Source organism: Ensifer sp. Root423, from assembly GCF_001426275.1.
Lineage (GTDB): Bacteria > Pseudomonadota > Alphaproteobacteria > Rhizobiales > Rhizobiaceae > Ensifer > Ensifer adhaerens.
In genome coordinates, this window is record NZ_LMEG01000045.1 from 492,209 (window position 1) to 549,115 (window position 56,907).

Sequence of the window (56,907 nt, forward strand, 5' to 3'; positions counted from 1 at the left end):
GCGCTGATCGTCCTTGCCATCGCTGACGTCCGCCAGACCACCCTTGGCGAGATAGGCGCCGGTCAGCGCCAGGCCGAAGAGCCGCTGGTAGGCGGTGGCGCCGGCGAGTGCTTCTGCGAGCTTGCCGCCGGCAACAGCCGCAATCAGCCACTCGGTCGCGGCCGAAAGATCGTCCAGCGCCGCATCGAGGCGTGCAGCCGTCTCGCCAAAACCGTCGCGGTTCGAGGCGCGAACTGCCGCGGCGATCTCGCGCAACTCGGCAATGAAGCCACGCACGTGGCCGCCATCGGAAAGCGGCAGCTTGCGGGTGACGAGGTCGATCGCCTGGATGCCGTTGGTACCCTCGTAGATCGGCGCGATGCGGGCGTCGCGCAGATAGCGGGCAGCACCCGTTTCCTCGATGAAGCCCATGCCACCATGCACCTGGATACCCATCGAGGCGACATCGACGCCGGCGTCGGTCGAGAAGGACTTGGCGATCGGCGTCAGCAGGCTGGAGCGTTCCTGCCAGAACTTCGCCTTTTCGCCTTCGGCTGCATGCCCCATGTCGACGGCGTGGGCGCAGGCGTAGGAAATCGCGCGCGAGCCCTGCGTCAGCGCCTTCATCGTCAGGAGCATGCGGGCAACATCCGGGTGCTCGATGATCGGGCTCATGCCCTGCCCCGTCCAGCCAGGCGCCTTACCCTGGGTGCGCTCCTTGGCAAAGGCGATCGCCTTCTGCGTCGCGGCGTCGGCAATGGCCACGCCCTGCATGCCGACGGCCAGACGGGCGTTGTTCATCATCGTGAACATGCAGGCGAGGCCGCGGTTCTCCTCGCCGATCAGATAGCCGATCGCGCCCTTTTCAGCGCCGAACTTGCCGTCGCCATAGATCATCGTGCAGGTCGGCGATCCATGGATACCGAGCTTGTGTTCGAGCGAATGGCAGAAGAGATCGTTGCGCTCGCCGAGCGAACCGTCCGCGTTGACCAGGAATTTCGGCACGAGGAACAGCGAGATGCCGCGGGTGCCGGCCGGCGCGTCCGGAAGGCGCGCCAGCACCAGATGGACGATGTTGTCGGTGAAGTCGTGTTCGCCCCAGGTGATGAAGATCTTCTGGCCGAAGATGCGGTAGGTGCCGTCGTCGCGGCGCTCAGCGCGGGCCTTCAGCACACCGAGGTCGGAGCCGGCATGCGGCTCGGTCAAGTTCATGGTGCCGGTCCATTCGCCGGAGACCATCTTCGGCAGATAGGTGGCCTTGAGCTCATCGGAACCGTGCTTTTCCAGCGCCTCGACGGCGCCCATGGTGAGCGTCGGGCCAAGCGCGAAGGCCATGGAGCCGGCGTTCCACATTTCCATGGCGGCGACGTGCAGCATATGCGGCAGGTTCTGGCCGCCGAAATCTTCCGGGGCCGTCAGCCCGTTCCAGCCGCCGGCGATCCAGTTGTGGTAGAGATCGCGCCAACCGTTTGGGGTCTCGACCTTGCCTTCGACGAGGCGCGACCCCTGCTTGTCGCCGATGTCGCCAAGCGGCGCCACCTCTTCCGTCGCGAACCGACCGGCCTCCGAAAGGATGGCATCGACCAGGTCTTCACCGAGATCACCCAGCGCGCCCGATTGCAGTGCATCGCCCATGCCTGCCACGTGCTTCAGCGTGAATGCGATCTCGTCGACGGGTGCCTTGTACATGATGATCCTCCCAGATAGCCAGGTCGCGCCGGGCGCGGCCTCGTGCGCCGAACACTATTGATTTTTACGTAAACGTCAACGTCAATTGCCGTCGGCTTCCCGAACATCGGGCTGCGGCCGCCCGTAACAAAACTGTCATCAACGGCGCATAGAAGCCAAGACAGATGGTGCCGCGCGTCGTCGCTGGACGCGCGACTGTCACTTTAGCACTTTGAATGGCTGCGTGTTCCTCCCTCCCGTTGCCAACGATGGATCGGAACAGGCGGCGGACCCTGGACAAGGCGTTCAGATGAACCTGATTTCCCCTGAAATACCCGGCATCGTCTGGGCCTATCGTTTCCTGCCGGGCGAAAGCCGCTGCCAGCGGATCGCCACCGACGCCTCGATCGACAGCCTGCTATCCGGGGAAGGATGGGTGTGGGTTCACCTCGCGCTCTCGGACGCGCGAACGCCTGCGCTCATCGAGCGGATCGGCAACCTGCCGCCGCTCGCAGTCGCCACGCTGACGAGCCACGATACCCAGGCGGCCATCACCGTTTCGGACGATATCGTGCACGGCACGCTCGTCGATTTCGAGCGCACCTTCGACGCGGTGACGAAGACGATCGGCTGGCTGCATTTCGCCGTCAGCGACCGCATCATCATCACCACCCGCCTGCATCCTTTGCGCAGCATCGACCGCGTCAAGGCAGCGGTGGAAAAGAGCACGAAATGCGCACGGCCGATCGACCTCTTCGAGATGATCGTCGTCGAATTCCAGCGCACGCTGATCTCGCTGGTTCTGGAACTGACCGAGGATCTGAACGTCATCGAGGACCATGTTTATGGCGAGGCTGGGCATCGGCAGCAGCCGGGGCTTGCGCCGCTGCGGCGCACGGTGGTGCGGCTGCATCGGCACCTTCGCACGATCCTCGCCTTGCTCAGGCGGGCGGGCGCATCGGATGAGGACGAGGTACCGCCCGGGTTCATCGACGCCGCCGAGCGGCTTTCCGACCGGCTCGAAGCGGTCGACCGCGACGTCTTCGCCCTGCAGGAACGCGCGCGTCTGCTGCATGAAGAGATCGACAGCAAGATCTCTTCGGAGACCAATCGGCATCTTTACATCCTGTCGCTGATGACCGCCTTCCTCCTGCCGCCGACGCTCGTCACCGGCTTCTTCGGCATGAATACCGGGGCGCTGCCCTTCGCCGACGGCACCGGCACGCTCTATGCGGCGTTGTTCATCGCACTCTCCATGGGCTTTGCCTGGTGGATTCTCCGGCGGATCGGCATTCTCTGAGACACCGGTCGGAACTCTCCCCAGGCGTTCGGTGTTGTTTGGAGCGACGTCCCCGTAGACCGGAACGACACCGTGGAGATTGGAAACATGGCGCTCAAGCGAATGGACAACATAGGCATCGTCGTCGAAGACCTCGAAGAGACGATCGATTTCTTTCGCGAACTTGGCCTTGAGCTCGAAGGGCGGGCGACGATCGACGGGGAATGGGCCGGGCGTGTCACCGGGCTCGGCGATCAGCATGTCGAAATTGCCATGATGCGTACGCCGGATGGCCACAGCAGGCTCGAGCTTTCCCGCTTCCTCGCAGCACCGGTCGTCGCCGATCACCGGACTGCCCCGGTCAATGCGCTTGGCTACCTCCGCGTCATGCTCGCGGTCGACGACGTCGACGATACGGTTGAGCGGCTCCGCAAACGCGGCGCGCAGTTGGTCGGCGAAGTGGTCCAGTATAAGGACGCCTATCGGCTTTGCTATATCCGCGGTCCCGAGGGGCTGCTCATCGGGCTCGCCCAAGAACTTTAGCCACTGCAGGACAAGTTCTCACCAGGCACGGCGCGATCATCGGCCAGGCCCATCGCTCGCAGCTATGGCGGCCTCATGTGATCCCAGGCGAAAAAGGGCCAGGAGCGGAAGCGCCCGGCCCTGCCTACCCTTTAACCATAGGGCGAATAGCACTGGCGGCGCGGGCCGCCATAGGGCTGATAGGTATTGTCGTAGGCCCGGTATGAGCGGTAGCGGTCATAGCACCACTGCACATGGCGGCTGCCATAGACGGGGGCAGGACGCGTGTAGCGCGGCGGCTGGGCGATCGCTCCACCGATAATCACTCCGGTGCCGAAGGCTGCCATCGGATACCACCAGCCATTGTAGTAGCGATAGCCAGGGCGGCGGTAGTTATAACCGCGGTAGCCGTTGTAGTAGTAATAGCCGCCACGACGCTCCATGCCCGGTCGGCGATACTGGACGTTCTGTGCATCGCTCTGCCGCTCAAGGCGCGGCGGTGTCGGCGTGAAGGCCTGCGACGGGGCGGCCGACGTCGCCAGCACAGCCACCGCAACGGCCACGGAAAACCACCGGCTCATCCCGGACTTCAGCACGTTCTTCATAAAATCCCTCCATCACCGAACGCATTTTGCGCGGCCCGGTTTCGGGTTGCCGCGGCATTTCAACCTTTCCATGATTTCACCCGGACCGAGGCCGATACGGGGATGTCCCTCAGCCGGGAAATCCGAAATCGACCGATAACGCATAAGTCACCGGTTTTGTTCCATCTTCCGCCTCCTGCGGGATCAGGTGGCGCGGCCAGCACCCGTTGCTGCAGCAAGGCATTGCCGCATCGTCGACCAACGCCTTCCCGGCTGATCGTCAGATCGCGAACATGAAAGCAATTTCTTATATACAGCCACAGGTCGGTATACATTCGCGCGTCGCTCCCGCACAGTCCGCTCGGGGGCTGGGATTTACGATGCGTTAACGATACTGTCGGCAATCTCAGAGAATGGCAAAGCGGTGTATCTCCACGACAGGGATGATTCTGCGCCTCGCGACCTTCATCGGTCTGGCTTTCGCGGCGGCGATCGCACGCGCCGGTGAAATGGAGCCCTGGAAGACCAAGTCGAATGCCATCATCGTCGACGCCTATGAGATGAACAGCATCGACTGGGAAACGATGCTTGGCGACAAGCGCGTTTCCGGTTTCATCGCCAAGGCCTCCGACGGCCTGCCCGAAAGCTTCTCCTGCACCGGCGACCACAACGGCGACACCTTCAACCACTGCAAGACCATGTGGCGCAAATACGCCGTCAGCCGCGAGCTCTACCAGACCCGCCGGATGATTGCCCGTTCGCACGGGCTGCTGTGGGGTGCCTACCATCTTGCCCGCCCGGGCAATCCCGTCGACCAGGCGAACCATTTCCTCGATTACGCCGATCCGCGCGACGACGAGCTGATGGTGCTCGATCTCGAGGGCATCGATCCGGACAAGTACATGTCGCTGGAGGACGCCGCCATCTTCGCCGGGCACATCAAGACCCGGACCGGGCGCTACCCGATCCTCTATACCAACCACATCACCGCCAAATACATCGCCGCGCACCGGGCCAAACACCGGCTGCTGTCGCGCCTGCCGCTCTGGTACGCCCGTTACAAACCGGATATCCGCCAGGTTTTCCCGATGGGCAACTGGGACAGTTACGCGCTGTGGCAGTTCTCCTCGGGCATCAACTGCGGCAAGCGCCGCTGCCCCTACCGCGTGCCGGGAACGCTTGACGACATCGACGTGAATGTGGCGGCAATGTCGCCGCCGGCGCTGAAAGCGATCTGGGCACAGGGCGCCTTGCTGCCGGAAAAGCCACTGCCGCTGATGCTCGTCGCCCAAGCCGAGCGGGGAACGGGCATGCAGGCGATCGCAAGGGCGACTGCGATGTTTAGCGAGCCGCTGCTCGTGAGCCGCGCTGACGCTACGAGCGGCGCCGGCAGCGGTGTCGACATGCTGGTGACCGGCTCGATCGATTTCGCCCGCCAGGAACGTGCCCTGCAGGTGGCGATCGCCGGCAATGATGCCGCCCAGGGCGCCTGCTCCAAGACGGGGGCCGGCACCGACGCCCCGGCAAGCATTTCCGCCAATCCGATCCCCTGCAACGCGCCCTAAAGCCTGTCGCGTGAAAAGCATTCACGCGACAGGCTTTAAGCGCTTGTTGTTATGCATGTCTTTGTCGCAAAACCGCTGCACACTTTTGCGCGACATCATTAAAGCCTTCAAGCTTCGATCTGGACGTCTCCGAGCGGTCGCGAGCAGCAGGCGAGGATGTAGCCCTCATCGATCTCGTCGTCGAGAATGCCGCCATTGTGGCTCATATCCACCTCGCCTGAGACCTTCATCACCCGGCAGGTGCCGCAGATGCCGCCTTCGCAGGCAGCGCCGATGCGCACGCCGTTGGCGCGCGCCGCCTGCAGGATCGTCTGGCCGGGCTTGGCCTCGATCTCCTTGCCGCTCATGGTGAAGGCGATCTTGGCGGCCTGGACCTCGCCCTCGTCACCGGCGCCGGCGCGCACGGCAATCTCTTCCGCCGCAGGTGCGGCGGCCGGCTGGAAGCTCTCCTCGTGGTAGCGGCCCATGTCGAAACCGGCCGATTTCAGCATCTCGCGCACGCCGCGCATGAACGGTTCGGGGCCGCAGCAGAAAACGGTGCGGTCCATGAAATCGGGCGCAAGCAGCGGCAGCTTGGCGCCATCAATGCGGCCGCGAAGCCCGTGCCAGCCGTGGCGTGCCTCATGTCCCTCGACGATGAAGCCGAGGTTCAGCCCGGACATCTGCGTCGCCAGAACCTCCAGCTCCGAACGGAACAGCAGGTCCTCCGGCCGACGCGCGCAGGAGATGAAGGTCACATCCGTCTCCGGCACGCAGTCCGCCATCCAGCGCGTCATCGACATCATCGGCGTGATGCCGGAGCCGGCCGAGATAAACAGGTACTTGTCGCCGGGATGGCGGACGAAGCTGAAATCGCCGAGCGGGCCAAAGGCGCGGAGTTTCATTCCGGGCTTCAGGTGCTCGAACATCCAGCGGGTGCCGATGCTGTCTGACTGCGCCTTGACGGTCACGGCGATCGACAGCGGCCGCGAGGGCGTCGACGACAGGGTGTAGGTGCGCATCACTGGCTCGTCGGCGACGGGCAGTTCGAGGGTCACGAATTGCCCGGGCAGATAGCGAAACCAGGCGGGCTTTTCGGCCCGGAAGGTGAAGGTCATGACATCGGCGGTCTCGACAACCGCCGATGTGCATTCGAGCATCTGCTGCCGGTCGATCCAGACGTGGAGCGCGTCGAAATGGTGAAACGAAGAGGCCATCTGCATGTCAGGCGACCCTTGAAAGCGGAGCCGCGTCGCCGGCAAGGCGCTGCTCCATGAACTTGCAGTACCACTCGACGAACTGCATCACGCCACCCTCGTGCTCGGGCGAATAGGGACCGGGCTCATAGGCCGGTGAGCGGATGCCGAAGGCATTTTCCTCGACGATCTGACGGTCCTGGTCGTTGGTCTCGGTCCAGACATGCGTCAGTTCATCTAGATTGTAGTCGACGCCTTCGACCGCATCCTTGTTGACGAGCCACTTCGTCGTCACCTGCGTCAGTTCGGGCCCGAGCGGCAGCACCCGGAAGGTGATGGCGTGGTCGGCGAGCACATGGTTCCAGGTGGTGGGATAGTGGAACATCAAGAGCGTGCCGATCTGGCTCTGGGAGACGTCGGCGGACAGGGCCCGCCTGACGGCGCGGGCGCCCGACATGGTGTAGCTTTCGGCATTGTCGACAAGCGGCATGCGGGCGGCGCGGAACTGACCGGTCGGCGACATCTTAAATTCGCTCGGCAGGCCCTCGGCCTCGCACTTCGCCCAATGTTCGGCGATCACAGGATCATCCTTGGCGCCCTGCACCCCGGTCGCCGTCGGCGCCTCAGGATAGGTGCGGCAGAGTTCCGGATGATTGGCGGCGCAATGGTAGCATTCGCGGTTGTTTTCCCAGACGAGCTTCCAGTTGCCCTTCTCGATGATGGTGCTTTCGAACGCGACCTTGGTTTCGCCGAGCCGATGCGGCGCGAGATACGGCAAGGCCATGTCGCGGAACGCCGTGAAATCCATCGGCTTTTCCGACAGGTTGATGAAGATGTAGCCGCCGACCGTTTCGCAATGGATCGGCTTCAGACTGTGGGCGGCCTTGTCGAAATCCTCTCCCATCTGCCGGGCAAAGAGCAGCGAGCCGTCGAGTTCGTAGGTCCACTGGTGATAGGGACAGACAAGCTTTGCCGACGAGCCTTTCGCCTGCGTGCAGACGCGCGAGCCGCGGTGGCGGCAGGAATTGTGCAGAGCCCGGATGGCGCCCTGGCGGTCGCGGGTGATGACAACGGGGTAGTCGCCGACCTGGACGGTGAAGTAATTGCCGGCCCGCGGGATCTCGCAGTCATGGCCGATAAACAGCCAATCCTTGTACCAGATGTTTTCCAGATCCTGCCTGTAGTAGTCGGGATCGATGTAAAAGGCCCGGTCGAGGCTGTAGCCGTCCTGCCTGCCCTTCAGCTTTCGAAGCATATCGTTTCTGGTGTCCATGTCCTGTCCTCATGCGCCATGTTTCGGAGAGGCAGGACAGGAACCCGCACGGGCGCACGCCCATGCGTTTGAGGCTCCGATCCGGCTGCCCGCCGCAACCCGTTACGGTTATGTCCGTCAAGGCTGGTTTCCGGGCTCAGGAGCCGTCCTTTCGGACCTGCCCGGCGCCTTCCCGGACGAACCGTCCAGTGGCCTTTGCCGAGGCTTTCGCTCCACCACCGTTGCGGGGGCAGCGCCGGGATTTGACCGGCTTCCCAATTCTCCATCTTCCCTTCGAAGACGGCACCTTGAGTAAGGATATGTAATCGCGGAAGTCACCTTGGCAGCTGCCCGATAGCGACATCCAATTCCAGAATGACGACACGGAAAAAACCGCCACAAAAGGCCACCGTCTTAGAATTTTTACATTGCAAACATATAGATAGATCACATCTTGGGCAATTGCCGACTTTTGCGGCGCGGTCGGCGCAGATGCGGGAGGGCTTCGCCCGTTTGCGACATCGCGTCAGATAGAGAACGCTAATGATGCAGCCAGGACGAAATCATTCATTAACCATGAGCCGCTAGCCTAGCCGGCGGACGAGAGAGGTCCTGCAGGCAGGCAGATGGCGCGCTGACGATCATGGCAAAGTTGAGATACTACGACGCGACAGCCGAGAAGCTGCCGACAATCCCGCCGAAGGTGGCGGTTCATACCGAATTCCTGCGTACGGGCCGGATCAACCGCAGGCAATGGTTGCCGAGCGAACGCCGGTATTTGAGCTATGAGGAAGTCGCAGACAGGACGGGCAAGAAGCTCAGCACCGCCGGCGACACGACCCATAAGCGGATCAACGGGTTCCACAACTCGATCCAGTTCCCGAAGATGATCTTCCACCGCACGCTCGTCGGCCGGCCGCATCTCGGCTACTGTCACGTGACGGCGGCGCGTACGCCGGTTACTCCCTCCAAGGACATCACCTGGTCCTTCTACTTCGCCAACTTCTTCTGCAACCTGGGCGACGAGACGCATTTTTTCGAGAGTATCCAGCCCGGCTATTCACGCATGTACTTCGCCGTCGCCATCGAACCGGGCGCCCAAGCCGGGCAAATGGTCATCAACCGCAACTTTCGTGACAACGGGCTGCTGTTTCGCACGGATGATCCCAAGGTCGCGCTGAAAAACGTACTGATGCTTGGCGCCAAGGATGACGCGTTGCGTCGCATCATTCGCAGCCTCTGAGCCGAACCGGTTCCTTCAAAGAAAATCGTTCTGTTTTTCCGGTGCGTCCGTTAAGGAAGCGTCGGAAAGGAAACGGCATGGCTGAGATCATCGACACGGATAGAGAACCGGACCGCGCGATCGCGCGCGCCTGCGCCGTTCTTGGCGAAGGCGAGCCGGTCGCCATTCCGACCGAGACCGTCTACGGCCTTGCCGCCGACGCTACCAATCCCGATGCGATCAGTCGCATCTACGAGATGAAGGGGCGCCCGCGCTTCAATCCGCTGATCTCGCATGTTTCCGACATGGCGATGGCCGAAGCCCATGTGCATTTCGATCCGATTTCGAGGCAGCTGGCCGAAGCCTTCTGGCCCGGCCCGCTGACGCTGATCCTTCGGCAGCGCGCCGACAGCACGGTTCATGCGCTGGCGTCCGCCGGCCTCGACACGCTCGGCATCCGCATGCCCGACGGTTTCTCGCGCCGGGTAATCGCTCACTTCGGGCGACCACTGGCCGCGCCCAGTGCCAATACGTCGGGCAAAATCAGCCCGACCAGTGCGGTCCATGTGGAAGCCGATCTCGGCGACAAACTGAAGTTGATCCTCGACGCCGGCCAGGCCCAAATCGGCCTTGAGTCGACGATCATCAAGGTCGACGGCGACGAGATCCGGTTGCTTCGGCCGGGTGGCCTCGATGCCGCCGAGATCGAACGCCTGCTTGGTCGTCCGGTGACCCGGCCGGAGACGGCGGGAGCGACGATCGAGGCGCCGGGCATGCTCGCCTCGCACTACGCGCCCGGCGCTGCCGTCCGGCTCGATGCCGCCGAGGTGCATGCCGGCGAAGCCTTGATCCGTTTCGGCGGCAATCGGATCGCCGGCGAAGAGCAGGCGGCCGTCGTTCTCGATCTCAGCCCGACTGGCAATCTGCGCGAAGCCGCCGCCAATCTCTTCGACTATATGAAGCGGGCGGATGCCAGCGGCGCAGAGACCATCGCCTTCGGGCCGATCCCTTCGGACGGGTTGGGGGAAGCCATCATCGACCGGTTACAACGGGCGGCGGCACCACGAGGGTAAGATAGTGTGCGGCATCTTCTCCGCACCCACCCTCATCGAACGGCACCAATTGCGGTTATGATCGCCGCCGACCAGGAACCGAGGACCAGATCCTCAGATCGACCGATCCGATAGCGCGCGCAGGCGCAATGCGAAGTGAGGCCCATGACCACCCTTCCCTCTCCCGAACTCATCGCTTCCTTCGCCGAGATCGTCGGCAACACCAACGTGCTGACGGACGAAGCCGACAAGGCGCGCTATCTCGTCGAATCGCGCGGACTTTACCGCGGCACGACGCCGATGGTCCTGCGTCCGGCCAACGTCGACGAGGTCTCGCGCATCATGAAGCTCGCGAGCGCCACCCGCACGGCGATCGTGCCGCAGGGCGGCAACACCGGCCATGTCGCCGGGCAGATCCCGCGGGAGGGCAAGGCAGACATCGTTCTTTCGCTGGAACGGCTGAACCGCATTCGCGACATCGATCCGGTCGGCAATGTCATCGTCGCCGATGCCGGCTGTATCCTCGCCGATATCCAGAAGGCGGCGGACGAGCACAATCGCCTGTTCCCACTGTCGCTCGGCTCGGAAGGTTCAGCCCGCATCGGCGGCAATCTCTCCACCAATGCAGGCGGCACCGCCGTGCTTGCCTATGGCAGTATGCGCCAGCTTTGCCTCGGCCTCGAAGTGGTGCTGCCGACCGGCGAAATCTGGGACGGGCTGCGCCGGTTGAAGAAGGACAATACCGGTTACGACCTGCGCGATCTCTTCATCGGTGCCGAGGGCACGCTCGGCGTGATCACCGGCGCCGTGCTCAAGCTTTTCCCGAAGCCGCTCGGGCATCAGGTCGCCTTTGCCGGAGTCGGCAGCGTCGAGCATGCGCTCGCTCTGTTTGAAAAGGCGTCCAGCCTTTGCGGGCCGGCGTTGACCGGCTTCGAGCTGATGCCGCGGCTCGGCGTCGAATTCACCACCAAGCACATCCCCGGCGTTCGTGATCCGATGGAAACGGTCCATCCCTGGTACGCGCTGATCGATATCTCGACGTCCGATAGCGCCGAAAGCGCGGAACGGATGGTACAGGATCTGCTGGAGCAGGGATATGCGGCCGGCCTCGTCGAGAATGCAGTGATTGCCGCCAACGAGACACAGGCGAAGGCGCTGTGGCACATGCGCGAGAGCATGTCGCCGGCACAAAAGCCCGAGGGCGGCTCGATCAAGCACGATGTCTCCGTGCCCGTCTCCAGCATTCCGGCCTTCATGAAGGAGGCGGATGCCGCCGTCGTGAAAGCGATCCCCGGCGCCCGCATCTGCTCCTTCGGCCACATGGGCGACGGCAACATCCACTACAACATTTCGCAGCCAGTCGGCGCCGACAAGCAGGCCTTCCTCGACCGCTGGCGCGAAATCAACGCCATCGTCCACGGCATCGTGCTTGGGTATAACGGCTCGATCTCCGCCGAGCACGGCATCGGCCAGTTGAAGCGCGACGAGCTCGCCGAGGTCCGGGCGCCGATCGAAATCGAGCTGATGCAACGCATCAAGCACGCGTTCGATCCCGCAGGCATCATGAACCCCGATAAAGTGCTGCGCGCCGACGGTTGACGACGCGCCGTTTCGCGCGGCGCGCGGCGATGCAGCAACAGGCTTGGGCTGACCGTCAGACGGCGTGCGTCAGCGGCCGCCTGCGCGCAATTGCGAGAGCGACAGCAAGGTCTCGGCACTGACGCCAGCGCTGCCGCCGCCAGTCAGAATCGCGAGACCGGGCGATACATCCTGGTTGTTCTCGACGTCGTAGAGCGCCGTGAAGCGTTGCAGAAGCTTCTCAAGCTGACCCGGCTGCTGCAGTTCCTTGATGTTGACGGTGCGCTCGATAAAGGCCGCCTGGGCCTCGATCTTGGCGTTCTGCAAGCCCTCCGGCATGCTGTAGGCGGTCTTGATGACCTCGAACAGGGCGCGATCGGCCAGGATGTCGTAGGCCGTGTTGATGTCCGAGGCCTTGCGCTTGAAATAGAGCGCCAGGCGAATGCCGCCGTTATCGGCGCCCTCCTTCTCTTCGAGCGACTGATTGAGGAAGAGATCAACGGTGGTGACGAGACCGCGGCGGGTCTGGATCTGCCCTGCCTCGCCCCTGACGATCTTGCCGTCCTTGTCGAAGTTGAAGGACGAGACGATCTCGCGATACTTCAGCCCATTCGGGTCGGTGTTGATGAAGCTCTTCGGATCTTCGAGATCCGACGTGAACATACTCCTGAGATAGTCGGACTTGACCGTCTCCGGATCGATGCCTGCGCCGACGAGAACCATGTCGACCAGCCGGCGGTTCTTGAGGAAGGCATCCAGCGTTTCGATCTTCGCGATCTCGGAGGTGTAATATTTGGCTTCTTCCTGGGCCTTTTCCTTCGCGATCTTCTTCTCGTCGTCCGTGCCGAAGCGGGACTTGGCGACGATATAGGCCCGCGCCGTATTCATGATGTCGCCGTCGCTCTGGGCGAGTTTTGGTGCGCCGAGAGTCCCGTCCGGATTGAAGTTGAACGCTTTCACGAGCTTGACGTAGCGTTCGTCGCGCAGCGTGTTGACGTAGCTTCTGGGATCGTTGAGATCGCTCGTCAGAATGCGCTTCAGATCACGCTTGCTCAGGCCCTCGTCTTCGAGACCGAAGGCGCTGAGCGTGAACTTCAGTACGCCATTGTCGGCCAGCAGCTTGTCGACCGACTCCATCGAATTGACCAGCAGCTTGAAGCGCTTGACCAAGGCTTCGTCTTCGGCATCGCCCTTGTCATTGTAGCGGACCATGTAGCCGTCGGACGTCTTCTTCAACTGATCGGCGTCCTGCGCCGTCTTGCCGGGCTGCAGCGTGCCGTCGGGCCGGAAGTTGAAGGCTTTGTGCATTTCCTTAAAGGCGGCATTGTACTCGCCGCCCTGCGTGTTGACGTAGCTGTTCGGGTCGTTGATGTCGCTGGTGAGGATGTTTTCGATCGTCGACGGCACGGTCGTCGACGCTTTGAGGCCGAAGGCCGTGACGAGGTAGTTGAACAGCCGGCTGTCGCTGGTCAGCTCGGAGATGCTGGTGACGCCGGCGATCTTGCCTTCGTAATATTCCTTGTTGAGCAGTGCCCCGGCGCCGGTCAGGCGCGCGCCGCCGAGCGGCGTTTCGCCCGGTTTCTTGAAGACGTAGATGTTGTTGAGTTCCGTCTTCTTTGCGTCGCTTATCGCCTTTTCGCCGGCCGGCACGCTGCCATCAGCGTTGAAGTTAAAGGTTTCCGCCAACTTGATGTAGGTTTCGAGATTGCGGATGCGCCCGTTCAGCGTGTTCAATTCCTCGCCGAGCGATGCGAGCAGCGCGGGCGCCTGATCGCGTGGCGGAAGCTTGGCATCGAGATCGGCGACGATCGCGTTGTGCTCGTCGATCTTGGCCTGAATCGCCGGCTTGTCGGCAGCGGGCGCCTCCGCAAGTTCGGACGTCAGCCTGTTAATCTCCCCGAGGGACTTGAGCCGCGTCTGAAGGTCAGTCTGCAGCTTGAGCGCTTCTTCCCGCCTCGTCACAGCGGCCGTGCGGCTTGCGGTCAGAGCGGCAGGGTCGCTGGTCAGCGCGTCGCGGACCTCGGTGTAGTTGAACGTCTTCGGGTCAATATCGAAGACGGTGAAGGCAAACGAACGCAGTCGTTCGTTGCCGAGGAACTTGTCGACATCGGTGACGAGATCCATGGCCGCGCCAAAATAGGCCATCTCTCCGCGCATGGCCGTGTCGAGGCTGGCGATCCGCTCGTTGTAGAGACCGATCAGCGCATCCTGCTGTGCGTTGGTTTGAGCCACCGGCTTCGACGAGCTGAAGCTGAAGGCCTGCGCGAAGTTGCGGTAGCGTTCATCGGTGAGACGGTTGGCAAAGCTGCTTTCGTCCGAAAGATCGCTTTCCAGCACCTTGCGCATGAAGGCCTTGGCATAGGTCATGTCCTCCAGGCCATGCGCTTTCATCGCGTATGAGTAGAGTCGATAGTCGTTCAGAAACTCCTCGACAGTTTTCACGCTGCCGATGTTCTCTTTATAATACTCCGCTTCGCGCGCGATCTGCGGCTGCTGGGCAATGCGGTTGAGGCTGCTCCTCATGTCCCGCGTGATGCGACTGTAGTCGAGATAGGTCGATACCATGCCCTGGCGCCTTGTCGGTTACCCATGGGGACAGGCTGGACCCGAGCCCCGAAACAGAATTCTGACGCGTCATGATTGCAGGACTGGCTTGCGTGTGGCTTTTCCCGGCAGTTCGAACGACGGCAAAGGTGCGCCTGATCGGAACGAATGCGGCCGCGCTGTTGACGAAACGGAAACCCTGACCGGTCGGCTTTTGCTAACCATCGAGAAACGCAAAGTTTTCTTAACCGCGAATTTTAAGTCGTTCGGAAAGGGCGCCGCCTATTCTCCCGCTCATAGAGGACGAAAAGTCCCGACGAGAAGACCGGAAACCGGCTCTCAAGGAAAAACAAGGGCGATTGAAATGCGCAACACACTCTCTCAACCCGCATGGGTCGAAAACACGCTCCGTCTTGATCCGCAGCGCTTTCCACAGCAGGCGAGCTACGCCTTGCGCGGTCACACCGGTAATGTCACGATCAGCCTGGACGAGCGTGGCGCAGTTCTGCGCAAGGTGCTACCATCGAGCGGCCTGCCGCTTTCGATCGCACTGCCGGCGCGCGCATTCAAGGGGGTCGCGGCTCGCGCGATCGATCACGGCGACGGAGACGTTACAGTGACGCTGGAACTTCATCACGACGACCCGGACCTCTGTGTCCCGCTGCTCGTCGCACACGACCTGTCCGACATCGCAGCCGACTGGCGCGCCTGGGCAGAAGCTTATCGCATTCCGATGCTCATGGTCGAAGCGGATGGCGTGGCAAGGCCGCTCGAAGAGCACCTTGGCGACGTGCGCACCGCGCCCGTCAAGCCGCGCCGCCGCCACTCCTTCTTCGCAGAGCGCCGCCCGCGCTTCCTCGTGCGCCGCTCCACCGGCACGCTTGGCGTACACATGAAGATCGACGGGCGCGAGATCATCGCCCGCAGCTGATTGAAGAGCCTACCTCCAGCGCGACAGCCGGCCGTTCCCTGCGGCCGGCTGTCGCGTTTGGCGAGGTCAGATCTGTCGGGACATTTTCTTCGTGCACGCATGCACTGGGTCGTCGCCGCCTCCCCCGACGATTTACCGAATGTTCCCCCGGAAACAGTTGCGTCGCCTTCTTCGTGCCATATGGGCTGCATAGCCAAGACCACGAAAGAAGGAGAAACCCGATGCGCAAGCACATCGCCTCAGTCGTTGCCGCCGTCCTGTCCAGCTTCCGTGCGCGTCACGAGGCGAGGAAGCGCAAGGCCGCCCGCGACATCAGCTGGGCCTGAGATTTTTGCGGCCCGCAACAGGCAGGCCGACCATGGGGCAATGAAGACGATCCTCCGCCGCAACGGAGGATTTTTCATATCAGGCGCAGGAGAAGCGCCAGCACCAGCCCGGCGAAGATGATCAGACCGACGATGCTGTTGAACTTGAACAGCGCCAGGCACTGTGCAGGATCATGGATGTTCAGGACGAGGATCTGATAGGTCAGCATCGCTGCTGCGATCAGGAGGCCGACATAGGCGACGGCACCGGCGCCGGCTGCAACGAACGACAGAAGGACGAGCAGCGTCGCGATGCCATAAAGGCCGATCAGCCAGGGGCGCGGGTTTTCACCGAAACGCCGCGCCGTCGAGCGCACGCCGATCAGTTCATCGTCCTCCTTGTCCTGGTAAGCGTAGATCGTGTCGTAACCGATCGTCCAGGCGATGGCAGCGCCGTAAAGCAGAACGGCGGCAACCGACAACGTGCCGAATTCGGTCGCCCAGCCCATCAGCGCGCCCCAGGAAAACGCCAATCCCAGAAAGAACTGCGGCCAGTCGGTAAACCGCTTGGCGAAGGGATAGATCGCGACGATCGCCAGGGACAGGATGCCGAGCACGATCGAGAAGGTGTTGAACTGCAGCAGCACGACAAGGCCGACAAGTGCCTGCAGCACCGTGAACACCTTGGCCTGAAGGCGCGAGACGCGCCCCGACGGCAGCGGCCGCGAGCGGGTACGGGCAACCTCCATGTCGATGTCGTGATCGACGATATCGTTGTAGGTGCAGCCAGCACCACGCATGGCGATGGCGCCGACAGTGAACAGGAAGCAATGGAACAGGAAGCGGCCGAAGGAGAATTGACCGGCACTCGCCGACACACCCGACGCCAGGGCCACGGACCAGAGGCAAGGCAGCAGCAGCAATTGCCAGCCGATCGGACGGTCCCAGCGGGCAAGCTGCGCATAGGGCCAGAGCGCACGCGGCAGCACTCGATAGACCCAGTTGTTGGACGGCGCGTCCTGAACGCGGCCGGAATCGGCAGAGATTGTGTTCATATCCCTGTTTGACGCCGCAGGCCCGGCCGGTCAAGCGGCGAGATCGCCGCCGACCACGGGAGGAAAACGCCTGATCAGGGAAGCGTGAAGTCGAAGCGGTAGGTTGCCGACAGACCGACGAGAACCTGGTTGCGGCTGCCGCGTTCGCGAACGAGGCTGGAATCGGCCGCCGGGCCAAGCAGGCGCTTGTATTCGGCATAGGCGCTCGTCTCGAGCTTTTCGGTTGCCTGCCAAGTGATCGCAGCACCGACACCGGCCGAGCCGACGCCGCCATGCGGGGTATAGTTGCTGAGACCGGAGGCCGTCGCCTCGCGATCATTCACGCCGTAATAGGCCGTGTAGTAGCCGCTGCTGGCTGCCGACAGGCGCGGGCCGCCGGAAATGCGGACATTGCTGCTAACATCGGCAAAGGCGTCCGCCGCGACATCGGCAACGACGCCGTGGTGACTGCGGATACCCTGGCGGACTTCGGCGCGCACACGCAGCCAGTCGGTCGGGTAGACCTCGGCAAAGCCGCCGGCTTCACCGCCGAACTTGACCGGATCAAGTCCCTTGAGGTCGCTGGACGTGCCGGCATCGCGTTCGAAAATCAGCTTTCCGACGAGACCGGCGCGGAAGCTGCCCTGGTCGACCAGCGCATAGGACATGTTGTCGTTGCGCGAGGAGAAGCGGACCGTGCTGCCGGCCTTGCCGAGCGAGATCAGCGGGGCCGCCTGGAACATGCGCTTGGAAGCGCCTTCGTATTTCGGGCCGTAAAAGCCGGTGGCGCCGACCTTCAGGTACCAGTCACCGGACCAGAAATGTTGGCCGTCACCGGCGGAGGCGGCATTTGCCGACAGCAAAAGGGTTCCAGAAAGGAAAACAAGAGAACGGATACGCAAGAAACAACTCCGGAAGATTCATTCGCCGGGGCGAAATTGGCCGTGCCGTCGGGCCGAAGGAGGGAGTGGGCAGGAACGGCACAGGGCGAGTTATTGGCCCTTGTTCCTACGATTCCGTTAACCAGGTCAATTCAGCTTTCGTTTCCCATGAGCGCCGTAGCTGCCCGCGGTCACTGGCCGAGATAGGTCTTCAGATAGACGCTCGGCGGGCTGCCGAGCATGCGGCGGAACATCGTCGTAAAGGCCGCGACGTTCTCATAACCGGCATCGAGCGCCACATTGATGATCGGCTCGCCGTCGGCCAGAAGCGGCAGCGAGGCGAAGATGCAGGCCTGCTGGCGCCAGGTGACGAAGCTGACGCCCGTCTCGTTGCGAAACAGCCGCGTGAACGAGCGGCGGCTGAGACCCAGCCTGTCGGCCCACTGGTCGATGCTTGCGGCCGCCGACGGCGCCTGCAGGAATTGCCGGCAGAGCGCCGCAAGCTTTTCGTCGCGCGGGAACGGCAGGCCGAGTGGGCGCTCCTGCAGCCGGCCGATTTCCTCCAAAAGCAGATCAGTCACCAGTTGTTCGCGCCGCTCCGACATCGCCTCGTTCTCTACGCTGACGAGCGCATCGACGAGGCTGCCGGCCAGCGGGTTGATTTCCATGACCATCGGCCGCTCGGCTCGCAAAAGGTCCGGCGCGAAATAGATCGAGTGCATGCGCACGTCGCTGATCATCTCGGCCGAATGCTCCACGCCCGCCGGGATCAACAAAGCGTGGCCGGGCGGCACCATCCACCGCCCGCGCTCGGTGCGCATCAGCACGACGCCGCCGCGCGCCCACCACAGCTGGGTCCGGGTGTGTTTGTGAAAAGGCACGAGGAGGCCGGCATTGTAATCCCGTCCGAGCGCGAGCACCGGGGCGTTTCCCGTCTCGACCCAGTCGAGGTTCCGGAAGTGATCGTCATCGGGAAGCTGCGGCAGCGGATATCGGCGGATCGGCATTTGGCCCACTCACGAAAGAAATCGACCAGATCACAAAAGCAGGCCAACGGCAACCTCAGTAGAGATAGGCCACGCCGCACACAACCTTCGAGACGGCAAGGAATCACCCATGTCTACCGTGACTTCAACTTCCGGGATCTCCCCGGAGAAGACGGCTTTCTCCGTCATCCTGGCAGTCAGCTTCTGCCATATGCTGAACGACATCATGCAGTCGCTGCTGACGGCACTCTATCCCCTGCTGAAGGCGAACTACTCGCTCGACTTCGTGCAGATCGGCCTCCTGACCTTTACCTTCCAGCTGACGGCATCGATGCTGCAGCCGGCCGTCGGCATCATCACCGACCGCTGGGCCCTGCCCTATTCCCTGCCGCTCGCCATGCTGTCGACCTGCAGCGGCCTGATCCTGCTCGCCAACGCCCATGACTTCTGGGTTCTTCTGGTTGCTGCCAGCCTGATCGGCGTCGGCTCGGCGATCTTCCATCCGGAGTCCTCCCGCATCGCGCGCCTCGCCTCCGGCGGCCGCCATGGCCTGGCGCAGTCGCTGTTCCAGGTGGGCGGCAATGCCGGCAGCGCCATGGGTCCGCTGCTCGCCGCCTTCATCGTCATCCCCTTCGGCCAGGGCAGCCTCAGCTGGTTCTCGATCGTCGCGATCATCGGCTTCTTCGTGCTCTCCTGGGTCAGCACCTGGTATGTCCGCCATCGCCGCACGACCATGAGCCGCGCTGCGCCGAGCCGGGCGCTGCCTCTGCCGAAGGGCCGGGTGATGTGGGCTGTTGCCGTGCTCGTGCTTTTGACGGCCACCAAGAACGTCTACATGGCGAGCATCTCCAGCTACTTCACCTTCTTCGTCATCGAGAAATTCGGTATCGACGTACAGCAGGCGCAGTTGATGCTGTTCCTGTTCCTGGGCGCTGCCGCAGCCGGGACCTTCCTCGGCGGCCCGATCGGCGACCGCTACGGCGCCCGCTTCGTCATCTGGTTCTCGATCCTCGGCGTCATCCCCTTCGCGCTGATGCTGCCCTATGCGAACCTCTTCTGGACCGGCGTGCTCTCCGTCATCATCGGCCTGATCTTCTCCTCGGCCTTCTCGGCGATCGTCGTCTTCGCCCAGGAGCTGGTTCCCGGTCGCGTCGGACTGATTGCCGGCGTCTTCTTCGGGTTCGCCTTCGGTTTCGGCGGTATGGGCGCTGCCGTACTCGGCATCTTCGCCGACCGGCAGGGCATCGAGTTCGTCTACACGATCTGCTCCTATCTGCCGCTGCTCGGCATCCTGACGATCCTCCTGCCGAAGCTCCCGACGCGGTAGCCGCTCCGGCAGAAAAAACAGAAAATCGGACCGGGCGCCGCCATGCGGCGCCCGGTTTTCGTCTGCGCGGCAAACGGCACGCGGCACCCCGGCCACTCGTCGCAGCCCTACGTAATCATTCATCAATTTTTGCGCGCTACGGTCGTCTGACGGGCTTGGGCAGGGGTACACAATGCAGGGGCGAACGGCGATTCCGGCCTTACTGGCGACGTTGCTCTTTGCAACGGCGGCACCGGCCGAGACCCTGAACCTGCTCATCTGGGAATCCTATATCGACCAGAAGATCCTCGACCGCTGGTCGTCGATTACAGGCGTGTCAGTGCACCAGGTCTATTACGACAGCGGCGATACCCGCGACGAGGTGCTGGCCGATCCGAACAGCCGCGTCGATCTGGTGGTAACCGGCGAAAACAGCGCCGCTCTCTTCGGTCGCAAGGGCGTTCTCGAAAAAATCGACGAGACCAACGTCGCCTCGCTCAGGGACTATGACGAGAGCTGGCGCAAGCGCTGCTCCGGCCGGGGCCTGCCCTATCTCTGGGGCACGATGGGCATTCTCTACCGTTCCGACGTCTTAGCCGAAGCGCCGACCTCCTGGCAGGACCTGATGCGCCCTGCCGCTGCGCTTGCCAAGCATGTGGCCATGTACGACGACCACAACGAGGCCTTCGTCGCCCCGTTGATGCTGCTCGGCCAATCGATCAATACCAACGACAGCAGCACGCTGAAGGCCGCCTTTACGCTGATGAAGGAACAGGCCCCTTCGGTGCTCACCTACGAATACATCATCAGCGCGATCCAGAACCCTGCAGTCAGCAAGGACATCTACATGGCGCTCGGCTACAGCGGCGACCAGCACGTGCTGAACGCCAAGGCCGGCACCCCTGGCGTGTGGCGTTATGCGGTTCCGAAGGAAGGCACACTCTCCTGGCTCGACTGCATGTCCGTCGTTGCCAATTCGCAAAACAAGGATCGGGCGCTGGCGCTGCTCGACTATCTCGGTTCGCCGGGAAGTGCCGCCGCCAACGCGCTGGCGCTCAACATGCCGACGGCAAGCCGGGCGGCCCACGCACTCCTGCCGGAAGAGGTTCGCTCCGACCCGGCGATCTACCCCTCGCCCGACATTCTGGCCAAGAGCCAGTATCAACAGGAACTGTCCACAGAGTCGGTGCAACTGCGCCGGCGTATCATCAGCACATTGGCGAATTTCCAGTGAACCTCGGCAAACGCGCGCTCATCCTGATCTTTCCCGTGGTGCTTGCCGGCTATCTGCTGGCGGCGGTCTCGGTCCACGTCACGCAGAGCCGCTCCATTCGCGCGCTCGAGCATGCCAAGCTGTCGCAGCGCCTTGAACATGCGGCCGCCGTCTTCCAGAACGAGATCGGCCGCAGCAAGGGCTTTCTCAATGCGCTGCTGAACGGCAATTCGCTGCGCCAGTACGTTTCCGAAACCGATGCGAGCTACAGGGCCAATGCGCTCGGCGTCCGGCTGCAGGAGAGCGTCAAATCGCTGCTCGACGATCCGACGGGCTATGTTTCGCTCGCGCTTCTGAGTTCGGAACTCAAGTCCGAATACTATTTTGAAAACAGCTGGGATCCGTTCGCCGAGATCGACGAGGCACAGCTCAACCTCGCCCGCCGGCTGATCCGCGAAGACAAGCTCGCTGACTGGACCTATCTCTACGAAGCGGGCCAGAGACCGCGCATCGTCTATTCCTTCTTCCTCGACCCCATTGCCTTTACCCGGCCGTTGCCGAGCAAGAAATCGAACGCCCTGCTCGTCCAGGTCGCGATCCAGCCCGACCGCTTCCTCGACATGCAGCAGGCGCTGAAAAAGGAATACGGATCCGACATCGTTCTGCAGCCCTGGCCGCAGGCCATCACCGACGACCTTTCGGCAAGCGTGCATCTCGGACCTTCGCTCTATGCGACGCTCACCGTTTCGAGCGAGCATTTCGACGCGCTGATGGCGCGGCAGAAAATCCTGCTGGCGCTCGGCGCCGTCGCCATGAGCCTGTTCTCGATCTGGCTGATCATCATGTTGATCCGCCGCTTCATCACCGATCCGATCGCCACTCTCGACGCCAATGTGATGGCCGTGATGGTGGGTGCGCGCGACGAAATCCGCGATATGGAAGAAAAGGGCGAGATCGGGCGTCTCACCGAAAACATCCGCGAACTGCACCGCCAGTCGGTGCAATCGCTGAAGCTCGTGCAACGCAGCTCCTGGACCGATACGCTGACCGGGATCAGCAACCGTGGCCACTTCAACGCACTCGCCGCAGGCGTCGTTCGCGAGGCGATCGCGGCCGGCGAGAAGTGCAGCCTGCTTTTCATCGACATCGACAACTTCAAGTTCGTCAACGACAAGCATGGTCACGAGATCGGCGACGAACTCCTGAAAACCTTGGCGGCCCGCATCGCCGAGCGGGTCGACGTGATCACCGAGCGCCGCGGCCAAAAGCCGGCGATCCTCGCGCGCCTTTCGGGCGACGAATTCGCCGTGCTGGTGCGCTCGCGCCCGGGCGACGGAACGGTCCGGGAAATTTCGGGCGCCATCCTCTCGCTGTTCGAGGACGGCTTCGAAGTCTCCGACAAGCGTTATCCGGTGACCGCAAGCATCGGCGCTGCGATCTGCCCGGATGACGCCACCAACCTCACCGAACTGATCGCGAATGCCGATGCGGCAATGTATCAGGCCAAGACCAGCGGCAAGAACCGCTCCGCCCGCTACTCGCGCGCGCTTCACGACAAGCGCACGCGGCTGCGCCAGATCCAGGACGAGCTGCGCTCGCTCGATCCGGACGAACAGTTCCACCTCGTCTACATGCCAATGGTCGATACCGAGGGCCGGGTCACCGGCTGCGAGGCGCTGCTGCGCTGGTACTCGCCGGTGCTCGGCAACGTCACGCCGGATGAATTCGTGCCGATCGCCGAAAGCTCGGGGCTCTTCACCAAGATCGACTGGTGGGTGATCAACAAGGCGATGTCCGACTGCGGCCAGTTGAAGGCCCTGTTCGGCCCCGAAACAGTGCTCGCCATCAACATTTCCTCGGCCGAACTACATTCCAAGGCGATCGCCGACCACTTCGCCGACTGCCTGGAACGGCATGGGCTGGAGGCACGCTCGATCGAGATCGAGCTTACCGAAACCTTCGCCGTCAAGTTCAGCGACCAGCTTCGCCGCAACATCGATGCGCTCCGCCAGAACGGCTTCCGGCTTTCGATCGACGATTTCGGCGCCGGCTACACGTCCGTGCAGCAGATCATCGAATACACCGCCGATACCATCAAGCTCGACCGGGCGCTGGTGTCGAACCTCACCGCGTCGCATTCCCTGCCGGTATTGAAGGCGCTGATCGCGCTCTGCCACGCCAAGGACGTCGCGGTCGTCGGCGAAGGCATCGACACGCCGGAGAAACTCTCCATGCTGACGGCTGCCGGCTGCGACCTGTTCCAGGGTTACCTCATCAGCAAGCCGCTGCCGATCGAGGATCTGGCGATCTGGGCGCTGACACGCACCGCGCGTTATGCGCACGACGAAGCGCTGGACGAGCAACAGAGCCGCCAGGCCATCGCCTGAGATGGTGGCGATTGCGAGAATCGCCACCCGAACTCCCGTTTTCCCTTGACCTTGCCGCCCTGCCGTCCTAACCGCAGCGCAACATTTTTCGGGATATCGGGGGCTGCAATGAAGGTTCTTCTGATCGGATCGGGTGGGCGCGAACACGCCCTTGCATGGAAGATCGCGCAGTCGCCGAAACTGACGAAGCTTTATGCCGCACCGGGCAATCCCGGCATCGCCGAAGAAGCGGAAATCATCGCGCTCGACACGGACGACCATGCAGCGGTCGCCGACTTCTGCCGCAAGGAAGCGATCGATTTCGTCGTGGTAGGACCTGAGGGTCCACTGGTCGCCGGCATCGCCGACGTGCTGCGCGCAGCCGGCATCGCCGTCTTTGGCCCCTCTGCCGCGGCCGCCCAGCTTGAAGGCTCCAAGGGCTTCACCAAGGATCTCTGCGCCCGCTACGATATTCCGACCGGCGCCTATGGCCGCTTCACCGATGCGGAGAGCGCCAAGATCTATGTGCGTGAACAGGGCGCACCGATCGTCATCAAGGCCGATGGTCTCGCCGCCGGCAAGGGTGTCACCGTCGCCATGACGCTCGACGAGGCGCTCGCCGCCGTCGACGACTGTTTCGCCGGCGCCTTTGGCGCCGCCGGCGCCGAAGTGGTCGTAGAAGCCTATCTCGACGGCGAGGAGGCAAGCTTCTTCTGCCTCTCAGACGGCAAGACGGCGCTGGCGCTCGCGTCGGCCCAGGACCACAAGCGCGTCGGCGACGGCGATACCGGACCGAACACCGGCGGCATGGGCGCCTACTCGCCGGCCCCGGTCATGACGTCAGAGATGATCGAGCGCACGATGAAGGAAATCCTCGAGCCGACGATGCGCGGCATGGCGGAAAGCGGCCATCCCTTCTCCGGCGTGTTCTTTGCCGGGCTGATGATCACCGCCAAAGGACCGGAACTCATCGAATACAACGTCCGCTTCGGCGACCCGGAATGCCAGGTGCTGATGATGCGCATGAAGAGCGATCTTCTGCCGCTTCTCTATGCCGCGGCGACCGGCACGCTCGCCGGCATGACTGTGGAATGGCGCGACGAGACGGCGCTGACCGTCGTGATGGCCTCCAAGGGCTATCCGGGCAGCTACGCGAAGAACACCCCGATTGACGCCCTCCCCGCAGCATCCGACACCACCAAGGTGTTCCACGCCGGCACAGCGATGAAGGACGGAGGCCTGGTCGCAACCGGTGGCCGTGTGCTCAACATTACGGCGACAGGGGCAAGTGCCGGCGAGGCCAAGGACAGGGCCTATGCGGCGCTGTCGGCCGTTTCCTGGGACAACGGCTTCTACCGGCACGATATCGGCTGGCGCGCGGTCGCGCGCGAGAAGGCCTGACCGGAAACCGGTCAATTCGCGGATCATTCTATTTTTACCAATTCTCCTGACGGGAAAGTAAGGGAGCGCGCATATTCTCGCCGGTAACGATCCGGGAGAAAAACGATGCGCCTGTTGCTGATCACCACCGTCCTTGGGCTTGCTGCTGGCAACGCCGCGGCGTCGTCGATCGAAGCGATCGCCTCCGGCACGACCGACAATGCCAGCGTCTCCACGGTTTCCTGCGCCGATTGCCCGCCGTTGCAGTCGCGGAAGAAGGTCACCTACGTCGTCCCGACGATCGCGGCGGGCGACGAGACGATCGAGCTCAAGAAAATCAACGGCGAGATGAAGATGGTGCGCACGGAGGCCTGGCTCGGCGGGTCGCCGGTGGTGTTCGTCAGCAAGCCGTCCCACGAGATGATCAGGACGGCCGCGGCCGAAACCGACGATGCTGCAACGGTGACCGTCTCGAACATCGCAAACGACCAGAACCCGCAGGCGTCCAGGCCGGAGTTTCTTTCCATCGATCAGACCGCAAAGACCGCCGCGGTGACCCCGATCGGCGCGTCCATGGTGGCTGCGCCCGTGGCCGACGAGAGCTCACAGGATTTTGATCCGTCCACCCTCGAACTTCGGCTAGACTGATCGCCTATCGGGAAAGTTCCCTGCCCCGCTCAGCCGTCCCCTGCATTCAAAGGCTGACGGGCGTATCGCTGTAAGAGCGAGAGATTGCGCCCCTGAGAGAAGCGGGGGCGCAATCTTTTTATTGCGAGCCTTCCAATTCATCGATCCGCGCGACCAGCGCCTCTATCTGTCTGTCAGAATAGACTTCGACGCCGTTGGCGAGGAGCAAGGCGGCCGTTACGCCTTCACCCGGATGGCGCGCGCCGGAAAAGCTCCCGTCATAGACGAAACCCGACCCGCAGGACGGGCTGCCATCGATCAGGAGCGCGAAGCGACAGTCGGCTTGCCTGGCAAGCGAAAGAGCGTTTTCGGCAGCCTGTATGAACCCCTCGGTGACGTCGCCGCCGTCTATCTCCACCACCCTCGCCTTGCCGGCGAGCACGTCCTTGCCGACAGCGCCGGCGGCGATCTCGGCCGGCGGACGCGGCACCGGCATGCCGGCCGACATTTCCGGACAGATGGTCACGAGACGGCCTTCCGCGCGCCAGCGGTCTATCGCCGGGTGCAGGAGCGGCTTCGACTGGCCGTCGTAGCGGACGGCATGGCCCATGAGGCAGGCGCTGACGAGAATTTTTGCGGGCATGCCTTTCTCTACTCCGGCGCCCTGCCGGTCAGCAAGCGCGATCGCAGTGCCCGGACAAGGGATCAGATCCAGCGGTCGTTTTGCGCGGTGCGTTCGCCACCCTCATGCCCGGTGTTGAGCGTGCCGCGCGGCTCGATCAAGAGCATCTTCACCTCGTGCTCCGCATAGGGCTTGTGTTCGACGCCCTTCGGCACGACGTACATTTCGCCGGGACCGAGCGTCACGGACCCGTCGCGAAAATCGATCCGCAGCGTGCCCTCGATGACGATGAAGGCCTCGTCGGTATCCTTGTGATCGTGCCAGATGAAGTCGCCCTCGATGCGCACGATCTTGAACTGGTAGTCGTTGAGTTCGGCAAGGACGCGCGGCTGCCACTGATCGCTGAAGAGCGAGAGCTTCTCAGCGAAATTGATCGGCTTGTAGGTCTTCGTCGCGACATTCATCGGCTGTCTCCATGATGATGATGGAGACAGGATATAGGGCGCCGGCTCCCAACCAGCTTGAACGTTTGTGCGCGAGGGACCGCCGAGGCCGCCAGCGAGCCGGCGGCAGGCAGCCGTGCCTTAGCCGGCGATCTTCGAGAAGTCGGCGACCGTGCCGGTGGCCGAGCGGATGAGACCCAGCAGCGCCAGGCGGTTGGCCCGGATCGCAGCATCGTCGTCATTGACCAGCACGTCGTTGAAGAACTGGTCGACCGGCTGGCGCAGCTTTGCCAGTGCTTCCATGGCCGAACGGAAGTCCTCCTTGGCGATCGCCTCGCGCGCCTCGCCCGAACCGGCTTCGACGGCCTGGTGCAGCGCCTTTTCGGCATCGAGACGGAAGAGGCCGGCATCGACGGCGTCGGCGACGGTCGTTCCCTTCTTCTCTTCGGCTGCCAGGATCTGCGTCGCGCGCTTGGTGCCGGCGAGGAGGTTGCGGCCTTCCTCGTCAGTGATGAAGGCGGTCAGCGCCTCGACGCGGCGGGCGATCATCAGAAGATCATCCGAATCCGGCGTCAGCACCGCGTCGATCAGATCGTGGCGGGCGCCGAGATCGCGCAGGTAGACCTTGAGGCGGTCATGGAAGAAGGAGAGCAGGTCGGCGGAAATGTCAGCCGAAAGTTCCGGCTTCTGCGCGCGAAGGGCCACGAGCGCCGTTTCGAAAGCGGGTAGCAGCGCCAGGCGCGCCTTGCCTTCCAGGATCAGGCGGATGACGCCGAGTGCGGCACGGCGCAGCGCGTAAGGATCCTTCGAACCGGTCGGTTTTTCGTCGATTGCCCAGAAGCCGACCAACTTGTCGAGCTTGTCGGCAAGCGCGACGGTGACCGCCACCGGATCGGTCGGAGCGCGGTCCGAGGGGCCATTCGGCTTGTAATGGTCTTCGATCGCGTCGGCGACCGCAGGCTGTTCGCCCTGAAGCAGCGCGTATTTGTGTCCCATGATGCCCTGAAGCTCGGGGAACTCGCCGACAGCTTCGGTGCGCAGGTCGGCCTTGGCCAGCACGACGGCGCGATCGACGAGCTTCGTATCCGCACCGGTCACCTTGGCAAGTTCGGCCGCGAGCGCCCGAATGCGCGCAACGCGTTCACCTTCCGTGCCGAGTTTGGCATGGAAGGTGACCTTCAATGCGTCGAGCTTGGCCATGCGCTGATCGAGCGGCTTCTTCAGATCGAGATCGAACTTCTTGGCGGATGCTTCCAGCGTTTCGAGATCCGGCAAGTTACCCTGGTCGCGGTGCCAGAAATGCGCTGCGTCCGAAAGACGGGCGCGCACGACCTTGCCGTTGCCGTGCACGATCTCCTTGCCGCCGTCCTTCGCCTCGATGTTCGAGACGAGGATGAACTTGTTGGAGAGCGTGTCGGCGCCCGGCGCGCGGGTGACGAAGCACTTCTGGTTGGTCTTGATCGTCAGCCGGATGATTTCCGAGGGGATCTCGAGATAGGCTTCCTCAAAGCTGCCCATGAGCACCTGCGGCCATTCGACGAGGCCGGAGACTTCTTCGAGCAGGCCTTCGTCTTCGACGAGCTCAAGGCCGTTGGCGAAGGCGACATTGCGGGCGTCGGCCAGGATCATTTCCTTGCGGCGCTCGCCATCGAGAACGACCTTCGCCTTTTCCAGCTTCTCGGCATAGTCGGCAAAGCGGCGAACCGTGATCGCTTCCGGCGCGTGGAAGCGGTGACCATAGGTGACGTTCGAGGCGACGATGCCGTCGACTTCAAACGGGATCACATGGGTTTCCTCGGTTTCCGAACCGAAGGTGCAGACGATCGACTGCAGCGGGCGGACCCAGCGGAGCGAACCAGGCTTGGCCGAGGCCACGCCGGAGCGCATCGGCTTCGGCCAGGGGAAATTGCGGATGATATCCGGCATCGCCTCGGCGATCATCTCTTCGGCGGGACGGCCCGGCTTGACGATATGGGCGACGTAGAAGTCGCCCTTCTTCGGGTCACTATGGACGTGCGCCTCGCTGATCGAGGAAAGGCCGGCGCCGCGCAGGAAGCCTTCGATCGCCTTCTCGTTGGCGTCGGTGCGCGGACCCTTGCGCTCTTCGCGAACATCGGCGGAGCGGGCGTTGAGGCCGCGGATGTCAAGCGTCAGCCGGCGCGGTGTCCAGTACTCGCGCGCCCCCTCATAGGTCAGGCCCGCTTCGACCAGGGCATCGGTCAGCAGCTTCTTGAGGTCACCGGCCGCCTTGCGCTGCAGGCGGGCAGGAATTTCCTCGGAGCGGAGTTCGATAAGAAGATCGGGCATGGGAGTGACTTTTTCTGTTCCTGACGGTTGCGGCGGACTTAGCAATCTCTGGCAAGATTGTCACCAAGCGCCGCGATGAATTTGGTTTTCCAAGGGCAAGTGCGAGGCGGATTTACCAGCCGCCGCCACCACCGCCACCACCGCCGCCGCCGGAGAAGCCGCCGCCGGAAGAAAAGCCCGACGATGACGATTTGGGTGGGGGCGGCAGGGAGGACGTCATCGTGTCGGCCATGGATCCGGCAAAACCGCCGATGCGATCGCCGAAGGTGCTCGAGCCGAAGCCGTCACCGTGATACCAGCCCGGCTGATATGCAGCGGCCGCAGCCGCCCCAGCCGCCGCGGCAAGCAGCCAACGATCGAAGGTCTCGGTCCAGGGCTTCTCGACGCCAAGCGCCACGGCGTAAGGGAGCAGCGTCTCGAAATGCCGGGGCGACATTTCGGGCGCGCCTTGCATGTTCATCCGGTCTTTCTCGGCGAGCGTCATGTATTGCCTGAGCCCGTCGATGCCATCCATCATCCGCGTTCCGAGCGGCGTCGGCGCACCCATCAGGAAGAAGAACAGCACGTTGACGAGCACGATCGCGCCGATCACGAAGAGCAGCGGCAGTTCGTCGGTTTCGGCTGCCGAATAGAAGACGGCCGCAAGGATGGTCGAGAAGATGGTGAAGGCGACGAAGCCGATGAAGGCGACCACGACGATCGACATGATCCGACTCATCAGGCTCCTTTCGCGGCGAAGCGACTTGCCGAAGGAGACGGCGAGGATCGAGACGAAGAAGGCGATGAAAACAGGAACGATCACCAGCGGCAGGCTGTCCTCGCTGAGATCCCCGAACAGGAACACGGCCGCAACCGCCAACACCGAAAGGATGACACCGGCGACGATGTAACCGCTGTTGGCGTGGTAGTACTTGCCGCGATGCTCGCGCTCCATGGCGTTGCGGAAATCGGCGCCGGTCGCCTGCACCCGTGTGCCATGGGCGGGGTCGATGGTGAGCTTGCCGCCAGCGGCATCGACCGCCTTCATCACGGCCGCCTCGCCGGTCGGCAGCTTTTCGTCGGGTTTCTTGCCGGTGGCGGCAATGACGATGGCGTTCTTCAGGTCTTCGAGAACCACGTGGCCCTTGACCGCGAGATTGAGTGCTGCCGCCGACAACGCGGTCCAGCCCTCGCCGGAAAAGCCCCTGTTGTCGATGTAATTGACCAGCGCCGGTGAGATGCCCTCCGGCGGATCCCAGCGCGGCACCATGACGCCGCGGTCCGGGTCACGCCCGGCCCTGAGCCAGGCCTGGCTATAGTAAAGCAGGACGACGGCAAGGCCGGCACCGGCGATGACGAGCGCCAGATGGTCGTGCAGCCACCAGGCATTTTCCTGGCTGGAGGTGGGCCTGTCGATGCTGCCCTTCGGCATCTTGATGGCGATCGTCAGCCCTTCGCGCGGATCGAGACGTCGGGTGGTGGCAAAGAAGATTTCGCTGCCGTCCCTGGATGCGCGCGCATCCTTGCCGGTCGCGCCATAGCCGCCAGTGAAGTAATCGAGCGCTTCGGCCCTTACGCCTTCCGGCAGCGTCACGGTCGCACTCGCCTCGTCGATCGGGAAATCCCACTCCGTACCGGTGACGTTCCAGTAGAGTTCGTCGTGATCGTCAAAGAAGCGGATCTGCCGGCCAGTCTCGTAGGTGAACTGGAAGGTATGCTCCCCCCGCTCCAGAAAGACCTCGGCCGAACCGGTGTAGATGCGGATGCCGCCGTTGATCGTCTCGGTGCGATAGGGCTCCTCCTCACCGTCACGCTCGACCGAGAGCAGCTTGAAATCGACCTTGCTGCGCTTGCCCTTCGCGTCGGTGAAGGTCAAAGGCATATCGCGATAGATACCTCGGCGGATCTTGTTGCCCTCGACCGTCGCCGTGATCGTCTCGGTCACCGTCATCGTGCCGTCCTTGGCGACATCGATGACGGAGCGATAGGCGGAGAAGACCTCCTCCGCCCGACCGACGCCTGCCGTTGCCAGCAAAAACACCAGAACGGCAAATGCGGCAGCGAAACGGACCATGCGGATCAAGCTTTCTTCCGGTTGAGGTTCAAGACACGAGATCGGTTCTTATGGGTGAGAACGGGATGCGCGCGGAAACCGCAGACACGGCCGCACATCCCGCACGGTATCAAGGCCGGTCGCCGGTGAATTCGACGCCGAGCGAAGCGAGTGCATCCCAATAGGCCGGGTACGTTTTGGCAACGCAGCCGGGATCTTCGATGGCGATGCCGTGGATCTTCAGGCCGGCAAGCGCAAAGCTCATGGCGATGCGATGGTCGGCGAAGGTGTCGATCGAGGCGGGCAAGGTCTGGCCGGCAAGCGTGGGATCGGAAGAGACGATCAGGTCGTCGCCTTCCTCGTGCGCCAGATCCGGCCGGATCGCGGTCAGACCGAGCGACAGCGCGCGCACGCGGTCGCATTCCTTGACGCGCAGGTTGGCGAGACCGACGAAGCGCACCGGCGTGTTGTTGAAGGCGGCAAGCACGGCGATCGTCGGGATCGCGTCCTGCATCTGCGAGCCGTCGATGACGGCGGGCAGGTTCGGGAAGCTCGCGATCACCGCATGGGCGCGGGCATCCGGCTGCGAGAAGGCGTCCGCCGGAACGCCGATATCGATGGCGCCGCCGGTCAGGACTTCCGCAGCCCAGAGATAGGTCGCCGCCGAAGCATCCGGCTCGATGACATAGTCGGCTGCCTTGTAGCCGGTCGGCGCGACCTGCCAGACGGAGGGGCTCAGCTGCTCGACTTCGGCGCCGAAGGCACGCATGGCGGCAACCGTTAGGTCGATGTAACCGCGCGCGCCGATCTCGTCGCCGGCAAGCTCGATGTTGACAGGACCCTTGGCGCCGGGGGCCGCCATCAGCAGGGCCGAGACATACTGGCTCGACAGGCCGGCATCGATGACGACGCGACCGGCCGGGAAGCCGCCGGTGCCTTTGACGGTGACCGGCGGGCAGCCGGTTTCGGAGGTGACTTCGACGCCGAGCGTTCCGAGTGCTTCGACCAAGGGCTTGATCGGCCGCTTGCGCATGTGCTGGTCGCCATCGACCACGACCGTGCCATCGACGAGCGCGGCAGCAGCCGTCAGGAAGCGTGTCGCCGTTCCGGCATTGCCGAGGAACAAGGGAGCTGCCGGCGGGAGCAACTTGCCCGTGCTGGTGACGACGAAGGTCGTTTCATCCGGCTCGCTGACTTCGACGCCCATCGCGCGCAAGGCTTCCGCCATGTAGCGGGTGTCGTCGCTCTTCAAGGCACCCGTCAGCCGGCTCGTGCCCTTGGCAAGGCCGGCCAGAAGCAGCGCCCGGTTGGTGATCGACTTCGAGCCCGGCGGGCGCACATGACCGCGGAGCGGGTGGTCGGTCGGCAGGATGGTCAGTTTTTTCATGCTATCGGAGGTCATCGAATAGGTCTCTTGATGCGAATGGCGCCGCGGCGGGATCCCGCGGCGAGGAATGTTCGGGAGGCGTGGCTGTCAGAACTTGACCTGCGGCACCGCGCGGTCGGCTTCGTTGGTGATCTCGAAATAGCCGGCTTTGACGAAGCGGAAGGCGTTGGCGATCAGGTTGGACGGGAAGCTCTCGACCTTGACGTTCAAGTCACGGGCCGCACCGTTGTAATAGCGGCGCGACATCTGGATTTCGCCTTCGATCGTTTCCAGCGAGCGCTGCAGCTCGGCGAAATTCTCGTTGGCCTTGAGGTCCGGATAAGCTTCCGCCAGCGCAAAGAGCTTGCCGAGCGCCTGGGAGAGCGCGCCTTCCGCCTGGGCCCGCCCCTCGACGTCGCCGGCTGGCACCGCCTGTGCGCGGTTGCGCATGGCGATCACCTCTTCGAACGTCGACTTCTCGTGTGCGGCGTAGCCCTTCACGGTTTCGATCAGGTTCGGGATCAGATCGGCGCGGCGCTTCAACTGCACATCGATACCGGACCACGCCTCCTCGGCGATCTGCCGCGCCTTGACGAGACCGTTATAGACGAAAACCAGATACAGAATCACGACGACGGCGATTGCCAGACCGATCATAGGGCACCCTCCAAAAACTCGCGCAGAGATTAGCATTCGCTTCTCAGCTTCAAAGCGCTTTCTGCAGCATTTGGCCAGAGAAACCTGCTCCTCCCCAATTCCCGCTGCACCGTGAACACTGTGTTTCCCGATGCCACGCCTTTTCACGTCAAAAGACCGGCTTTCCTGTTCCATCGGGAACGGCGACCGGACCGGCGATGGGCGATAGTCGGTTCATCGAACAACCCCGGAAACGAAGTGAAGACCATGAAAACGCTCGCAACTCTCATCAACGTGATCGCCTTTACGGCGCTCTTCGTTGCCTATGCGAGCGCGCATTCTCCGGAACGGCCGAGCGGTGTTCGCCGCGCTCTTCAGACCTACTCCGGTCAGGTCTATACCGGCGCCTATCCCACAATGAAGCCGTACTGCAAGAACGACGCCGGCACGACCTTCGTCATCTGACAGTCGAAGGTTCAGCGATCCGCGCCGCGATCGCCGCTGCCGCCTCATCAGCGCCGAGCGTCGTCACATCGATTTCAATCAATCGGTCGCTTCTGCCGCGCAGCAGCCGGTGCGCGCGCCGCAATCCCAGAAGAACTTCCGGATCGGTCAGCTTGTGCAGCTTGCTCCGGCCGGCGCGTGTCAGGCGCTTGAGATTTTCCTCGACGTCGCAATCGATCACGACCGCAACGAAGCGAGCGCCGCGTTTTTGCGCGAGTGCGGCGCAGTCCTCGAAGGCACGCGTGTCGGTGGCATCGTCCGAGAGCGCATCGGTGAAGATGAACGACCGTTCGGCTGCCGCCCTTTCCAGGTGCTCGAACACGCTTTGGCGGACCGCCGATCGAAGCGAGCGATAAAGCGGGTCACTGCGCGCAAACAGTGCCTCGGCCGGATTGATCAGCGTGTGATTGTCGGCGAGCCGCGCGCCCAGCCTTTCAGCAAGATGGCGCGCGATCGTCAGCTTACCGGTACCCGGCCAGCCGTTGATGTGAACGACAAGGCCGGACGGTTCTACGCTCAAGCGGCGTCCCGGTTGAGGTTCGCGCCACCGGCGTCGGTCAACAGGAAGGCTTCGCCGCAGGCCTTGGCGAGCGTGCGCACCCTAAGGATGTAGCTCTGGCGCTCGGTGACCGAGATCACGCCGCGGGCATCGAGCAGGTTGAACACATGGCTTGCCTTGATGCACTGGTCGTAGGCTGGGAAGACGCATTTGTGCAGGTGGTTGTTGCTGTGGTCGCCCGGTGCTCCGGCAGCCAGCAACGCCTGGCACTCGGCTTCCGCATCGATGAAGTGCTGATGCAGCATCGCCGTGTTGGCGTATTCGAAATTGTAGCGCGAATATTCCTGTTCGGCCTGCAGGAAGACATCGCCATAGCTGATCTTCTCGGCACCCTCGCGACCGTTGAAGTTCAGGTCGTAGACGTTGTCGACGCCCTGCACATACATGGCGAGGCGTTCGAGACCGTAGGTCAGTTCCCCCGAAACCGGCGAGCACTCGATGCCGCAGACCTGCTGGAAATAGGTGAACTGCGACACTTCCATGCCGTCGCACCAGCACTCCCAGCCGAGACCCCAAGCGCCGAGCGTCGGGCTTTCCCAGTCATCCTCGACAAAGCGGATATCGTGCAGCAGCGGGTCGAGGCCGATCGCCTCGAGCGAGCCGAGATAGAGTTCCTGCAGGTTGGACGGGTTCGGCTTCAGGATTACCTGATACTGATAGTAGTGCTGCAGGCGGTTCGGGTTTTCGCCGTAGCGGCCATCGGTCGGGCGACGCGACGGCTGGACGTAAGCCGCACGCCAGGGACGCGGGCCCAGCGCGCGCAGGGTCGTTGCCGGATGGAAGGTACCGGCGCCCACTTCCATGTCGTAGGGCTGCAGCACGGCGCAACCCTTATCGGCCCAGTAATTGTGGAGTGTCAGGATCAGAGCCTGAAACGAGCGCTTCGGGTTCATATGATCAGGCAGAGTGGTCATGGATCGCGTCCGGATTTCTTCTAGAAAATGTGCCGGACAGGTGCCACGCCTGATGACAGGGGTCAAGCGCTACGGCAGCGGGCGGGCAAATAGACCGCAGCCACACCGACGCGTTCCGACCGCCCTCACTCGCCGTCGCGCTTCAGCCTGTATTCGCCGGTTTCCGGGTCCTGCACCAACGTTCCCTGCGCCCCGGTCTGCTCCTCGCGGCGAGCCTGTTCGCGCTGGCGCGTCAGCTTCTGGGCATCCGCCACGAACTTGCGATAGCCGAGCCAGAAGACGAAACCTGCGATCAGGAGCAGGATGAGTTGCGGCATTTTCCCTCCAAGGACATTTCAGGCCGGGCAGGCATCAAAGCCCGAACCGCGCCCACAATGCCCTTTCCTCGATGGCTTCGGCAAGTCCCGCCGCTGCGGAAGCGGCCATTGGCTCGACCAGAGCACCGGCAATGGCCGCGCCGCTCTGCCGGCGGCCAAAAAGGCTGCGCACCGGCTGGATGAGCTCGAGCCGCGCCTTGTCGCCATAGCGCTTCTTCACCTCGCCGCGCAGATCGCCGAGACTATCGATGATGCCGAGCTCCAGCCCGCGCCGGCCGGTCCAGAAAAGGCCGGAGAAGATATCCGGATCGTCGGCGAGCAGCTGGCCGCGACGGGCCTTGACCATCTGGATGAAGGTATCGTGGATATCGAGCTGCAGGTTCTTCAGGAACGCGATGTCGTTTTCCTTTTCCGGCTGGAACGGATCGAGCATCACCTTGTTTTCGCCAGCGGTATAGACACGCCGCTCGACGCCGATCTTCTTCAGGAGTTCCGGAAAACCGAACCCGCCGGAGACAACGCCGATCGAGCCGACGATCGACGTCGGGTCGGCAATGATCTCGTCGCCGGCAAGCGCGATCATATAGCCGCCGGATGCGGCGACGTCCTCGACGAAGATCAGCACACGCTTTTTCTTCTCCTGGGCGAGATCGCGGATGCGTTGGTAGATCAATCGCGACTGCACAGGGGAGCCGCCAGGCGAATTGACGGAGATCGCGACAGCAGGCGCCTCCTTGATTGCGAAGGCCTTTTCGAGAAGCGGGGCCGCTGTCGCCAGGTTGAGCGCCGGCCGGAACTGACCGCCGCCGGCCATGATCGCGCCGTGGAGCCGGACGACGGGGATCGTCACGCCTTCCTTGCGAAAACGCTTGGGCAACAACCGTCTCAGGAACGCCTTCATTTCAACTCCTGCCTGCTGGGACATGCCATGATTTTGAGCCGGAACGACCGGAAATCATAGACATGACCGCGTCTCATCGGCGAAAAGCGGAATGCTTCGCCGGATCGCCCGCCAGGGGCTCTTCCATGCCATGTATGCACTGATGCGGCGAACGCAATGCCGCATACGGTAAATCAGCGGCGGCGATAGGCGGCGCGGCCATTGTTGAGGTCGTCGACATGGTCTGCGAAGCGATGCCCCTCCTCGTGCATGACGAGCGGGGCGCGGAAGACTAGCCGCTTGCGGCTCTGCTTGATCGCCGTCACCAGGATGCGCACGGCGTTTTCACCGACCCGCGGATGCAGCGCCGTGATCTCGATGCCGCCAAAGCGGCGGCCGCAAGCGGCGATGATCTCGGCGATCGATTCCGGCCGAGCGATCAACGACAGTTGCCCGCCGGGCTTCATGATCGCGCCCGCCGTCTTCACCCAGATCTCGAACAGCCCGTCGCTCATCGCATGGGCCTCGGCCTTGAGCGCATCCGGAGTCTTGCGGTCCGAGGCATCGTTGAAGGGTGGGTTCATGATCACATGATCGAAGCTGTCATCCGCCAGACCCGTCGCGACACGCGCCTTGCCGGTCAGTGAAACGTCGGCCTCAACGACCGAGACGCGCGAGGAAAAACGGGCGTTTTCGGCAAGCGCCAGGCTGCGGCGGGCAAACTCCGCCATAACGGGCGAGCGCTCCACCAGCACCACTTCCGCATCGTCGATCCGCGAGGCGACGGCCATGCCGGCTGCACCCGCGCCCGCACCGAGATCGGCGACCCGGCAGGGACGATCCGATGCAACGAGCGACGCAAGCAGCATGGCGTCCATGCCGGAGCGATGCCCCTGGCCGAGTGGCTGGACGACATGGAACTTGCCGCGGTGAAATGCATCGACGGTTTCGGTCGCAGCCGGCATCGGCTCCGTGCTCAAGGGCGCAACTCCGCCTCGAGCCCGGCATCGATCAGGATCCGGCGCGCCGCGTCCGCGTCTTCCTCGGCGACCAGAAAGCGACGGGGCAAGAGTCCGAGCGAGCCCTCAAGAATGCTCATCCCCTGGTCGGCGATGAGACTTGCGATGCCGGCATCCTTCATCAGGCTCTCGGCAAAGGAGAGCACGACGGCATCGTTGGTACGGATCAATTCCTTCATCCGGCGGTTTTTCCTGTCCTATTTCAGCAAGCGGGACAATTCGCCTCTTGCCGCACGGGACACCCCTTCCTATTGTCGAAAGCGACAATGAAAACAGGAGTCCCGGTGTGGGCGTAGTGATACCGCTGGAAGACAGCAAAAACAAACAGGCGTCCGTAAAGCCGCTCGTTGATCTGACCGCTGCGGACATGGAGCGCGTCAACCAGCTTATCCTGTCGAAGGCCGGCTCCGACGTTCAGATGATTCCCGAGGTCGCCAACCACCTGATTTCTTCGGGCGGCAAGCGCCTGCGCCCGATGCTGACGCTCGCCTCCGCTGCGATGTTCGGCTACGAGGGCGACGCCCACGTCAAGCTCGCAACCAGCGTCGAATTCATGCACACCGCGACGCTTCTCCATGACGACGTCGTTGACGAAAGCGACCTTCGCCGCGGCAAATCCACCGCACGCACGATCTGGGGCAACCAGGCAAGCGTGCTGGTCGGCGACTTCCTGCTCGGCCAGGCCTTCCGCATGATGGTCGATGTCGGCTCGCTTGACGCGCTCGACGTGCTGTCGACCGCAGCTTCGGTCATTGCCGAAGGCGAAGTGCTGCAGCTCTCCGTCGCCAAGAACATGGAAACGACCGAGGACGACTATCTCCAGGTCATCCGTGCCAAGACCGCAGCCCTTTTTGCCGCCGCGGCCGAAGTTGGGCCGATCGTTGCCCAGACCAGCAAATCGGACCGCAACGCGCTGAAATCCTACGGGATGAACCTCGGCCTCGCCTTCCAGCTCGTCGACGACGTGCTCGACTATGGCGGCTCGTCGAGCGACCTCGGCAAGAATGTCGGCGACGACTTCCGCGAGGGCAAGATCACCCTTCCGGTAATCCTCTCCTATCGCCGCGGAACGGCGGAAGACCGTGCCTTCTGGCGCGAGGCGATCGAAGGCGGCGACAGCAGCGACGCGAACCTCGACAAGGCACTCGGCCTGATCAAGCGCTATGGGGGCTTGAGCGACACCATCGCGCGCGCCCAGCATTACGGCACGATTGCCCGCGATGCGCTGGCGCCGCTGCCGGCGTCTCCCTGGAAATCGGCGCTCACCGAAGTCATCGACTTCTGCATCGATCGCGTCAGCTGACGGGCTCCGGGCAGGTCAGAACGAGCGACAGGATTTTCTTGCCGCGTTGCGCCAAAAAAGCCATTCTGTTCCTCAAGAGTTGCGTTGGGCTATATGTGGCTGACTCCGAAAACAACCCTTAGTGGTGCGAAAGCCGAGCAATCGGCGCGAAAGGTTTGACATGCGGCAAAAGACGATTCTCCGCCTCCTCAGCGGCGCAGCACTGCTGGCTCTCGCTGCTGTCAGCGGCGGCTACCCGGCATTTGCCGAGGAGAAGACCGCAGCCGTCGAGGAAACTGAGCCGTTCGACATCAAGTCGGTCAATACCTTTTCCGGCGCGTTTCTCGCTGCCCGCACCGCCGATACGGACCGCGACTTCGCTTCCGCCACAGAACTCTACCGCATCGCGCTGCAGTTCGAGCCGAACAACAACGACGTCAAGCAGCGGCTGATGATCACGCTTCTGATGGCGGGCCAGTTCGACGAAGGCGCGAAGATTGCCGAGCAGTTGAAGTCCGACCCGGCCGTCGAGCGCATCACGACGGTCATTCGCGCGATCGAGGCGATCCGCAAGCGCGAGTATCGCAACGCACAGAAGCTTCTGAACTACCAGGGTCCGAACGATCTCGACCGGCTGATGAACGGCCTGCTTTCGGCCTGGGCGAAATTCGGCCAGGGCAAGCCGAAGGAAGCACTCGCCGAGATCAACGGCCTTGACGGTCCTGAATGGTTCCGCGTGTTCAAGAACTATCATGCGGGCGCGATCGCGGTTGCTGCGGGTGACAAGCAGACGGCGCGCACCAGGCTCAACGATGCCATTCTCGACCGCGAGGGCGGAAGTGCCGCTCCCGACACCTTCATGCGCGCGGTCGAAGCGCTTGCCCGTTTCGAGGCGCGCGAAGGCAACAAGCAGAAGGCGCTCGATACCGTCGCCGTCGGCGAAAACATGGTCAACAACTACACGCCGCTGCAGGCGCTGAGGACCGATATCGAGAATGGTGTTCCGCAGGAACAGCAGGTCAAGAACGCCACCCAGGGCGCTGCGGCCGTGCTCTTCTCGATCGGTGCGGCACTCAACCGCGACGGCGCCGAGGACATCGTCTCGCTCTACCTGCAGACCGCGCGCCGGCTCGACCCTGACAGCGCCGACATCCTGGTCATGCTCGGCGGCATCGCCGAAAACCTGAAGAAACCGAACGAGGCGATCGAACTCTACAAGGCCATTCCCGAGACCTCGCCGATGCGGCGCGTTTCGGAACTACAGCTCGGGCTCAGCCTCGCCAGCATCGGCAAGGTCGACGAGGCGAAGAAGCACCTGAAGGCGCTCATCGACGTCGATCCGAAGAACATCCGCAACTATCTCGCCTATGGCAGCGTGCTTTCCGACGCCAAGGACTACAAGGAGATGGGCGAACTCTACGATCGCGCCGTCGAACAGATCGGCTCCGTCCCGAAGCGCAGCGACTGGACGGTGTTCTTCCAACGCGGCATCGCCTATGAGCGCCAGAAGCTCTGGGACAAGGCCGAGCCGAACTTCCGCAAGGCGCTGGAGCTCAATCCGGACCAGCCGCAGGTGTTGAACTATCTCGGCTATTCCTGGGTCGACATGAACATCAACCTCGAAGAAGGCCTGGAGATGATCCGCAAGGCCGTCGAGTTGAAGCCGGATGACGGCTATATCGTCGATTCCCTCGGCTGGGCCTATTTCCGCATGAACCGCTTCGACGACGCAGTCGTGGAACTGGAGAAGGCGGCCGAACTGATGGCCGGCGACCCGACGATCAACGATCACCTTGGCGACGCCTACTGGCGCGTCGGCCGCAAGCTCGAAGCCGTGTTCCAGTGGACGCAGACGCTCGAACTGAAGCCCGAGGAAGCAGAGATCCCGAAGATCAAGGCAAAGATCGAGAACGGCTTGCCGCCGCTCAAGGAAGCGGTCCCCGCCTCGGCCGATGCCAAGGAAACCGCGCCGAAGAAGGTGACCCCGGAAGCACCGGCGCCGGACAAGAAGTCCTGACCGTTCCATGTCGGAAGGTGACATCGCGGGCTTCGCGCTGACGCGTGCAGCCCCCGCCAAGATCAATCTGGCCCTTCACGTCGTCGGCCAGCGCGCCGACGGCCACCATCTTCTCGAAAGTCTCGTCACTTTTGCCGATTGCGGCGATCGCATCGGTCTCTCGCCGGCGGATGCGGATCGCTTCACGGTTTCGGGCGCGTTTGCCGCCGCGCTGCCGATGGATGCCGGCGCGGGCGGCAACCTGGTTCTAAAGGCACGGGACCTGCTGCGCGCCGAACTGCAGGCACTTGACCCCGACACGGCCGGGCCGGTCCACCTGCATCTCGAGAAGAACCTGCCGCTCGCCTCGGGCATTGGCGGCGGATCCGCGGATGCGGCGGCGACGCTTCTTGGGCTTCTCGATCTTTGGGGCGCGACGATCGAACCCTCCCGCCTCGGCGCCATCGCGCTGCAGCTCGGAGCGGACGTGCCGATGTGTCTTGCCGGCACGCCACTGCTCGCGAAGGGGATCGGCGAGGACATTACGCCGCTTGCGGATTTCCCCGCGCTGCCGGTCGTGCTGGTCAATCCGCTCGTCGCCGTCTCGACGCCGGTTGTCTTCCGGGCCCTCGCCAACAAGACGAACCCGCCGCTCGTTGCGCCTCACAGAGCCGGCACGGCGGCCGAGTGGATTTCTGCGATCGCAACGATGCGCAACGATTTGCAGCTGCCGGCAGAGGGCCTTGAGCCCGTGATCGGCACGGTCTGCAAGGCATTGACCGAAGCCGGATCGGCGCTCACGCGCATGTCGGGCTCAGGCGCCACATGCTTCGGCCTTTTCGACAGCGACGTGCGCGCGGCTGCGACAGCGCGCGCTCTTTCGGAGGCCTACCCCGGGTGGTACGTTCTCGCCTGCAGGACAGTGGGCAAAGGGAAATAGCATGGCCGGTATCGACGAAAAGCGTCCGTTCATTCCTGTCGGGATCGCCATCCTCACGGTCTCCGACACGCGCACGCGCGCCGACGACAAGTCGGGCGACACATTGGAAGCGCGGGTGCGTGACGCCGGCCATCGGCTTGAGGCGCGCGCCATCGTTTCCGACGACAAGACGAAGATCTACGACCAGGTAAAGGCCTGGACGCTCGATCCCAACATCGACGTGGTGATCACGACAGGTGGAACGGGCTTCACCGGGCGGGACGTGACGCCTGAGGCGCTGGAACCGTTGTTCGAGAAGCGCATGGACGGGTTCTCCGAAGTCTTCCACCGTATCTCCTTCGAGAAGATCGGCACCTCGACGATCCAGTCGCGGGCAACTGGCGGCGTTGCCAACGCCACCTTCATCTTCGTCCTTCCGGGTTCGCCCGGTGCCTGCCGTGATGCGTGGGACGGCATCCTCAAGCAACAGCTCGACTATCGGCACATGCCCTGCAATTTCGTGGAGATCATGCCGCGGCTCGACGAGCATCTGAAACGTGGCTGAAGAGCTTGGACCGTTCCGGCTTGGCCGACCTGTTACCTTAGTAACTGACGGTCGCTTCTCCTCTCGTTAGTCTCCAAGCGTTGACACAGCGAGGAACGACCGCCGCACGTTCTATTCCTCGCGCCGCAAGACCCTTCCGCCTCTGTCCCCCAGGCGGAATGCAATGTTGGATACGACGGGTAGCCAGAATGCTGCCCGGATAGAAATCTACCAAACAAGGTCATTTGAGAGCCGCTTGGAGGTGCCGTCCCCCCGGGACTGGCACCTTTAATTTTGCGCGCTACGAACCGGCGTTACCGCCTGGCTTCGACGGCGACCCAGGCCGGAACAAGTTCGGTCGAGAGCTTGCGGACAGAGCGGACATTCGTCATGGCATCCAGGCCCGTATTGCCGCGGGCGGCCGCAAGAGCATCGTTCTTGCGCAGGAGAAAGCCTGTCTCCAGCGGCTTTCCCCGCCGGGTCAGCCGGCGGAAGAAAGGCCTGCGATGCAGTCTCGAACCGGAGAAGCGGGCCGGTGCCTTGTTCATCGACACGTACTCGGCCAGTTCATCGATCCAGCGGCCGATCGGGCGGGCGCCCGGCTCCAGCAACATCAGCCATTCGCCACGCGCCGAACCCACCACATCGGCGAGATCCCAATCCCGGCAGAAACGGCATCCAGCGGCATCGGCCACATCGGACGAACCATCCTTCGAACCATGATCGAGGATGATCACATCGCTGACCAGCCCCTCCACGGCGCCGGCAACCAACACAGCAAGCGTCTGCGCCAGTTCGGCTTCGTTGTCGCGGGTTTCCATGATGATCGTGAGCATGGTTTCTCGTAACGCATCGGCACGGCAATTGCTACATCCAGGACATCGACCGAAGCGGTGCCTTGATCGACAAAACCGAAATTCCAATTTTTTGTTCTTGAATCGTTCTCTCATTCGCGATAGGAAAATAATCAGAACAAAACGGGATCAAATATCTGATTCCGGGGAGATTCCAATGACCGAGCTGTCTCAGATCAGGCAGGGTGCCCTTGCGCCCGCCAACACGGCAGATGTGGCCGAAGCGATGATGAGCGCAACGGGCCTCCGGATCGACATCGATCGCCGCCGGGGGCGCGGCGCCGGGATCAACATGTCCGGCAGGTTCGAACCGCGCAGCCGCGAGACGTTCGACGACGGTTGGGAAAGCCTGGAGGATCTGCCGCCGTTCAAGACCGAGGTTCAGGTCGAGAAGCCGCGCACGGTGATCACGAGGAACGAGTCTCCCGACATCTCCTTCGACCGCTCGATCAATCCCTATCGCGGCTGCGAGCATGGTTGCATCTATTGCTTCGCCCGCCCCACGCACGCGTATATGGGCCTATCGGCCGGCCTCGACTTCGAAGCGAAGCTGTTTGCCAAGCCGGATGCACCGCGACTTCTGGAGCGCGAACTGGCGCGGCAGGACTACAAGGTGAGGCCGATCGCCATCGGCACCAACACCGACCCCTATCAGCCGATCGAGAAGGAGTGGCGCATCATGCGCCAGATCCTCGAGGTGCTGCGGGACGCCAACCATCCGGTCATGATCGTCACCAAATCAGCGATGGTCACCCGCGATATCGATATCCTGGCGCCGATGGCGGAAAAGGGACTGGTTCGCGTCGGCATCTCCGTCACGACACTCGACCGGAAGCTCGCCCGCACGATGGAGCCGCGGGCCTCTACGCCGAGCAAGCGGCTGGAGGCGATACGCATGCTTGCCGAAGCGGGCATCCCGGCCGGTGTTCTCGTTTCCCCTATCATTCCGGCGCTGAACGACCACGAGATCGAGCGCGTGCTCGAAGGAGCAAGGACAGCCGGAGCAACGGAAGCAAGCTATGTCCTGCTGCGGCTGCCGCTCGAGGTCAGCCCGCTCTTTCGCGACTGGCTGCTGCGCAATTATCCGGACCGCTACCGGCACGTCATGTCGCTCATCCGCTCCATGCGTGGCGGCAAGGACTATGACGCCGAATTCGGCAAACGCATGAAGGGCGCCGGCCCCTATGCGTGGCAGATTGGCCGCCGCTTCGACTTGGCGGTCAAGCGCCTCGGCTTCAACCCGACGCGCCGGCAGCTGCGCGACGATCTCTTCGTGCCGCCGCTCGGAACGGGGGTGCAGCTCTCGCTTCTTTGAAGGCTTTCCGATCGCCTGGTAGCATCCGCAATTCGTAATCGGCGCGCAGCGAGAGATGATCGCCCCGCACCGCCAGGCGAACCCGATAGCGGGCGCCTCAGATCGCATAGCAGTTCCGGTGCCCCTTACCCGCCGTGGGCCCCGGTAATCCCCCGTCCGCCGCCGCACTCGGACTTGGGGGCTTGAAGAGAATCGGTCGATCATGCGAATTAGACTTATGTCTCGCAGATCGTCCGATTCTCCCCTTTTTCCCGATATCATCGAAGCGCCCGATTTCAGTTTCGAGCTTTCGGCCAAGGGCGATGGCTTCTGGCCGGTCGCCGGAGCGGATGAGGCCGGGCGTGGGCCGCTCGCGGGACCGGTGGTCGCCGCCGCCGTCATCCTCGATCCGGACGCCATTCCCGCGGGCCTCGACGACAGCAAGAAGCTGACGGCGCAGGCGCGCGAAAAACTGTTCGAAGAAATCCTCGCCACGTCCGAAGTGTCGATCGCCTCGGCTTCGGCCGGCACGATCGACGCCACCGACATCCGCAAGGCAAGCCTTGAAGCCATGCGGCGCGCCGTGGCCGGCCTGCCCTCGAACGCACGCTTCGTGCTCGTCGACGGCCGTGACGTGCCGCCCGGCCTCACCTGCCACGCCAAGGCGGTCGTCAAGGGCGATGCGCGGTCGCTGTCGATCGCCGCCGCTTCGATCGTCGCCAAGGTCACCCGCGACCGCATGATGGCCCGTGCCGATCTCGCACATCCCGGCTACGGCTTCGCGCTCCATGCCGGCTATGCGACGGTGACCCACCGTCGCGCCATCGAGACCCACGGCCCCTGCCCGCTGCACCGCATGAGCTTCCGGCCGCTGCGCCGGGACGACTAACCTTTGCGCAATCCCTGACCAGCGCTACGCAGGCGTTTTCGGTTCCGCTTCCGACATATCTCGTCAACAGCTTTTCTCGCGTCAAAAGCCATACCGGCGGCGCGCGTGCTGACGTGCGCTACGCTAGCCCTTGAACACTGGTCCTACTTCGGCGGCCGAACCTGATGTGGCGAAACGCCTACGCAAATCTCTGACGGAGGCTGGCGCCACCCATTGTTCGGGCCAGCGCGTTCTCTGCAGACAGGCATAAAAAAAGCCCCGCACGAAGCGGGGCTTTCTTCAATCGAATGTCCGAGCGCTTAGTTCAAGCGTGCCTTGACGTCGCCAAGTGCCTTCTTGAACAGATCGCTCTGGGCGCCGGCGTCCGCCTTGGCGGCAATGACCTTCTCGGCAGCGGCGATCGCGAGATCGACGGCAGCGGAACGAACCGCGTTGATCGCGTCGCTTTCGGCCTGCTTGATCTTCTGTTCCGAAAGAGCCGTGCGACGAACGACGTATTCCTCGGTCTTCTGCTTGGCTTCCGCGGTCAGCATTTCGGCTTCGCGCTGGGCGGCAGCGACGATGCCGGCAGCTTCCGCTTCGGCATCCTTGCGCTTGCGCTGGTACTCAGCGACGAGGCCCTGTGCTTCTTCGCGCAGGCGCTTGGCTTCGGTCAGCTCGTTGCCGATCTTTTCGGCGCGGGCGTCGAGCGCCTTGCCGACCATGCCCGGAACCTTGAGATAGGCAATCAGGACGAAGAACAGGATCAGGCCAACGAAGGCATAGAAAGTTGCATCAAGATGCATAGTTCAGTGCTCCTCAGTTGCCAGCCGATGCCTTGACGGCAGCGGTGATCTCGGCCTTGGTGACGGTTCCGCCGATCAGCTGCTTGACGACAGCCGTTGCGGTTTCCTCGGCGATGGCGCCGACGTCGGCCAGTGCTTTTGCCTTGATGTCGGCGATGCGGTCTTCTGCAGCCGAGATCTTCTTGGCAAGGTCGGCTTCGACGGCGGTGCGGTCAGCATTGGCCTTGGCTTTTGCGGATTCGCGGGCGTCGTCGGCGATCTTGTGACCCTTGGACTTGGCGGCTGCCAGGTCCTGCTCGTAGGAAGCGATGGCAGCGTCGGCTTCGCCCTTGAGGCGGGACGCTTCATCGAGATCCTGAGCGATCCGATCGTGACGGGTTTCCAGAATTCCGCCGATGCGCGGAATGATGACCTTCGACATCAGGAGATAGAAGAGGCCGAACGTGATCGCGAGCCAAAGCAGCTGCGATGCGAAATGGGTCGTATCGAAGGGCGGGAACACGCCGGAGCCAGCCTCGCCTTCGTGAGCCACACCCGTTTCGGTGTGCACCTCACCGGCCGCAGCGGCATCGTGTGCTTCGGCGCCTTCAGTGGTGGTTGACTGCTGGGCATAAGCCGCGGTCACAAACATGCTCACCTCCAGGTGCACTCAAGAATATGCGCGGCCGCGACCTTTTGACGGGTCGCGGCCGAAACTCCAGCCGATATTAGACGGCGAAGAGGAGGAGCAGGGCTACGAGCAGCGAGAAGATGCCCAGAGCTTCCGTAACGGCGAAGCCGAATACGAGGCGGCCGAACTGGCCGTCAGCAGCCGACGGGTTACGCAGCGCGCCAGAGAGGTAGCTGCCGAAGATGTTGCCGAGGCCGAGAGCCGTGCCGGCCATGCCGAGGCAAGCGAGACCTGCGCCGATGTACTTTGCTGCTTCCGCTTCCATGTTTGAACTCCTTCGAATGGTGTTGCGGCTTAGGATTGCGCTTCCGGCGGAGATCCGGCCGGAAGCAAGCGACTGTTATTCCTTAGTGGCTTCCGGGATGGACAGCGTCGTTGAGGTACATGCAAGTCAGTACCGCGAAGACATAGGCCTGGAGGAAGCAGACGAGGAACTCAAGACCGGTAATGGCGACGGTCATGATGAGCGGCAGGATGGCGCCACCGATGCCGACCGCGCCGAGGGCGCTGAGCGAGGTGACGAAGCCTGCGAAGACCTTCAGCGTGATGTGCCCGGCCAGCATGTTGGCGAAAAGACGGACCGAGAGGCTGATGGGGCGGGAAAGGAACGAGATGACTTCGATCGCGACGACGAGCGGCAGAAGGACGCCAGGAACGCCATGCGGCACGAAGAGCTTCAGGAAGCCGAGACCGTGCTTGTAGAAACCGTAGAGAATGACGGTACCGATGACGAACAGCGCCAGAGCGAAAGTGACGATGATCTGGCTGGTGACCGTGAAGAAGTAGGGCATCATGCCGAGCAGGTTCGCCGTCAGGATGAACATGAACAGCGAGAACACCATCGGGAAGAACTTCATGCCGCCGCTGCCGGCACCTTCGCGCAGCATCGAGGCGATGAATTCGTAGGACATTTCCGAGACCGACTGCATGCGGGTCGGGATAAGACCGCGCTGCGACGTCGTCAGATAAAGAAAGCCTGCGGCAACACCCACGGTCGCAGCCATGAACAGCGACGCATTGGTGAAGGAAAAGTCCATTCCGCCAATTTCGATCGGGACAATCTTATTGACCAGGAACTGGTGGGTCGGATCGTTTGACACCGCGCTTCTCTTTCGTTCTACCCGCCCGAGAGCGGAAACCGTTTTCTTCGGGGCAACGCCTCAGCGGGCGTCGCCGTCCTTCTTGTCATTCCCAGAACCGCCTCTTCCGGCTTCCGGTGTCGCCACCATACCGGCCGAGCGCAGCACATTCAGCACGCCAGCGCAGAAGCCGAGAAGCAGGAAGATAATCAATCCCCACGGCCCTGTACCCGCAAAGTGGTCCAAAAGATAGCCCAGAAACGCCCCGACAACGATGCCGGCGATGAACTCGCTCGAGAGCTTCATCGCCGCCGCATAACCTTTACGGCTTTCGGCGGCCCTGGCTTCCGCTACATCAGGCGTATTGGGCCTCTTGGCCTCAATCTTGTCGCCGAGCTGCTTCAGCCGCGCTTCCAGACTTTCTTCAGGTTTCTCCGCCACGTGGCTACTCCCTTGTCGTCCTTATCGGGTCTCAGACCGCGATTTCGGTCATACAATAGGCCTTCGCACAAGCCACGTTTCGGCCCCATTTGAAGTCGCGCGCAACATAGTTTTAGGCACCCGCATAGTCAAGGCGTGCAGGTCGCTTGATCGTGGACAATGTTTTCCATGAAATTCAATGGGTTAAGCACACGTTCATCGATCTTCGACAAGGTCGCGGCAGGATTCCGGCCGGAGACCGGCGGGAATCCCCCCTTCCGCGTGTGCGCAGGAAAGGCGGCGGAATCGCGTCGGGCGCGGATCAGCTCCAGCCGCCGCCATAGGTGCGATAGAATATATGCATGCCGATCTTGCCGACCCGCTTCATCGTCTTCGCCCACGGCGGATTGACGTAGGTTGCGTGGTAATGGGTGGCAGAGCCCACTTCCGGCAGCCAGATCTTGCCGGCGGTGACGGCCATCGCAACTTCCTTGGCGGTCTTCCAGTGCGAGCGGGAATAAATAAGGTCGCGGATCATGTCGCAGGCGAAGGAAAACTGGCAACGGTTGCGCCAGGCCTTGTTCTGATAAACAACGCCGCAGATGGTCTTCGGATAGGTGGGATTGCGCACGCGATTGAGAATCACTTGCGCGACCGCGGCCTGACCCTTGAGCGGCTCGCTACGGGCTTCGAAGTAGATGCCTTCAGCCAGGCAGGTCTGCTCTTCCTTGCTGAAGACCGACCCCGGCAATGCGGTGGCGGCCCAGGCGTGGTCGTCCGGCGCAATCTCGGGAATGAAGCGACCGGCGTTCCTGTCTTCGCGCAGGATCGAATCGAAGGGCGATTCACGCGCGTAGTCCGGCTCGGGCCGGACGTAAGCAGTCGCAAGAATGTCGGGGCGATCGTTGGTAACGAGCTTGGCCAGCATCGGCGAAACGCCGGGCTCCGCCTTTGGCGGCGTCTTCCGGTAGAAGGCGGTGGCGATCTCGATCTCCTTGCCTTCGATGCGGGACTTGGCGAAGACCATCTTCTCCCCCTCCCCCAGGCTTGGCTCCATCAGGGAGCTGGTGCGCTGCAGGATGGAGCCGGCGGAGAAATCCTTGGGCGGCGTTACCGGGGTCACGGCAACGACGCGACCCTTCTTGGCCTGACGGTTGACGCGGTCTTCGTCGGGCGTGCCCGAATGTTTGGTTTCCGCGGTCAGCGCGACGCGGCTGCCGTCCGGCATGGTGATGCCGGCGCCGCCGTCAAGCGCGCCCGTGGTGACCGGATCGGCAAACACCATTTCGGCTTCGTGGATCGAGCCGGCCGGCGACGGCGTCATATACATGCGCCAGCGCTCGCCGCCCCGGTTGATGCCGGACAGGAAGGTCGCGAGGTCGGCATAGGCCACAGACGAGGGAAAGCCGAGATAAAGCGCAAGGCCGATGATCGCGGGCGCCATCCAGGCGGACGGGTTCAGGCGAGACTTTAGACGCAGGTTCCGACTCTTACGCACCAACCGACTCCACGCAACGCTATCAGGCGGCACGGCTTCGCCCGCGCCGGCTATGCGCCAGCGTCGAGAATTCCGCGCGGGAAGATTAGACAATCAAGCAGCCGGACACTTCGCCGGGACCGCTCCGTTCGTGCTTTGAAAATGAAGCATTAACCTTGATGTTTGGTTAATGCGCGATCGCTGAAAGGTGGATGCCCCCACAACGCAACGAAGCCGCCTCCCCATCGGAAGGCGGCTTCGTTGCGTTGTATATCCGGCCCATCCCGCGGCCCGGCCAAGGACCGGGCAAACGTCAGATGATCACGTGCGAGCCGAGTTCGACCACGCGGTTGGTTGGCAGGCGGAAGTAGTCCGACGGATCGATTGCCGCATTCGCAAGCGCGATGAACAACCGGTCCTGCCAGTGCGGCATGCCGCTCTCGGCATCGGGCACGAGCTTGCGGCGGCCGAGATAGAAGGACGTCGACATGATGTCGAACTTCAGGCCCGACTTGCGGAAGAGACCGAGCGCCTGCGAGACGTTCTGCGTTTCCATGAAGCCGAAGCGCATTTCGAGCAATGTGAACCGGTCCGACAACGGCTGCATGCTCACCCGTTCCGACTTCGGCACCTTCGGCGTATTGGCCGTGCGGATCGTCAGGATGAAGTTCTGATTGTGCAGCACGTGGTTGTGCTTGATGTTGTGGAGCAGTGCGGCCGGCGTCGATTCCGGATCGCTCGTCAGGAACACGGCGGTTCCGGGCACGGCCACCGGCGCATGTTCGCTCTTGCGCTCGATCGACTTGATGAAGCTCGCCAGCGGAATGTCGATGTGGCGGGTCTTGGCGTGCAGGATTTCGGTGCCGCGCCGCCAGGTCCACATGATGATGATGAAGGTGGCGGCGATCAGCACCGGAACGTAGCCGCCGTCGTGGATCTTCAGCATGTTGGCGCCGAGGAAGATGAACTCCAGCGCGAAGAGCGGCAACAGCACAGCGGCGGCCGCAAGCGCCGACCAGTTCCAGCGCATGCGCAGGAACTCGAAGGAAAGCACCGTCGTCACCACCATCGCGCCGGTCACCGAGATGCCGTAGGCGGTCGCCAGCGATTCGGACGAACCGAAGACGAAGACCAGCGCCATGACGCCGAACATCAGGAGCGTGTTGACGTTCGGCAGGTAGATCTGGCCAGTATGGGTCTCGGACGTATGGAAGATCGCCATGCGCGGCAGGAAGCCGAGATGGATCGCCTGGCGCGTCAGCGAGAAGGCACCGGTTATCACCGCCTGGCTGGCGATGATGGTTGCCGCCGTCGCCAGAATGACCACTGGCAGCAGTGCCCATTTCGGGAACATCAGGAAGAACGGGTCGGACATCGCTTCCGGGTTCTTCAGGACGAAGGCGCCCTGGCCGAGATAGTTAAGGGTCAATGCCGGAAAGACGATCAGGAACCAGGCCCACTGGATCGGCCGGCGGCCGAAATGGCCAAGGTCGGCGTAGAGCGCCTCTGCACCGGTCACCGTCAGGAAGACGGCGCCGAGCACGATGATGCCGACATAGCCTTCGCTGAGCATGAAGCTCACGGCGTAGTAGGGATTGAAGGCCTTGAAGATCGATAAGTCGTCGGAGATGTGCACGAAACCGATGCCGCCCATCACCAGAAACCAGACGAGCGTGATCGGACCGAAGAAATTCGAGACCGCCGCGGTTCCCTTCGACTGCACCGCAAAGAGCATCAACAGGATGACCACCGCGATCGGCACGACATATTCCGACAGCGCCGGCGTCACCAGCTTCAGACCTTCGACCGCCGAAAGAACCGACAGCGCCGGCGTGATCATCGCGTCGCCGATAAAGAGCGCGGCGCCGGCAATGCCCATGAAGAAGAGGATGGCGGCGTGGCCGTTGGCGGACTTCATCAACAGGGCAAGCAGCGACAGCGTACCGCCCTCCCCCTGGTTGTCAGCGCGCAGAAGAAACAGCACGTATTTGATCGTGACGATGATCGTCAGCGTCCAGATCATCAGCGAGATCAGGCCGATGATCTCCGCATCGGTCACACCGTCATGGGAAACCGGGCGCAACGCTTCGCGAAAGGCATAGAGCGGGCTGGTGCCGATATCGCCATAGACGACACCGATCGAACCAAGCCCGAGAACCAGCAGACGGCGCAGGTCCTTCGGCTCATGAGTGGAAGGGGCATGCGATTGGGTCATGCAAACCTACTGGCGTTCAAAGCCAGCCTTTCCAGCGGAAAAAGAAAAAGGGGATCACGGCCGATATCACCATCGCCGCGATCGCCCAGGGATAACCGAATTGCCATTCCAGCTCGGGCATGACGCGGAAGTTCATGCCGTAGACAGAGGCGACCAGCGTCGGCGGCAGAAGCACGACCGACGCGATCGAGAAGATCTTGATGATGGCGTTCTGCTCGACGTTGATCAGGCCGAGCGATGCATCGAGCAGGAAGGTAATGTTGCCGGAAATGAACCCGGCATGTTCGGACAGCGATTGGATGTCGCGCGAAATCGAGCGGCAGAGTTCGCGCGTTTCCTTGTCGTCCTGCACCTGCGGAACGGTGTAGACGAATGTCAGCAGGCGCGAGAGCGAGGCGAGGCTGTCGCGGGTCTTGGCGACCAGACGATGATGCCCGGCAACGTCGCGCAGGCGCGCCTCGAGAAAATGCGGCGGGCGGCGCTTGCCGGCGGCCTTGTCGCCGAAGACGGCGATCGACAGATCGTCGATCTTGGTCACGGCCTCTTCGAGAATTTCGGCGGTCCGGTCGGCGATCGTTTCCAGGAGCCGGGTCAAAACCACCGCGCCGTCTCGGCAATTTCCGGGGAAGCGGTGCATCGACGCCTTGAAGAGGGCGAAGGATCGGGGCTCGGCATAGCGGATGGTGACGAGCCGGCTACCCGCCAGGATGAAGCCGATGTCGGTCAGGCCGGGTATCTCCGTGTCCGAACGAAACACCAGTGACGCCGTCATGAACACGGCGTTCTCCTCGATATAGAGACGGCTCGAAGGCTCGATGTCCTTGAGGTCGTCGCGCGTCGGGATGGAAATGCCGAGCAGCTTTTCCATCATCAGATCTTCCGCCTTGTTCGGCTCGACCAGATCCAGCCAGATGAGGTCCGAACGCAAGCTCTCGGGCGGGTCGGCGGGCGTCAGGACGACGGCCGTGCCATCGGCGCAATAGCCGGTGATCATGCGAGCGTCCTCGTCATGCCAACCTTAGGGTCGAATGGAAGAGGCGAAAGGTCGTGCGCCACAAAATACCCACAATAGAGATCCATCGGATGGGACGTTCCGCCAGTCAGGACAAAGTCTTCAACTCAGTCATCGCGAGAGGCCAAGATCTCGGGCGAGAGGGCGTCAAGTTGGGCACCTTCGCAAGTGCGGCAAGGCATATGGCGCAACGCAAACGCAAAATCAATGCCCTCTTGCAATCCGGCACGCGGGCATGCGCCGCCAGTTCGGCGCCACCCTATAGCATGTTTGCTTAAATCAAAACCGAATCAAGGGCAAAACGATTCGTGCCCGGCAGCCGGGCAGAACCGCTTCGAGACAAACTACTCGAACACGATGTTCGGCGCGGCGCGGCTCTTGTCCTGCTGCGTGGCCGATACCTGTTCCCAGACCTTTGTCGCGATATCGCGGTAGACGCGCGCGACCTCGCCTGCCGGGTCGGAGGCGACCAGCGGCGTTCCTGCATCCGACGTCTCGCGAATTCCCATCGTTAGCGGCACCTCGCCGAGGAAGGGTACGCCGATGCGTTCTGCCTCCTTGCGGGCGCCGCCGTGCCCGAAGATGTCGTAGCGGTTTCCGGTGTCGGGCGCGACGAAGTAGCTCATGTTCTCGACGATGCCGAGCACCGGGACTTCCACCTTGCGGAACATGGCAAGGCCCTTGCGCGCATCGATCAGCGCCAGGTCCTGCGGCGTCGAGACGATGACGGCACCGGCAAGCGGCACCTGCTGGGCCATGGTGAGCTGGGCGTCGCCCGTGCCCGGCGGCATGTCGACGACGAGCACGTCAAGATCGCCCCAGGCGACCTCGCGCAACATCTGCAGAAGCGCCGACTGGATCATCGGTCCGCGCCAGATCATCGCCACTTCCTCATCGACGAGGAAACCCATGGACATGACCTTGAGGCCGTAATTTTCCATCGGGCGGATGAGCCGGCCCTCGATCTGCTGCGGCCGGCCGGAAATCTTCAGCAGCCGCGGCATCGAGGGGCCGTAGATATCGGCATCGAGCAGACCGACTTTCAGGCCGTTTGCCTGGAGTGCCAGCGCCAGATTGACCGACGTGGTCGACTTGCCGACACCGCCCTTGCCCGAAGCGACGGCGATAATCGCGCCGACGCCGGGGATCCCCGCCTTGGCGGGCGGTCCGCCAGCCGGACGCGGGGCGTGGGAGTGGCCTGCATGGGACGGTGCCTGCGGCTGCGGGCGCTGCACCGGCGCGCTGCCTGCGGCTGCCTTGCGATCGGCCGTCAGAGCGACCATTGCCGCGGTGATCCCGGGAATGTCACGCACCACGCGCTCGGCTGCAGCCCGCATCGGCTCCAGTTCCTTGGCGCGTTCGGCCGGCACGGTGATCGAGAAATAGGCCTTGCCGTCGGAGATGAAGACATCAGACACGAGCCCGAGGTCGACGATATTGCCTTCCATGCCCGGGCCACGCACCGTGCGCAACTTTTCAAGCACCACTTCTTTCGTGACTTCCGGCATCGCGCCCTCTCATTCTTTTGTTATCTCTTAGATAGTCGAGGCGGGGCGCTTCGCCAATGCGACATATCGGAAAAAGGAAGGGCCACCACCCGCCTCGGTGTCCGTACATCCGGGATCACCTTCAAGGCGGGCAGTGGCCCTTTCGGTCGCGACCTTCTTGGGCGCTGTCTTCTTTTTAGTCCCCTCTGGACATGCCAATAGAAATGCAGGATGCGTGCCAGTTTCAGATCTGGCGGAAATAGGCAGCAATTTCAAAAAGATAATCTCGACCGCCATTCATCGGCCGGCGATGGCATATGCCCAGTTTCTGAGCAACCGTCTGCAAATCGTCCAAGGATGGAGCAGATCGCCCAGATGACGGAACCTTGGCGACAGCATGCCGGGCTTCCCCAAGCTTCTTTCGATCGCATCAGGTCGAGGACATTCAGGAAGAGGCTTGCGGCGCAGGGCCGACTTGGGGCTAGCTGATGTAGCCCTTCTTCATCGCCTTCACGACCGCCTGAGTGCGGTTGACGGCGTCGAGCTTCTTGGTCACGTGGTTGAGGTAGTGGTTGACCGTATGCTCGGAGAGCCCGAGGATGCCGGCGATCTCGGCGCTGGTCTTTCCGGCAGCCGTCCAGCTCAAACACTGGATCTCGCGCTCCGAAAGTGCTGCGCCGCTACTCTTCCACACGGAGCCGATTTCGGCGAGGCGGTTATAGACATGGATTGCAATCATCTGCAGTTCCATGGTGACGGTCATCGGCAGTTCGACCAGCGGGCCCATCAGGATGACAGCGCCGCGGCCGCCCTCGGCGTCATGAACCGGGAAGTAGCTTGCCTGGAAGATACCGTTCTCGCGCAGCATCTCGATGTATTCGGCCGCCGATTCCGGTTTGCCGCCCTCTCCCTCCCAGGCTGCAAGCGTCACCTGGAACGGCGTCGTCGTCTCGCGCAGGCGGCGCACGCCGGTGCTGAAGCGCAGCATCGACAGGCTGTCATACTTGTTCAGCAGCTCGGCCGGCATGTTGGAGATGACGGTGCTCGCGGCGAGGCGCTCCACGTCGATCGAGGGGATCGAGCAGATCAGAAACGTCTTGAAGCCAAAAACCTGCGTGATCCGCCGCATATAGCGGATGATATCGAACTGGGTCTCAAGCTTTGCGATCTCGGACGCGAAATCGCCGCCCCGGGGCAGATCTGCGTCAGTCATCCCGGTCGTCATCGTATCCTGCATTCGCGCGTTCCATGGCATTCATCACGTATCAAATAGACCGAGCCGCCTGCCAATGCCAACAGATGATCGAAAATCCCTGCCGCTTCGACCCAAAAGTCTGTGTATTTCCCCTCGTGAAGGCCGATATTGCCATCAGCTCGCGCGCGACGCGTGCCGGCGATCAGTTGATCAACCCGGCGCGCACGGCCTTTGCGACGGTCTGAACGCGATTGACCGAATCCAGCTTGCGCGTTGCCCGGTTGAGGTAGTGGTTGACGGTATATTCGGACAGCGCCAGAATTTTCGCCATTTCACTGGTGGTCTTGCCGGCGGCCGCCCAGCGCAGGCACTCGACCTCGCGGCGTGAAAGGCTTCCCGCACCGCGCTTGTCGCGATCGCGCACCTCCATGTATTTGCTGTAGAGCACGCCGGCCCAAAGGTTGAGCTCCTGAAGCTCGTCATTGGAAACCACGGGACGGTCGCCGCCAAAGGCGATCGCGGCGCGGTGGCCGCTCGCATCGTGCACCGGCAGATAGAGGCCGCGCGGCATGTTCGCCTGCTCGAAGACGCAGACCGCCGCATCGCCCTTGCCGTCGGCTCGGCGGCGCGCAAGCTGGTGCGCGTCGTAGGTAAAGGGGATGGTGCTGCGCCGAAGCCGCTGGATCACCGGGCTGCCATTGATCAAGCCGGCACTGTCATAGCCTTTGAGAAAGGCGGCCGGGTAGTTCGTCATCAAGGCGTTGACGGACAGGCTGTTGCTCTCCGTTTCCGGAATGGCAAGCACCAGGAAACCACGGAAACCGTAGGAATCCGCAACCTGGGCGATCACGCGCCTGATATCCTCTTCGCAACAAATCGGCCCACGGATGGTTCGCCCATCAGGAAGCGCCAACGCCGACAAATTCGCGCTGAAATCAATCATCTTCCGCCCTTTTCCACATCCGGTTCCATGCGGGAACCGGCCGCTGACGCCGCATGAAGATCACGTCAAAAATTTATACCAATACCAAAAACGAACCAGACTAAGACCATCCACGAACCTGAGTCTGATATATTAAAGCTATCGAGCGAGACGCGCCACGTCCAGTCGATGTTTCTAATTTACCGTAAAGTGAATTCAAGGTCCACCACGGCCGGGCCCAAGACGGATCGCCGCGTCCTCGCCAACCGCTTGCGCCGCTGCCCGAACCGCTGCCGCCCAGGCCGACAATTGTTCCATGGTCACCCGATAGGCGGGCCCGGTCACCGACAGGCCGGCCGCAAGTTCGCTGCCGGGAATGAGGATAGGTGCTGCAACGCAGCGGATCTCCGTTTCATGTTCCTCGCGGTCGAAGGCGTGGCCGTCGCGCCGGATTTCCTCGATCTCCGCCAGCAAGGTGGCGGCCGAGCGATGGGTGTGCGGCGTGAAGGCCTGAAACTCGGTTCGGGCCAAAATACCTTCCAACTCCGGCTGTCCAAGCAAGGACAGGGCCGCCTTGCCGATGCCAGTGCAATAGGCCGGCGACGCCTTGCCGATCTGCGAACTCATGCGCACCGTCTGGCGGCTTTCTACCTTGTCGACATAGACGATCTCGGTCTCGCGCAGAATGCCGAGATGCACGGTCTCACCGGTCAGTTCGTGCAATCGCTGCAGGTGAGGCTCGGCAACGTCGCGAAAGCGATTGGCGGACCAGGAACGATAGGCCAGCGTCAGCAGCCGAAGGCCAGGCTCATAGGAGAG

The 56,907-nt window shown here is 62.7% G+C and carries 51 protein-coding genes, 1 pseudogene and 1 riboswitch (2 of these 53 only partly in view); of the genes and pseudogenes, 19 read left to right on the forward strand and 33 right to left on the reverse strand.

Annotated features, from left to right (window positions below; genetic code table 11):
• Positions 1-1,668, reverse strand: partial view of an acyl-CoA dehydrogenase gene (locus tag ASD01_RS31040; protein ID WP_034801137.1) — the 5' portion only. Its footprint begins 114 nt before the window's first position; the window shows 1,668 of its 1,782 coding nt (coding positions 1-1,668); the start codon lies at positions 1,666-1,668; its stop codon lies beyond the left edge, outside the window.
• A gap of 289 nt (positions 1,669-1,957) precedes the next feature.
• Here ASD01_RS31040 and ASD01_RS31045 point away from each other — a divergent pair, with 289 nt between their 5' ends.
• The gene (locus ASD01_RS31045; RefSeq protein ID WP_034801135.1) at positions 1,958-2,947 is read left to right on the forward strand and encodes a transporter; all 990 of its coding nucleotides are present in this window, start codon (positions 1,958-1,960) and stop codon (positions 2,945-2,947) included.
• A gap of 87 nt (positions 2,948-3,034) precedes the next feature.
• The gene (locus ASD01_RS31050; protein WP_034801133.1) at positions 3,035-3,469 is read left to right on the forward strand and encodes a VOC family protein; all 435 of its coding nucleotides are present in this window, start codon (positions 3,035-3,037) and stop codon (positions 3,467-3,469) included.
• 131 nt (positions 3,470-3,600) lie between these two features.
• Here the strand turns inward: ASD01_RS31050 and ASD01_RS31055 are convergent, their stop codons facing one another.
• Positions 3,601-4,029: a BA14K family protein gene (locus ASD01_RS31055; RefSeq protein ID WP_034801454.1), complete on the reverse strand. Its 429-nt coding sequence runs from the start codon at positions 4,027-4,029 to the stop codon at positions 3,601-3,603.
• 416 nt (positions 4,030-4,445) lie between these two features.
• Between ASD01_RS31055 and ASD01_RS31060 the strand changes: the two are divergent.
• Positions 4,446-5,483 (forward strand): annotated as a pseudogene (locus tag ASD01_RS31060) (glycoside hydrolase family 25 protein); the annotation flags it as partial.
• A gap of 221 nt (positions 5,484-5,704) precedes the next feature.
• Here the strand turns inward: ASD01_RS31060 and ASD01_RS31065 are convergent.
• Positions 5,705-6,799, reverse strand: coding sequence for an FAD-binding oxidoreductase (locus ASD01_RS31065; protein ID WP_034801131.1), 1,095 nt, complete (start codon positions 6,797-6,799; stop codon positions 5,705-5,707).
• Position 6,800: 1 nt separating this feature from the next.
• On the reverse strand, positions 6,801-8,045 hold the full coding sequence (locus ASD01_RS31070; RefSeq protein ID WP_034801129.1) for an aromatic ring-hydroxylating oxygenase subunit alpha: 1,245 nt from the start codon (positions 8,043-8,045) through the stop codon (positions 6,801-6,803).
• Positions 8,046-8,149: 104 nt separating this feature from the next.
• A riboswitch (cobalamin riboswitch) is annotated at positions 8,150-8,350 on the reverse strand.
• Between the two features lie 317 nt (positions 8,351-8,667).
• Here ASD01_RS31070 and ASD01_RS31075 point away from each other — a divergent pair.
• The 3 genes from ASD01_RS31075 to ASD01_RS31085 all read left to right on the forward strand — a co-directional run bounded on the left by ASD01_RS31075 (position 8,668) and on the right by ASD01_RS31085 (position 11,897).
• Complete coding sequence (locus ASD01_RS31075) at positions 8,668-9,267, forward strand: DUF6656 family protein (RefSeq protein WP_034801127.1); 600 nt, start codon at positions 8,668-8,670, stop codon at positions 9,265-9,267.
• 77 nt (positions 9,268-9,344) lie between these two features.
• Positions 9,345-10,319, forward strand: a complete 975-nt coding sequence (locus ASD01_RS31080) for an L-threonylcarbamoyladenylate synthase (RefSeq protein ID WP_034801125.1) — start codon at positions 9,345-9,347, stop codon at positions 10,317-10,319.
• A 144-nt stretch (positions 10,320-10,463) separates the two neighbouring features.
• The gene (locus ASD01_RS31085; protein WP_034801122.1) at positions 10,464-11,897 is read left to right on the forward strand and encodes an FAD-binding oxidoreductase; all 1,434 of its coding nucleotides are present in this window, start codon (positions 10,464-10,466) and stop codon (positions 11,895-11,897) included.
• Between the two features lie 69 nt (positions 11,898-11,966).
• Here the strand turns inward: ASD01_RS31085 and ASD01_RS31090 are convergent, their stop codons facing one another.
• Positions 11,967-14,441 (reverse strand): DUF1217 domain-containing protein, encoded by a 2,475-nt coding sequence (locus tag ASD01_RS31090; RefSeq protein ID WP_034801120.1) that lies wholly within the window; start codon positions 14,439-14,441, stop codon positions 11,967-11,969.
• A 343-nt stretch (positions 14,442-14,784) separates the two neighbouring features.
• On the opposite strand from ASD01_RS31090, the gene ASD01_RS31095 reads away from it, so the two are divergent.
• Positions 14,785-15,351: a DUF6101 family protein gene (locus ASD01_RS31095; protein WP_034801118.1), complete on the forward strand. Its 567-nt coding sequence runs from the start codon at positions 14,785-14,787 to the stop codon at positions 15,349-15,351.
• Between the two features lie 400 nt (positions 15,352-15,751).
• On the opposite strand, the gene ubiA is transcribed toward ASD01_RS31095, so the two are convergent.
• The 3 genes from ubiA to ASD01_RS31110 all read right to left on the reverse strand — a co-directional run bounded on the left by ubiA (position 15,752) and on the right by ASD01_RS31110 (position 18,578).
• A complete protein-coding gene (gene ubiA / locus ASD01_RS31100) occupies positions 15,752-16,711 on the reverse strand; it encodes a 4-hydroxybenzoate octaprenyltransferase (RefSeq protein ID WP_034801116.1) in 960 nt (319 codons plus the stop codon).
• 74 nt (positions 16,712-16,785) lie between these two features.
• Positions 16,786-17,592, reverse strand: coding sequence for a MipA/OmpV family protein (locus tag ASD01_RS31105; protein ID WP_051659573.1), 807 nt, complete (start codon positions 17,590-17,592; stop codon positions 16,786-16,788).
• Between the two features lie 170 nt (positions 17,593-17,762).
• Positions 17,763-18,578: an AraC family transcriptional regulator gene (locus tag ASD01_RS31110; RefSeq protein ID WP_034801113.1), complete on the reverse strand. Its 816-nt coding sequence runs from the start codon at positions 18,576-18,578 to the stop codon at positions 17,763-17,765.
• A 109-nt stretch (positions 18,579-18,687) separates the two neighbouring features.
• Here ASD01_RS31110 and ASD01_RS31115 point away from each other — a divergent pair, with 109 nt between their 5' ends.
• The 5 genes from ASD01_RS31115 to ASD01_RS31135 all read left to right on the forward strand — a co-directional run bounded on the left by ASD01_RS31115 (position 18,688) and on the right by ASD01_RS31135 (position 25,470).
• Complete coding sequence (locus ASD01_RS31115) at positions 18,688-19,884, forward strand: MFS transporter (RefSeq protein ID WP_060529835.1); 1,197 nt, start codon at positions 18,688-18,690, stop codon at positions 19,882-19,884.
• A gap of 172 nt (positions 19,885-20,056) precedes the next feature.
• On the forward strand, positions 20,057-21,097 hold the full coding sequence (locus tag ASD01_RS31120) for an ABC transporter substrate-binding protein (protein WP_034801108.1): 1,041 nt from the start codon (positions 20,057-20,059) through the stop codon (positions 21,095-21,097).
• Entirely contained in the window at positions 21,094-23,463 is a 2,370-nt protein-coding gene (locus ASD01_RS31125; RefSeq protein WP_034801106.1) for a putative bifunctional diguanylate cyclase/phosphodiesterase, read from the forward strand. The genes ASD01_RS31120 and ASD01_RS31125 overlap by 4 nt, the downstream gene beginning before the upstream one ends.
• Positions 23,464-23,571: 108 nt before the next feature.
• A complete protein-coding gene (gene purD, locus ASD01_RS31130) occupies positions 23,572-24,843 on the forward strand; it encodes a phosphoribosylamine--glycine ligase (RefSeq protein WP_060644845.1) in 1,272 nt (423 codons plus the stop codon).
• Positions 24,844-24,948: 105 nt separating this feature from the next.
• A complete protein-coding gene (locus tag ASD01_RS31135; protein WP_034801101.1) occupies positions 24,949-25,470 on the forward strand; it encodes a plant virulence effector HPE1-like domain-containing protein in 522 nt (173 codons plus the stop codon).
• Positions 25,471-25,588: 118 nt separating this feature from the next.
• On the opposite strand, the gene ASD01_RS31140 is transcribed toward ASD01_RS31135, so the two are convergent.
• From ASD01_RS31140 to ASD01_RS31165, 6 genes are all read right to left on the reverse strand, one after another.
• On the reverse strand, positions 25,589-26,092 hold the full coding sequence (locus tag ASD01_RS31140) for a 2-thiouracil desulfurase family protein (RefSeq protein WP_034801098.1): 504 nt from the start codon (positions 26,090-26,092) through the stop codon (positions 25,589-25,591).
• Positions 26,093-26,154: 62 nt separating this feature from the next.
• On the reverse strand, positions 26,155-26,535 hold the full coding sequence (locus ASD01_RS31145) for a cupin domain-containing protein (RefSeq protein ID WP_034801096.1): 381 nt from the start codon (positions 26,533-26,535) through the stop codon (positions 26,155-26,157).
• Positions 26,536-26,655: 120 nt separating this feature from the next.
• On the reverse strand, positions 26,656-28,821 hold the full coding sequence (gene glyS / locus ASD01_RS31150) for a glycine--tRNA ligase subunit beta (protein ID WP_034801093.1): 2,166 nt from the start codon (positions 28,819-28,821) through the stop codon (positions 26,656-26,658).
• Between the two features lie 112 nt (positions 28,822-28,933).
• Positions 28,934-30,874, reverse strand: a complete 1,941-nt coding sequence (locus ASD01_RS31155; RefSeq protein WP_034801090.1) for a DUF2207 domain-containing protein — start codon at positions 30,872-30,874, stop codon at positions 28,934-28,936.
• A 109-nt stretch (positions 30,875-30,983) separates the two neighbouring features.
• Positions 30,984-32,255, reverse strand: a complete 1,272-nt coding sequence (locus tag ASD01_RS31160) for a 3-phosphoshikimate 1-carboxyvinyltransferase (RefSeq protein WP_060529836.1) — start codon at positions 32,253-32,255, stop codon at positions 30,984-30,986.
• A 72-nt stretch (positions 32,256-32,327) separates the two neighbouring features.
• Entirely contained in the window at positions 32,328-32,876 is a 549-nt protein-coding gene (locus ASD01_RS31165; protein ID WP_034801085.1) for a LemA family protein, read from the reverse strand.
• Between the two features lie 246 nt (positions 32,877-33,122).
• On the opposite strand from ASD01_RS31165, the gene ASD01_RS31170 reads away from it, so the two are divergent.
• Positions 33,123-33,320 (forward strand): cytidine/deoxycytidylate deaminase family protein, encoded by a 198-nt coding sequence (locus ASD01_RS31170; protein WP_034801082.1) that lies wholly within the window; start codon positions 33,123-33,125, stop codon positions 33,318-33,320.
• On the opposite strand, the gene ASD01_RS31175 is transcribed toward ASD01_RS31170, so the two are convergent.
• The 6 genes from ASD01_RS31175 to ASD01_RS31200 form a co-directional block, all read right to left on the reverse strand.
• Positions 33,313-33,879: an AAA family ATPase gene (locus ASD01_RS31175; protein WP_034801080.1), complete on the reverse strand. Its 567-nt coding sequence runs from the start codon at positions 33,877-33,879 to the stop codon at positions 33,313-33,315. The genes ASD01_RS31170 and ASD01_RS31175 overlap by 8 nt on opposite strands.
• A complete protein-coding gene (locus ASD01_RS31180; protein ID WP_060516372.1) occupies positions 33,876-34,832 on the reverse strand; it encodes a glycine--tRNA ligase subunit alpha in 957 nt (318 codons plus the stop codon). The genes ASD01_RS31175 and ASD01_RS31180 overlap by 4 nt, the downstream gene beginning before the upstream one ends.
• A gap of 125 nt (positions 34,833-34,957) precedes the next feature.
• Complete coding sequence (locus ASD01_RS31185) at positions 34,958-35,149, reverse strand: membrane protein (protein ID WP_034801076.1); 192 nt, start codon at positions 35,147-35,149, stop codon at positions 34,958-34,960.
• Between the two features lie 34 nt (positions 35,150-35,183).
• Positions 35,184-36,050, reverse strand: a complete 867-nt coding sequence (locus ASD01_RS31190; RefSeq protein ID WP_034801074.1) for a S49 family peptidase — start codon at positions 36,048-36,050, stop codon at positions 35,184-35,186.
• A 173-nt stretch (positions 36,051-36,223) separates the two neighbouring features.
• On the reverse strand, positions 36,224-36,994 hold the full coding sequence (locus tag ASD01_RS31195; protein WP_034801071.1) for a tRNA1(Val) (adenine(37)-N6)-methyltransferase: 771 nt from the start codon (positions 36,992-36,994) through the stop codon (positions 36,224-36,226).
• Between the two features lie 11 nt (positions 36,995-37,005).
• The gene (locus tag ASD01_RS31200; RefSeq protein WP_034801069.1) at positions 37,006-37,227 is read right to left on the reverse strand and encodes a putative signal transducing protein; all 222 of its coding nucleotides are present in this window, start codon (positions 37,225-37,227) and stop codon (positions 37,006-37,008) included.
• Between the two features lie 107 nt (positions 37,228-37,334).
• Between ASD01_RS31200 and ASD01_RS31205 the strand changes: the two genes are divergently transcribed.
• From ASD01_RS31205 to moaB, 4 genes are all read left to right on the forward strand, one after another.
• Positions 37,335-38,351 (forward strand): polyprenyl synthetase family protein, encoded by a 1,017-nt coding sequence (locus ASD01_RS31205; RefSeq protein WP_034801067.1) that lies wholly within the window; start codon positions 37,335-37,337, stop codon positions 38,349-38,351.
• Between the two features lie 160 nt (positions 38,352-38,511).
• Positions 38,512-40,347: a tetratricopeptide repeat protein gene (locus ASD01_RS31210; protein ID WP_060644846.1), complete on the forward strand. Its 1,836-nt coding sequence runs from the start codon at positions 38,512-38,514 to the stop codon at positions 40,345-40,347.
• A gap of 7 nt (positions 40,348-40,354) precedes the next feature.
• Positions 40,355-41,266 (forward strand): 4-(cytidine 5'-diphospho)-2-C-methyl-D-erythritol kinase, encoded by a 912-nt coding sequence (locus tag ASD01_RS31215; RefSeq protein WP_034801062.1) that lies wholly within the window; start codon positions 40,355-40,357, stop codon positions 41,264-41,266.
• A gap of 1 nt (position 41,267) precedes the next feature.
• The gene (gene moaB / locus ASD01_RS31220) at positions 41,268-41,810 is read left to right on the forward strand and encodes a molybdenum cofactor biosynthesis protein B (protein WP_034801059.1); all 543 of its coding nucleotides are present in this window, start codon (positions 41,268-41,270) and stop codon (positions 41,808-41,810) included.
• A gap of 293 nt (positions 41,811-42,103) precedes the next feature.
• Here moaB and ASD01_RS31225 read toward each other — a convergent pair whose 3' ends face one another.
• Positions 42,104-42,625 (reverse strand): glycosyltransferase family protein, encoded by a 522-nt coding sequence (locus tag ASD01_RS31225; protein WP_034801056.1) that lies wholly within the window; start codon positions 42,623-42,625, stop codon positions 42,104-42,106.
• 175 nt (positions 42,626-42,800) lie between these two features.
• Between ASD01_RS31225 and ASD01_RS31230 the strand changes: the two genes are divergently transcribed.
• Together ASD01_RS31230 and ASD01_RS31235 are read left to right on the forward strand one after the other, a co-directional pair.
• The gene (locus ASD01_RS31230) at positions 42,801-43,958 is read left to right on the forward strand and encodes a PA0069 family radical SAM protein (RefSeq protein WP_034801053.1); all 1,158 of its coding nucleotides are present in this window, start codon (positions 42,801-42,803) and stop codon (positions 43,956-43,958) included.
• A 217-nt stretch (positions 43,959-44,175) separates the two neighbouring features.
• The gene (locus ASD01_RS31235) at positions 44,176-44,826 is read left to right on the forward strand and encodes a ribonuclease HII (RefSeq protein WP_034801051.1); all 651 of its coding nucleotides are present in this window, start codon (positions 44,176-44,178) and stop codon (positions 44,824-44,826) included.
• 299 nt (positions 44,827-45,125) lie between these two features.
• Here ASD01_RS31235 and ASD01_RS31240 read toward each other — a convergent pair whose 3' ends face one another.
• The 12 genes from ASD01_RS31240 to ASD01_RS31295 all read right to left on the reverse strand — a co-directional run.
• The gene (locus tag ASD01_RS31240; RefSeq protein ID WP_034801048.1) at positions 45,126-45,611 is read right to left on the reverse strand and encodes a F0F1 ATP synthase subunit B; all 486 of its coding nucleotides are present in this window, start codon (positions 45,609-45,611) and stop codon (positions 45,126-45,128) included.
• A 13-nt stretch (positions 45,612-45,624) separates the two neighbouring features.
• Positions 45,625-46,242, reverse strand: coding sequence for a F0F1 ATP synthase subunit B (locus ASD01_RS31245; RefSeq protein ID WP_034801046.1), 618 nt, complete (start codon positions 46,240-46,242; stop codon positions 45,625-45,627).
• 76 nt (positions 46,243-46,318) lie between these two features.
• Positions 46,319-46,546, reverse strand: coding sequence for a F0F1 ATP synthase subunit C (locus tag ASD01_RS31250; RefSeq protein WP_025426100.1), 228 nt, complete (start codon positions 46,544-46,546; stop codon positions 46,319-46,321).
• Between the two features lie 82 nt (positions 46,547-46,628).
• A complete protein-coding gene (locus tag ASD01_RS31255; RefSeq protein ID WP_034801044.1) occupies positions 46,629-47,381 on the reverse strand; it encodes a F0F1 ATP synthase subunit A in 753 nt (250 codons plus the stop codon).
• A gap of 60 nt (positions 47,382-47,441) precedes the next feature.
• On the reverse strand, positions 47,442-47,801 hold the full coding sequence (locus tag ASD01_RS31260) for an AtpZ/AtpI family protein (protein WP_034801042.1): 360 nt from the start codon (positions 47,799-47,801) through the stop codon (positions 47,442-47,444).
• Between the two features lie 301 nt (positions 47,802-48,102).
• Positions 48,103-49,224: a cell wall hydrolase gene (locus ASD01_RS31265; RefSeq protein WP_051659572.1), complete on the reverse strand. Its 1,122-nt coding sequence runs from the start codon at positions 49,222-49,224 to the stop codon at positions 48,103-48,105.
• Between the two features lie 346 nt (positions 49,225-49,570).
• Positions 49,571-51,472, reverse strand: a complete 1,902-nt coding sequence (locus ASD01_RS31270) for a potassium transporter Kup (RefSeq protein WP_034801041.1) — start codon at positions 51,470-51,472, stop codon at positions 49,571-49,573.
• Positions 51,473-51,488: 16 nt separating this feature from the next.
• Positions 51,489-52,466 (reverse strand): magnesium transporter CorA family protein, encoded by a 978-nt coding sequence (locus tag ASD01_RS31275; RefSeq protein WP_034801039.1) that lies wholly within the window; start codon positions 52,464-52,466, stop codon positions 51,489-51,491.
• A 362-nt stretch (positions 52,467-52,828) separates the two neighbouring features.
• Positions 52,829-53,992 carry an Mrp/NBP35 family ATP-binding protein gene (locus ASD01_RS31280; RefSeq protein WP_034801037.1) on the reverse strand — a complete coding sequence of 388 codons (1,164 nt, stop codon included), beginning with the start codon at positions 53,990-53,992 and terminating at the stop codon, positions 52,829-52,831.
• 460 nt (positions 53,993-54,452) lie between these two features.
• The gene (locus ASD01_RS31285; RefSeq protein WP_051659571.1) at positions 54,453-55,226 is read right to left on the reverse strand and encodes a LuxR family transcriptional regulator; all 774 of its coding nucleotides are present in this window, start codon (positions 55,224-55,226) and stop codon (positions 54,453-54,455) included.
• A gap of 142 nt (positions 55,227-55,368) precedes the next feature.
• On the reverse strand, positions 55,369-56,109 hold the full coding sequence (locus ASD01_RS31290) for a LuxR family transcriptional regulator (protein WP_034801035.1): 741 nt from the start codon (positions 56,107-56,109) through the stop codon (positions 55,369-55,371).
• A gap of 195 nt (positions 56,110-56,304) precedes the next feature.
• A protein-coding gene (locus ASD01_RS31295) for an IclR family transcriptional regulator (RefSeq protein WP_051659582.1) crosses the window boundary here: on the reverse strand, positions 56,305-56,907 show its 3' portion. The gene runs 216 nt beyond the window's last position; only the last 603 of its 819 coding nucleotides appear in the window; the start codon falls outside the window, past its right edge; it ends in the stop codon at positions 56,305-56,307.

Excerpts from the sequence above, each read along its gene's own strand:
- ASD01_RS31045 (WP_034801135.1), top strand. The coding sequence starts at position 1,958 with ATGAACCTGATTTCCCCTGAAATACCCGGCATCGTCTGGGCCTATCGT.
- ASD01_RS31050 (WP_034801133.1), top strand. The coding sequence starts at position 3,035 with ATGGCGCTCAAGCGAATGGACAACATAGGCATCGTCGTCGAAGACCTC.
- ASD01_RS31055 (WP_034801454.1), bottom strand. The coding sequence starts at position 4,029 with ATGAGCCGGTGGTTTTCCGTGGCCGTTGCGGTGGCTGTGCTGGCGACG.
- ASD01_RS31065 (WP_034801131.1), bottom strand. The coding sequence starts at position 6,799 with ATGCAGATGGCCTCTTCGTTTCACCATTTCGACGCGCTCCACGTCTGG.
- ASD01_RS31070 (WP_034801129.1), bottom strand. The coding sequence starts at position 8,045 with ATGGACACCAGAAACGATATGCTTCGAAAGCTGAAGGGCAGGCAGGAC.
- ASD01_RS31075 (WP_034801127.1), top strand. The coding sequence starts at position 8,668 with ATGGCAAAGTTGAGATACTACGACGCGACAGCCGAGAAGCTGCCGACA.
- ASD01_RS31080 (WP_034801125.1), top strand. The coding sequence starts at position 9,345 with ATGGCTGAGATCATCGACACGGATAGAGAACCGGACCGCGCGATCGCG.
- ASD01_RS31085 (WP_034801122.1), top strand. The coding sequence starts at position 10,464 with ATGACCACCCTTCCCTCTCCCGAACTCATCGCTTCCTTCGCCGAGATC.
- ASD01_RS31090 (WP_034801120.1), bottom strand. The coding sequence starts at position 14,441 with ATGGTATCGACCTATCTCGACTACAGTCGCATCACGCGGGACATGAGG.
- ASD01_RS31095 (WP_034801118.1), top strand. The coding sequence starts at position 14,785 with ATGCGCAACACACTCTCTCAACCCGCATGGGTCGAAAACACGCTCCGT.
- ubiA (WP_034801116.1), bottom strand. The coding sequence starts at position 16,711 with ATGAACACAATCTCTGCCGATTCCGGCCGCGTTCAGGACGCGCCGTCC.
- ASD01_RS31110 (WP_034801113.1), bottom strand. The coding sequence starts at position 18,578 with ATGCCGATCCGCCGATATCCGCTGCCGCAGCTTCCCGATGACGATCAC.
- ASD01_RS31115 (WP_060529835.1), top strand. The coding sequence starts at position 18,688 with ATGTCTACCGTGACTTCAACTTCCGGGATCTCCCCGGAGAAGACGGCT.
- ASD01_RS31120 (WP_034801108.1), top strand. The coding sequence starts at position 20,057 with ATGCAGGGGCGAACGGCGATTCCGGCCTTACTGGCGACGTTGCTCTTT.
- purD (WP_060644845.1), top strand. The coding sequence starts at position 23,572 with ATGAAGGTTCTTCTGATCGGATCGGGTGGGCGCGAACACGCCCTTGCA.
- ASD01_RS31135 (WP_034801101.1), top strand. The coding sequence starts at position 24,949 with ATGCGCCTGTTGCTGATCACCACCGTCCTTGGGCTTGCTGCTGGCAAC.
- ASD01_RS31140 (WP_034801098.1), bottom strand. The coding sequence starts at position 26,092 with ATGCCCGCAAAAATTCTCGTCAGCGCCTGCCTCATGGGCCATGCCGTC.
- ASD01_RS31145 (WP_034801096.1), bottom strand. The coding sequence starts at position 26,535 with ATGAATGTCGCGACGAAGACCTACAAGCCGATCAATTTCGCTGAGAAG.
- glyS (WP_034801093.1), bottom strand. The coding sequence starts at position 28,821 with ATGCCCGATCTTCTTATCGAACTCCGCTCCGAGGAAATTCCTGCCCGC.
- ASD01_RS31155 (WP_034801090.1), bottom strand. The coding sequence starts at position 30,874 with ATGGTCCGTTTCGCTGCCGCATTTGCCGTTCTGGTGTTTTTGCTGGCA.
- ASD01_RS31160 (WP_060529836.1), bottom strand. The coding sequence starts at position 32,255 with ATGACCTCCGATAGCATGAAAAAACTGACCATCCTGCCGACCGACCAC.
- ASD01_RS31165 (WP_034801085.1), bottom strand. The coding sequence starts at position 32,876 with ATGATCGGTCTGGCAATCGCCGTCGTCGTGATTCTGTATCTGGTTTTC.
- ASD01_RS31170 (WP_034801082.1), top strand. The coding sequence starts at position 33,123 with ATGAAAACGCTCGCAACTCTCATCAACGTGATCGCCTTTACGGCGCTC.
- ASD01_RS31180 (WP_060516372.1), bottom strand. The coding sequence starts at position 34,832 with ATGACCACTCTGCCTGATCATATGAACCCGAAGCGCTCGTTTCAGGCT.
- ASD01_RS31185 (WP_034801076.1), bottom strand. The coding sequence starts at position 35,149 with ATGCCGCAACTCATCCTGCTCCTGATCGCAGGTTTCGTCTTCTGGCTC.
- ASD01_RS31190 (WP_034801074.1), bottom strand. The coding sequence starts at position 36,050 with ATGAAGGCGTTCCTGAGACGGTTGTTGCCCAAGCGTTTTCGCAAGGAA.
- ASD01_RS31195 (WP_034801071.1), bottom strand. The coding sequence starts at position 36,994 with ATGCCGGCTGCGACCGAAACCGTCGATGCATTTCACCGCGGCAAGTTC.
- ASD01_RS31200 (WP_034801069.1), bottom strand. The coding sequence starts at position 37,227 with ATGAAGGAATTGATCCGTACCAACGATGCCGTCGTGCTCTCCTTTGCC.
- ASD01_RS31210 (WP_060644846.1), top strand. The coding sequence starts at position 38,512 with ATGCGGCAAAAGACGATTCTCCGCCTCCTCAGCGGCGCAGCACTGCTG.
- ASD01_RS31215 (WP_034801062.1), top strand. The coding sequence starts at position 40,355 with ATGTCGGAAGGTGACATCGCGGGCTTCGCGCTGACGCGTGCAGCCCCC.
- moaB (WP_034801059.1), top strand. The coding sequence starts at position 41,268 with ATGGCCGGTATCGACGAAAAGCGTCCGTTCATTCCTGTCGGGATCGCC.
- ASD01_RS31225 (WP_034801056.1), bottom strand. The coding sequence starts at position 42,625 with ATGCTCACGATCATCATGGAAACCCGCGACAACGAAGCCGAACTGGCG.
- ASD01_RS31230 (WP_034801053.1), top strand. The coding sequence starts at position 42,801 with ATGACCGAGCTGTCTCAGATCAGGCAGGGTGCCCTTGCGCCCGCCAAC.
- ASD01_RS31235 (WP_034801051.1), top strand. The coding sequence starts at position 44,176 with ATGTCTCGCAGATCGTCCGATTCTCCCCTTTTTCCCGATATCATCGAA.
- ASD01_RS31240 (WP_034801048.1), bottom strand. The coding sequence starts at position 45,611 with ATGCATCTTGATGCAACTTTCTATGCCTTCGTTGGCCTGATCCTGTTC.
- ASD01_RS31245 (WP_034801046.1), bottom strand. The coding sequence starts at position 46,242 with ATGTTTGTGACCGCGGCTTATGCCCAGCAGTCAACCACCACTGAAGGC.
- ASD01_RS31250 (WP_025426100.1), bottom strand. The coding sequence starts at position 46,546 with ATGGAAGCGGAAGCAGCAAAGTACATCGGCGCAGGTCTCGCTTGCCTC.
- ASD01_RS31265 (WP_051659572.1), bottom strand. The coding sequence starts at position 49,224 with ATGGCGCCCGCGATCATCGGCCTTGCGCTTTATCTCGGCTTTCCCTCG.
- ASD01_RS31270 (WP_034801041.1), bottom strand. The coding sequence starts at position 51,472 with ATGACCCAATCGCATGCCCCTTCCACTCATGAGCCGAAGGACCTGCGC.
- ASD01_RS31275 (WP_034801039.1), bottom strand. The coding sequence starts at position 52,466 with ATGATCACCGGCTATTGCGCCGATGGCACGGCCGTCGTCCTGACGCCC.
- ASD01_RS31280 (WP_034801037.1), bottom strand. The coding sequence starts at position 53,992 with ATGCCGGAAGTCACGAAAGAAGTGGTGCTTGAAAAGTTGCGCACGGTG.
- ASD01_RS31285 (WP_051659571.1), bottom strand. The coding sequence starts at position 55,226 with ATGCCATGGAACGCGCGAATGCAGGATACGATGACGACCGGGATGACT.
- ASD01_RS31290 (WP_034801035.1), bottom strand. The coding sequence starts at position 56,109 with ATGATTGATTTCAGCGCGAATTTGTCGGCGTTGGCGCTTCCTGATGGG.